This window comes from Spirosoma daeguense, assembly GCF_054776875.1.
Window position 1 is genome coordinate 807,403 of sequence record NZ_BAAHBF010000001.1, and the last position, 57,671, is coordinate 865,073.

The 57,671-nt window shown below is 44.4% G+C and carries 50 protein-coding genes (2 of these 50 only partly in view); 23 read left to right on the forward strand and 27 right to left on the reverse strand.

All coding sequences use genetic code 11. The features are described 5' to 3' along the window. The 7 genes from ACYVD4_RS03075 to ACYVD4_RS03105 form a co-directional block, all read left to right on the forward strand. Window positions 1–37 carry the end of a hypothetical protein gene (locus tag ACYVD4_RS03075; protein WP_460942274.1) on the forward strand. It extends 245 nt beyond the left edge of the window, so the window shows 37 of its 282 coding nt (coding positions 246–282); its start codon lies beyond the left edge, outside the window; the stop codon is at window positions 35–37. Between the two features lie 52 nt (window positions 38–89). After that, on the forward strand, window positions 90–359 hold the full coding sequence (locus tag ACYVD4_RS03080) for a DUF983 domain-containing protein (RefSeq protein ID WP_460942276.1): 270 nt from the start codon (window positions 90–92) through the stop codon (window positions 357–359). Window positions 360–464: 105 nt separating this feature from the next. After that, a complete protein-coding gene (locus ACYVD4_RS03085; protein WP_460942278.1) occupies window positions 465–1,070 on the forward strand; it encodes an RNA polymerase sigma factor in 606 nt (201 codons plus the stop codon). Continuing rightward, window positions 1,039–1,938 (forward strand): hypothetical protein, encoded by a 900-nt coding sequence (locus tag ACYVD4_RS03090; protein WP_460942280.1) that lies wholly within the window; start codon window positions 1,039–1,041, stop codon window positions 1,936–1,938. The genes ACYVD4_RS03085 and ACYVD4_RS03090 overlap by 32 nt, the downstream gene beginning before the upstream one ends. Next, on the forward strand, window positions 1,935–2,978 hold the full coding sequence (locus tag ACYVD4_RS03095; protein WP_460942282.1) for an outer membrane beta-barrel protein: 1,044 nt from the start codon (window positions 1,935–1,937) through the stop codon (window positions 2,976–2,978). Before ACYVD4_RS03090 ends, ACYVD4_RS03095 begins: the two co-directional genes overlap by 4 nt. Before the next feature lie 2 nt (window positions 2,979–2,980). Then, a complete protein-coding gene (locus ACYVD4_RS03100) occupies window positions 2,981–3,820 on the forward strand; it encodes an NAD(P)H-binding protein (RefSeq protein ID WP_460942284.1) in 840 nt (279 codons plus the stop codon). Window positions 3,821–3,870: 50 nt separating this feature from the next. Then, complete coding sequence (locus ACYVD4_RS03105; protein WP_460942286.1) at window positions 3,871–4,503, forward strand: acetyltransferase; 633 nt, start codon at window positions 3,871–3,873, stop codon at window positions 4,501–4,503. A gap of 37 nt (window positions 4,504–4,540) precedes the next feature. Here the strand turns inward: ACYVD4_RS03105 and ACYVD4_RS03110 are convergent, their stop codons facing one another. Then, window positions 4,541–5,545, reverse strand: a complete 1,005-nt coding sequence (locus tag ACYVD4_RS03110; protein WP_460942288.1) for a toxin-antitoxin system YwqK family antitoxin — start codon at window positions 5,543–5,545, stop codon at window positions 4,541–4,543. Between the two features lie 114 nt (window positions 5,546–5,659). On the opposite strand from ACYVD4_RS03110, the gene fcl reads away from it, so the two are divergent. After that, entirely contained in the window at window positions 5,660–6,601 is a 942-nt protein-coding gene (fcl, locus tag ACYVD4_RS03115) for a GDP-L-fucose synthase (RefSeq protein ID WP_460942291.1), read from the forward strand. Between the two features lie 49 nt (window positions 6,602–6,650). Here the strand turns inward: fcl and ACYVD4_RS03120 are convergent, their stop codons facing one another. From ACYVD4_RS03120 to ACYVD4_RS03130, 3 genes are all read right to left on the reverse strand, one after another. After that, window positions 6,651–7,442, reverse strand: coding sequence for a tetratricopeptide repeat protein (locus tag ACYVD4_RS03120; RefSeq protein WP_460942293.1), 792 nt, complete (start codon window positions 7,440–7,442; stop codon window positions 6,651–6,653). Window positions 7,443–7,513: 71 nt separating this feature from the next. Next, window positions 7,514–8,914, reverse strand: coding sequence for a DEAD/DEAH box helicase (locus ACYVD4_RS03125; RefSeq protein ID WP_460942295.1), 1,401 nt, complete (start codon window positions 8,912–8,914; stop codon window positions 7,514–7,516). 71 nt (window positions 8,915–8,985) lie between these two features. Next, window positions 8,986–9,885 carry a fructosamine kinase family protein gene (locus tag ACYVD4_RS03130; protein ID WP_460942297.1) on the reverse strand — a complete coding sequence of 300 codons (900 nt, stop codon included), beginning with the start codon at window positions 9,883–9,885 and terminating at the stop codon, window positions 8,986–8,988. 101 nt (window positions 9,886–9,986) lie between these two features. Between ACYVD4_RS03130 and ACYVD4_RS03135 the strand changes: the two genes are divergently transcribed. Then, the gene (locus tag ACYVD4_RS03135; RefSeq protein WP_460942299.1) at window positions 9,987–11,213 is read left to right on the forward strand and encodes an anhydro-N-acetylmuramic acid kinase; all 1,227 of its coding nucleotides are present in this window, start codon (window positions 9,987–9,989) and stop codon (window positions 11,211–11,213) included. Between the two features lie 50 nt (window positions 11,214–11,263). On the opposite strand, the gene mog is transcribed toward ACYVD4_RS03135, so the two are convergent. The 6 genes from mog to ACYVD4_RS03165 all read right to left on the reverse strand — a co-directional run bounded on the left by mog (window position 11,264) and on the right by ACYVD4_RS03165 (window position 18,779). Then, on the reverse strand, window positions 11,264–11,788 hold the full coding sequence (mog, locus tag ACYVD4_RS03140) for a molybdopterin adenylyltransferase (protein ID WP_460942301.1): 525 nt from the start codon (window positions 11,786–11,788) through the stop codon (window positions 11,264–11,266). Between the two features lie 228 nt (window positions 11,789–12,016). Then, window positions 12,017–12,700, reverse strand: coding sequence for a class I SAM-dependent methyltransferase (locus tag ACYVD4_RS03145; RefSeq protein WP_460942303.1), 684 nt, complete (start codon window positions 12,698–12,700; stop codon window positions 12,017–12,019). Between the two features lie 193 nt (window positions 12,701–12,893). Next, window positions 12,894–14,246 carry a flippase gene (locus ACYVD4_RS03150; protein ID WP_460942305.1) on the reverse strand — a complete coding sequence of 451 codons (1,353 nt, stop codon included), beginning with the start codon at window positions 14,244–14,246 and terminating at the stop codon, window positions 12,894–12,896. 55 nt (window positions 14,247–14,301) lie between these two features. Next, window positions 14,302–15,264 (reverse strand): GDP-mannose 4,6-dehydratase, encoded by a 963-nt coding sequence (locus tag ACYVD4_RS03155; protein WP_460942307.1) that lies wholly within the window; start codon window positions 15,262–15,264, stop codon window positions 14,302–14,304. Beyond that, a complete protein-coding gene (locus ACYVD4_RS03160; protein ID WP_460942309.1) occupies window positions 15,261–16,340 on the reverse strand; it encodes a GNVR domain-containing protein in 1,080 nt (359 codons plus the stop codon). The genes ACYVD4_RS03155 and ACYVD4_RS03160 overlap by 4 nt, the downstream gene beginning before the upstream one ends. A gap of 18 nt (window positions 16,341–16,358) precedes the next feature. Then, window positions 16,359–18,779 carry an SLBB domain-containing protein gene (locus ACYVD4_RS03165; RefSeq protein ID WP_460942311.1) on the reverse strand — a complete coding sequence of 807 codons (2,421 nt, stop codon included), beginning with the start codon at window positions 18,777–18,779 and terminating at the stop codon, window positions 16,359–16,361. Between the two features lie 207 nt (window positions 18,780–18,986). Here ACYVD4_RS03165 and secA point away from each other — a divergent pair, with 207 nt between their 5' ends. The 4 genes from secA (at window position 18,987) to ACYVD4_RS03185 (ending at window position 25,799) form a co-directional block, all read left to right on the forward strand. Beyond that, window positions 18,987–22,379: a preprotein translocase subunit SecA gene (gene secA / locus ACYVD4_RS03170; protein WP_460942313.1), complete on the forward strand. Its 3,393-nt coding sequence runs from the start codon at window positions 18,987–18,989 to the stop codon at window positions 22,377–22,379. A 141-nt stretch (window positions 22,380–22,520) separates the two neighbouring features. After that, complete coding sequence (locus ACYVD4_RS03175) at window positions 22,521–23,603, forward strand: hypothetical protein (protein ID WP_460942315.1); 1,083 nt, start codon at window positions 22,521–22,523, stop codon at window positions 23,601–23,603. Then, window positions 23,600–24,730, forward strand: coding sequence for a glycosyltransferase (locus tag ACYVD4_RS03180; protein ID WP_460942317.1), 1,131 nt, complete (start codon window positions 23,600–23,602; stop codon window positions 24,728–24,730). The genes ACYVD4_RS03175 and ACYVD4_RS03180 overlap by 4 nt, the downstream gene beginning before the upstream one ends. 130 nt (window positions 24,731–24,860) lie before the next feature. Beyond that, window positions 24,861–25,799: a 3-oxoacyl-ACP synthase III family protein gene (locus tag ACYVD4_RS03185; RefSeq protein WP_460942319.1), complete on the forward strand. Its 939-nt coding sequence runs from the start codon at window positions 24,861–24,863 to the stop codon at window positions 25,797–25,799. 95 nt (window positions 25,800–25,894) lie between these two features. On the opposite strand, the gene ACYVD4_RS03190 is transcribed toward ACYVD4_RS03185, so the two are convergent. The 9 genes from ACYVD4_RS03190 to ACYVD4_RS03230 all read right to left on the reverse strand — a co-directional run bounded on the left by ACYVD4_RS03190 (window position 25,895) and on the right by ACYVD4_RS03230 (window position 38,946). Next, window positions 25,895–27,862, reverse strand: a complete 1,968-nt coding sequence (locus ACYVD4_RS03190) for a M1 family metallopeptidase (RefSeq protein WP_460942321.1) — start codon at window positions 27,860–27,862, stop codon at window positions 25,895–25,897. 135 nt (window positions 27,863–27,997) lie between these two features. Beyond that, entirely contained in the window at window positions 27,998–28,606 is a 609-nt protein-coding gene (locus tag ACYVD4_RS03195; RefSeq protein ID WP_460942323.1) for a cytochrome c oxidase subunit 3, read from the reverse strand. A gap of 51 nt (window positions 28,607–28,657) precedes the next feature. Then, window positions 28,658–29,464, reverse strand: a complete 807-nt coding sequence (gene ispE, locus ACYVD4_RS03200; protein WP_460942325.1) for a 4-(cytidine 5'-diphospho)-2-C-methyl-D-erythritol kinase — start codon at window positions 29,462–29,464, stop codon at window positions 28,658–28,660. A gap of 99 nt (window positions 29,465–29,563) precedes the next feature. Continuing rightward, the gene (locus ACYVD4_RS03205; RefSeq protein ID WP_460942327.1) at window positions 29,564–32,014 is read right to left on the reverse strand and encodes an OmpA family protein; all 2,451 of its coding nucleotides are present in this window, start codon (window positions 32,012–32,014) and stop codon (window positions 29,564–29,566) included. 83 nt (window positions 32,015–32,097) lie between these two features. Continuing rightward, window positions 32,098–34,245, reverse strand: coding sequence for a T9SS type B sorting domain-containing protein (locus ACYVD4_RS03210; protein ID WP_460942329.1), 2,148 nt, complete (start codon window positions 34,243–34,245; stop codon window positions 32,098–32,100). A gap of 256 nt (window positions 34,246–34,501) precedes the next feature. Next, window positions 34,502–35,917 carry an ATP-binding cassette domain-containing protein gene (locus tag ACYVD4_RS03215; RefSeq protein ID WP_460942331.1) on the reverse strand — a complete coding sequence of 472 codons (1,416 nt, stop codon included), beginning with the start codon at window positions 35,915–35,917 and terminating at the stop codon, window positions 34,502–34,504. Between the two features lie 51 nt (window positions 35,918–35,968). Next, window positions 35,969–36,484, reverse strand: a complete 516-nt coding sequence (locus ACYVD4_RS03220; protein ID WP_460942333.1) for a hypothetical protein — start codon at window positions 36,482–36,484, stop codon at window positions 35,969–35,971. Between the two features lie 211 nt (window positions 36,485–36,695). After that, on the reverse strand, window positions 36,696–37,553 hold the full coding sequence (gene tatC, locus ACYVD4_RS03225) for a twin-arginine translocase subunit TatC (protein WP_460942335.1): 858 nt from the start codon (window positions 37,551–37,553) through the stop codon (window positions 36,696–36,698). Window positions 37,554–37,653: 100 nt separating this feature from the next. After that, complete coding sequence (locus ACYVD4_RS03230; protein ID WP_460942337.1) at window positions 37,654–38,946, reverse strand: serine hydroxymethyltransferase; 1,293 nt, start codon at window positions 38,944–38,946, stop codon at window positions 37,654–37,656. Between the two features lie 284 nt (window positions 38,947–39,230). Here ACYVD4_RS03230 and ACYVD4_RS03235 point away from each other — a divergent pair, with 284 nt between their 5' ends. Further along, window positions 39,231–39,551 carry a hypothetical protein gene (locus ACYVD4_RS03235; protein ID WP_460942339.1) on the forward strand — a complete coding sequence of 107 codons (321 nt, stop codon included), beginning with the start codon at window positions 39,231–39,233 and terminating at the stop codon, window positions 39,549–39,551. 41 nt (window positions 39,552–39,592) lie between these two features. Here ACYVD4_RS03235 and ACYVD4_RS03240 read toward each other — a convergent pair whose 3' ends face one another. Next, window positions 39,593–40,894 carry a hypothetical protein gene (locus ACYVD4_RS03240; RefSeq protein WP_460942341.1) on the reverse strand — a complete coding sequence of 434 codons (1,302 nt, stop codon included), beginning with the start codon at window positions 40,892–40,894 and terminating at the stop codon, window positions 39,593–39,595. Window positions 40,895–41,078: 184 nt separating this feature from the next. On the opposite strand from ACYVD4_RS03240, the gene ACYVD4_RS03245 reads away from it, so the two are divergent. The 3 genes from ACYVD4_RS03245 to ACYVD4_RS03255 all read left to right on the forward strand — a co-directional run bounded on the left by ACYVD4_RS03245 (window position 41,079) and on the right by ACYVD4_RS03255 (window position 44,511). Continuing rightward, window positions 41,079–41,912 (forward strand): phytanoyl-CoA dioxygenase family protein, encoded by an 834-nt coding sequence (locus ACYVD4_RS03245; RefSeq protein WP_460942343.1) that lies wholly within the window; start codon window positions 41,079–41,081, stop codon window positions 41,910–41,912. A gap of 154 nt (window positions 41,913–42,066) precedes the next feature. Next, on the forward strand, window positions 42,067–44,172 hold the full coding sequence (locus ACYVD4_RS03250; protein WP_460942345.1) for a protein-disulfide reductase DsbD family protein: 2,106 nt from the start codon (window positions 42,067–42,069) through the stop codon (window positions 44,170–44,172). A gap of 174 nt (window positions 44,173–44,346) precedes the next feature. Continuing rightward, window positions 44,347–44,511: a hypothetical protein gene (locus ACYVD4_RS03255; protein WP_460942347.1), complete on the forward strand. Its 165-nt coding sequence runs from the start codon at window positions 44,347–44,349 to the stop codon at window positions 44,509–44,511. Between the two features lie 95 nt (window positions 44,512–44,606). On the opposite strand, the gene ACYVD4_RS03260 is transcribed toward ACYVD4_RS03255, so the two are convergent. Together ACYVD4_RS03260 and ACYVD4_RS03265 are read right to left on the reverse strand one after the other, a co-directional pair. Next, window positions 44,607–45,644, reverse strand: coding sequence for a fatty acid desaturase (locus ACYVD4_RS03260; RefSeq protein WP_460942349.1), 1,038 nt, complete (start codon window positions 45,642–45,644; stop codon window positions 44,607–44,609). Window positions 45,645–45,880: 236 nt separating this feature from the next. After that, on the reverse strand, window positions 45,881–46,573 hold the full coding sequence (locus tag ACYVD4_RS03265) for a porin family protein (RefSeq protein ID WP_460942351.1): 693 nt from the start codon (window positions 46,571–46,573) through the stop codon (window positions 45,881–45,883). Between the two features lie 286 nt (window positions 46,574–46,859). Between ACYVD4_RS03265 and ACYVD4_RS03270 the strand changes: the two genes are divergently transcribed. The 4 genes from ACYVD4_RS03270 (at window position 46,860) to ACYVD4_RS03285 (ending at window position 51,646) form a co-directional block, all read left to right on the forward strand. After that, window positions 46,860–47,678, forward strand: a complete 819-nt coding sequence (locus ACYVD4_RS03270; RefSeq protein ID WP_460942353.1) for a lysophospholipid acyltransferase family protein — start codon at window positions 46,860–46,862, stop codon at window positions 47,676–47,678. A 70-nt stretch (window positions 47,679–47,748) separates the two neighbouring features. Then, on the forward strand, window positions 47,749–50,064 hold the full coding sequence (locus ACYVD4_RS03275; protein WP_460942355.1) for a DUF7133 domain-containing protein: 2,316 nt from the start codon (window positions 47,749–47,751) through the stop codon (window positions 50,062–50,064). Between the two features lie 23 nt (window positions 50,065–50,087). After that, window positions 50,088–50,927 carry a formylglycine-generating enzyme family protein gene (locus ACYVD4_RS03280; RefSeq protein WP_460942357.1) on the forward strand — a complete coding sequence of 280 codons (840 nt, stop codon included), beginning with the start codon at window positions 50,088–50,090 and terminating at the stop codon, window positions 50,925–50,927. 23 nt (window positions 50,928–50,950) lie between these two features. Next, window positions 50,951–51,646 (forward strand): 3-keto-disaccharide hydrolase, encoded by a 696-nt coding sequence (locus ACYVD4_RS03285; RefSeq protein ID WP_460942359.1) that lies wholly within the window; start codon window positions 50,951–50,953, stop codon window positions 51,644–51,646. Between the two features lie 85 nt (window positions 51,647–51,731). Here the strand turns inward: ACYVD4_RS03285 and ACYVD4_RS03290 are convergent, their stop codons facing one another. The 4 genes from ACYVD4_RS03290 to ACYVD4_RS03305 form a co-directional block, all read right to left on the reverse strand. Then, complete coding sequence (locus ACYVD4_RS03290) at window positions 51,732–53,153, reverse strand: inorganic phosphate transporter (protein ID WP_460942361.1); 1,422 nt, start codon at window positions 53,151–53,153, stop codon at window positions 51,732–51,734. Between the two features lie 176 nt (window positions 53,154–53,329). Further along, on the reverse strand, window positions 53,330–54,376 hold the full coding sequence (gene rlmN, locus ACYVD4_RS03295) for a dual-specificity RNA methyltransferase RlmN (protein ID WP_460942363.1): 1,047 nt from the start codon (window positions 54,374–54,376) through the stop codon (window positions 53,330–53,332). A gap of 77 nt (window positions 54,377–54,453) precedes the next feature. After that, window positions 54,454–54,981, reverse strand: a complete 528-nt coding sequence (locus ACYVD4_RS03300) for a CvpA family protein (RefSeq protein ID WP_460942365.1) — start codon at window positions 54,979–54,981, stop codon at window positions 54,454–54,456. A 96-nt stretch (window positions 54,982–55,077) separates the two neighbouring features. Continuing rightward, window positions 55,078–55,527 (reverse strand): GatB/YqeY domain-containing protein, encoded by a 450-nt coding sequence (locus ACYVD4_RS03305; RefSeq protein ID WP_460942367.1) that lies wholly within the window; start codon window positions 55,525–55,527, stop codon window positions 55,078–55,080. A 146-nt stretch (window positions 55,528–55,673) separates the two neighbouring features. Here ACYVD4_RS03305 and ACYVD4_RS03310 point away from each other — a divergent pair, with 146 nt between their 5' ends. Beyond that, the gene (locus ACYVD4_RS03310; RefSeq protein ID WP_460942369.1) at window positions 55,674–56,393 is read left to right on the forward strand and encodes a pyridoxine 5'-phosphate synthase; all 720 of its coding nucleotides are present in this window, start codon (window positions 55,674–55,676) and stop codon (window positions 56,391–56,393) included. Window positions 56,394–56,446: 53 nt separating this feature from the next. On the opposite strand, the gene ACYVD4_RS03315 is transcribed toward ACYVD4_RS03310, so the two are convergent. Further along, entirely contained in the window at window positions 56,447–57,025 is a 579-nt protein-coding gene (locus ACYVD4_RS03315; RefSeq protein ID WP_460942371.1) for a hypothetical protein, read from the reverse strand. A 166-nt stretch (window positions 57,026–57,191) separates the two neighbouring features. Here ACYVD4_RS03315 and prfA point away from each other — a divergent pair, with 166 nt between their 5' ends. Continuing rightward, window positions 57,192–57,671 carry the 5' portion of a peptide chain release factor 1 gene (gene prfA, locus ACYVD4_RS03320; RefSeq protein WP_460942373.1) on the forward strand. 594 nt of this gene lie beyond the right edge of the window, so 480 of the gene's 1,074 nt are visible here — the first part of the coding sequence; it begins with the start codon at window positions 57,192–57,194; its stop codon lies beyond the right edge, outside the window.

Genomic DNA, 57,671 nt, shown 5'->3' on the forward strand with positions numbered 1-57,671 from the left:
TGCAGGCCGCGTTAAACGGGCTATGTCCCAGATGTAGACAAGGGAAAATTTTTAAAAGACCATTCTACGTTCCTAGAGGATTTGACGAAATGTACGAGCATTGTCCACATTGTGGACTACGTTATGAAGTCGAGCCGGGTTATTTTATTGGGGCAATGTATGTTAGTTATGCCATTTCTGGCGGTGTGGCTCTAGTAGTTGGATTTCTGTTATTCTATTGGGGAGGAGATCCTGAAGGATGGATATATGCTGCCGTTATTGCACCACTGATGGTTGTGATAGCTCCTGTTAATTTTAGAATATCACGTGTTATCTGGCTACACTACGTAGCAGGAATCAAATATATAAAAGGGCTATAAAGGGCCCTTTTTTTATGGCTTGGAAAAATTCCGAATAAAAAAAATATAGATTGGTGCAACCTCGGGTAATCTATCTTGCATCTTCTCGGTGAACCTGAACAAAATATGCTTCGAATTATACCGTTTTTTACGACCGAAGCGCAGTTGATTACTGCCTTGAAGCGTGGCGAAAGCCGTGCTCACAAAGTCGTATATGAACGATTTTCGGGCAAAATGCTGGCTGTATGCACACGATATTGTGCCAATCGGGCAGATGCCGAAGAAGTGATGCTTGACGGATTCATGCGGGTATTTGAGAAAATTGAGCAATTCAGAGAGCAAGGTAGTTTCGAAGGCTGGATTCGACGAATCATGGTAACGGAGTCATTAATGTTCCTACGCCGAAATAAACAATGGCGACAGGAAATCTCAATTGAAGAAACTACCGCCGAACCCGACTATGAATGGGCCGATGCTAGTCTGAATGAACATGATTTACTACGTATTGTAAATCAATTACCTGATGGATATCGTACAATCTTCAATTTATATGCCATTGAAGGATACGCCCACGCCGAAATAGCTGAGATGCTAGGCATATCAGAAGGTACGTCAAAATCGCAGCTTAGTAGAGCAAGAACGCTCTTACAGGCGAATCTTAAGAAATTGGAACAGGAACCAGAATATCGGACAGATAATTATGAAAGAACATACCGAAAAACAGCCAATTGACGACTTATTTGCCAGAAAGCTAGGCAATTTGTCGATGAAGCCGAGTTCCGACGGTTTCGAGCGGCTACAAGCTCGTATGGGGCAGTCTGCGCCGGAAGCGCGCATTGTATTCTGGCGAAATCCGGTCATACAACGATCCCTAGCGGCTGCGGCTTGTTTGGCATTGGTGTGTCTGGCAGGGTGGCAATATTGGCCTTCTTCTCCTAAGATTGGTGAAGCACAGGTTGCTATCATTGAGACCTCAAAAGCCGTTGATAAAAACCCGAATGCAACAAAGTCAGAAACACTGGATTTAGCGACGAAAAAACCGACTCAGGACGTAGTGATTGCCGAACAAAATCTGGCGGTGAATAATGACCAGCTCGCAGTCACTACTAAAACCAAACGTAGCATTGAGACTACGCAGAAGAATTCACAAGAGCAAAACGTAGAGACGACAAACAAACGTAGTGAAACGACTCTTGCTCAGGTAGAACCGACTTCAAATCAAGCCAAAACAACTGATAACGTAGTACCAGACGTAGCAACGGTTCAACCAGTTAATTCAAAACAGATTGCAACCAGCGAAACAATGGTAAAATCAATACCGGCTTCAGAGCGCGTGCTGGTAGTAACCATTGCAGAGCCCGAAGGCTTAGTTGCCTCTCGCCAGGAAAAAGCATCACCCGAAGCACATTCGTTTGATAATGACGAAAACGCTGACAAAGGTTCAAAATCAGGTAGCCTATGGAAACAAGTTAAGCGTTTCAAAGAGGGCGAAATATTTGCACGAGGTGATAATCGCGCAAATGAAGACCGTGGTTTGTTAAGTCGGGCATATTCTGGCCTAAAGCACAGTATTGAGAAAGATAAATCCACAAAACAATGAATACGTTACTACGTGTGGTCATTACTACGTTTGTCGTAATTACGGCATGGAGCGCCCACGCGAACTCGTTAAGTCCTACTGATTCGCTCGTAATTCGATTTGCAAATCGGACCAGGCTGGTTATTTATGCACCAGATAAAGCTGGAATTCAGGCTCTGTCAAACTATGATCTGAACAAAATCGTGCGCGAAATGGGTATGAAGCTCGACTCCGTGCCCGGTGGAAAAACAGCCATTTCAAAAGAAGGAGATCGCTATTTGAAAGATACAGTAATTGTAGTCAGAACAGATAACGGAACCACTATCGTTACGCAGGAAAAAAATACTTCAGTGTCAGAGGATAAAAATACTTCGGATGCAGATAAAGCTAAGTCTGAAAGAGCGCATGAACGGGAACGGGAAGATGAACGTAGAAGACGTAGAAGGCATGAAAATAAAGGAGTCGATTTCGGCTTTGGGGTCGGATTAAATAGTTTTATTCAGCAAAGCCCAAATCCAGCCTTCTCCGAAACTGATTATGATTTACTGCCCCTGGGTTCACGGTATGCATCTATATCTATTGGCGCAACACCTACGATTATTCCGGGACGATATGCTACGTTGAAATTGTACTACGGCGTAGAAGTTGCCTGGAACAATTTTATGTTTGATGGCAATAATATGGTTGTTAAAGGCCCTACAACCGTCGAATTTCCAGATGCTGGACGAGAGCTTCAGAAAAGTAAGTTAACCGTTTGTACGATTGGTTTGCCAGTTGTGCCCCGCCTAACATTTTATAACAGTAATGGACGGAAGGTTGGTCACTTTGGCATTGGGGGTTATGTGAATTACAGGCTTGACAGTTACCGGAAAATAAAGGAAGCGGATGGAACGACAGACCGGCGGCACTATGATTTTTATTTAAATAATTACCGCTACGGTCTAATGGCGCATCTGGGTATTCGTAGTTTCGATTTTTTCGTAAAGTACGATTTAAGTCCATTGTTTCAGCCCGGAAAAGGGCCCGATGTACGTGCAATCAGTTTCGGTATTGGTCTATAAATATGTCTGGTAAAAAGGTTTCAATTATTGGTTTGGGTTGGTTAGGACTTCCACTGGCCGAACGTTTAGTGCGTGAAGGTTTTTCGGTAAAAGGCAGTGTTACGTCGGCCGAAAAAGCAGCTTCTATTGCTAACAAAGGTATCGATACGTATCAGCTCCTATTAAACCCCGAACCAATTGGTAATCTGGAATCTCTGTTACAAGCCGATCTAGTCGTTATTAATATACCGCCGAGAGCCGGAAAGCAGGGCGATGATTTTCATCCACAACAGATTCGCTTTTTGGTTGATGCCATCGAAAAGTCAGCAGTTCGTGAAGTCATTTTTATCAGTTCAACATCAGTTTATGCCGAACGTAACGCCAATGAAGCAGATCATTATGCGCGCGAAACGGATGAACTAACTCCTGAAAATTCGCCGGCACCAGGCATAGTTAAAGCTGAAGAGTTGATAAAACAACTAGAGCCTAGAAAATTGGTTACTATAGTCCGTTCTGGAGGATTGTTAGGGTACGACCGGATTCCGGGTAAATATGTTTCTGGACGAACGGTTGACAATGGAGCGATTCCGGTGAATTATCTTCACCGCGACGATGCTGTTGGCCTATTGACTGTATTGATTCAAAAACCACTTGCTGGTACGTTTAACGCCGTATCTCCCGAACACCCCACCCGCGAAGCCATCTACAGAAAAACCTGTACAGATTTTGGCTACGATACGCCCACCTTCATAAAGCCGGAGATAGCATTGCCGTATAAAATTATATCTACCGAAAAATTAACGGCAGCCGTGAACTACGTATTTAAATATTCTGACCCATTGCAATTTTTCTACCAGAAATAATTGTTACTAGGTGACGAATTAACAAGACGTAGTGAATACGTATCAAATTGATGGAAAATCCAGTGCTTATTTTTGGAGCAGGCAGTCTCGGCGTAACGGCATTAGACCTGTTTCAGCGAAACAACGTAGTAGTTTACGGTTTACTAGACGATAATAAGGCGCTTCACGGGAAAGAATTTGGCGATGTTTCGGTTTTGGGTGAAACAGACGATGACGGTTTCCTCAAACTCATTGGCCATAAGTGTGAAGCTTTTGTAGCTATAGGCGATGCCAGAGTTCGTAAGCGGCTGGTGAAAATGCTCAACGAACGACGCAAAGTGCAGCCCGTTAACGCCATTCATGATACCGCACTTGTTTCAACGTTAGCGAATATTGGACATGGAAATCTGCTGGCAGCACGAGCCGTTGTGAATCCGTATGCCGAAATCGGTCAGCATTGCATCATTCAGTCGGGCGCTATAATCGAAAGTCAGGCTAAACTTGGCGATTATGTTCAGGTCGGCACCGGAAGCATAATAAGCAGCGGAGCCGTTGTCGAAGAAGGTACCTTTATCGGTGCAGGTGCTACGTTGGTTGCTGGTATTACCATTGGCAAGAATGCACGTATAGGTGCAGGCTCAGTTGTGGTCGAGAACGTAGCAGCCGGGTCAACCGTATTTGGTAACCCTGCGAAAGCTCTTTAAATCAAACAGGGAACGTAATGCTACGTTCCCTGTTTGATTAATTTTCGGTTTCTTCCTCCTGAACTACCTTATCTTTAGATCGTTCGAAGGTTACTTTCCCTTTTTGATCCCACTCAGTAATCACGAACGATTCGAATGGGGTTTCCCATTGACTGCTGGCGTGTTGGATTAATTTACTACGCATCCGTCGCCCACTAGGGTTAATTGGATAGTATTCCGTCCAGCGACCGATCTTCACACCATTATCAAATTTACCTTCTTCGGCCAATAGCCCGTTTTCGTGGAAAGCCAGATACGTTCCTTTTACTTTACCATATTCTACCGGAATGATTTCCTTGATTTTGTGGTGCGATGAATCATAATAAACCAGCCGCGATTCTGCCGAGACACCCCGATGCCAACGAATTTTGTCAAGAAGCATGAACTTGGTATCGTATTTTTCCCAGCGGCCATCTTTCATACCTGCATAGTAAAAACCTTCTTCCATCAAATCGCCATTCTGAAAACGTTTGTAAGGCCCATGCAGCAGCAGACCATTTCCTTCATCGCGGACAATAGAGCTGGTTACGCGCCCCGATTTCTGATAGTATCGAAAAATTTCGCGAACGTGAGCTAGTGGCTTTGCGGCATCGTTATCGCGCAGAATATGAAACTCTTCAACAATAGTCCGATCGCCACTACCTATTTTGGTGTAAACCTTCACCATCGATAAGCCTTCGTATTCGGTTTTCGATTGCTTGTTTTTGGTCTTCTTATCGGCTTTCAGCTTTTTCAGCTCTTTAACTTTCAAACCAAGGTCCTTTACCTCCGATACATACGAGTCTTTCTGCTCTTTCAGAGAAGACATCGTTGGCAAACCAAGCGTTGTTAACGAAGACGGTACCGATGAAAAAGGTGAAGCTGGTGCGCCCGATGCCTCAAGCTTGGGTTTTGAGGCTGTAGTTAACGACGAAGGCCCAGTCTGCGCACAAACAGGGCTAAGCACGAAGGGCCCACTAAGTAATAAAAACGTAATCGACAGTTTTAAATGAAAAGCAAACATGGTGCGCGGAAACGGTTGATGCCCGAAGTTTGTTACTTTTGCAACGTTAAATGACGTGTTATTATTTTATCATTCAACCGCCTGCTTATCTGCGGTTTGTTTATTAATAATCTTGTGGAAAAACAAGCCCGTATTTATGTTGCCGGACATCGTGGTATGGTAGGTTCAGCTATCACCCGTAAACTTCAGGCAGAAGGATATACGAATATTATTACCCGAACTTCATCAGAGCTGGATTTACGAAATCAGGCGGCTGTTGCCGATTTTTTTACCGAAGAACGTCCTGACTACGTATTTCTGGCGGCTGCTAAAGTAGGTGGTATTCTAGCCAACAACACCTTTCGTGCCGAATTTTTGTATGATAACCTGATGATTGAAGCGAACATCATTCACCAGGCTTATGTAACAGGTGTAAAGAAATTGTTGTTCCTTGGTTCATCGTGTATTTATCCGAAACTGGCACCTCAGCCGCTGAAGGAAGATTATTTGTTGAGTGGCTTTCTGGAGCCAACAAATGAGCCGTATGCCATTGCGAAAATTAGCGGTATAAAACTGTGTGAAGCTTACCGGAGCCAATACGGCAGTAATTTCATTTCGGCAATGCCCACGAATCTCTACGGCCCTAATGATAACTATGATTTACAGGGCTCGCACGTATTACCGGCACTGATTCGGAAGTTTCACGAAGCCAAAATCAATAATCTGCCGTCTGTAGAAGTCTGGGGAACGGGTTCACCCCGTCGCGAATTTCTGCATGCCAACGACTTAGCCGATGCCTGCTTCTACCTGATGGAGCACTATAATGACGAGCTGTTTGTCAATATTGGTACAGGAGAAGACGTAACGATACGTGAACTGGCCGAACTGGTAAAAGAAACAGTTGGTTTTGACGGCGAACTTGTCTGGAACACCGAAAAACCTGATGGAACCCCCCGTAAGCTGATGGACGTATCACGACTACACGCTATGGGCTGGAAACACACAACCGAACTCAAAGAAGGTGTTGAACAAACTTATCAGGACTTTCTGGCAAACGAAGTTTTATACGTAGAATAAATGATACGTAGCGAATTAAATAAAAAAGCCGTCGTAACCGACGGCTTTTTTATTTAAACACCCCTTTTGGGTCAGGATGTTTGGCTAGTAAATCGTTTAAATAGCTTAAATCGAGCGATGACAAGTCCAGACTTCGAGCCTGATGGAAATAGTCCCAGGCTTTGGTATAATCGGCCTTCAAAAAGTGAACAACTGAAAGCTTCTGCAACGACAACGCATTCGGATTAATGGTAACAGCTTTCTGCAAATGCGTTTCGGCATCTGCCAGTATATCTGCATCCGATTTTTCCTGATAATATTTTATTTCAACAGTTGCCAGATCGGTCATCAATACTGTATTGCTATCGGCTACAGTCAATCCTTTTCTCATCATGCGAATAGCATCGGGCAGGTGGTTTTTCTGGTAGCATACAACACCTAAACCCCAATAGGCATCCGAATTATCGTGATTCAGTAGCCAGGATAAATTAAACCGATGCGCAGCCGTGTCTAACTGGCCATCATCAACATAATCCCAGCCACGCGCGGCAAAGAAATCACTGGCCTCCGAACGGCTCGTAAAGTTCCGGTCGCAATCGTTCAGAAAGTGAATTTCCTGATCTATCTGTTCGGCTGTTTTTCCTCGTTCGCCAAAGAGAGGCAATGTATTTACCGAGCCGCCAGACGTATCGTTGGCATCGGCAGAAGTCGATTCGGTCGTTTGGTTCGATTCCTGGCTGGTTGCCGGTGTCTGAACAGCCATACCCGAACGCGCTGATATAATGAGCTGCTTAGGCTGTGCCACCGACAAAATCGGCGAAACAACTAACGAACACGCTATCAGTTTTATCCAAATACGCATATATGCACTAAACCATAGGTTTGGTTTCGATAAAACGAAAAGGGAACCTAAGTTAGTACATTCCCAATAAATTACCTCTTACCACGTCGTAAAGTTGTACGCTTTGCACTGGCCAATTTACTTCCCGAAGGCGAGCCAGAGCGTTTCTGCGAAGGAGAAGTATTTGTTGCACGTTTGGGAGAAGATAACGATTTGCCCGATTTTGGTATATGATGTTGATTTTTAGCTTTCTTTTCGTGAAAAGCTCCCTGAAACGTAGGATCTTCCTTGCGACGTTGCAGGTCAATTTCACGTAGCATTTCCTGTTGTTCGTCAAACGGTGTTTCCGCAATTTCTACCAGCGGTGGAACCGGCTCACGAGGAATTGTCATGCGGATAATTTTCTCAATTTTCTGCACATGATATTCTTCGGCCATTGTCAGAAACGTAATGGCTTCACCAGCGCGTTTCGCTCGGCCAGTGCGTCCGATACGGTGCACATAATCTTCGTAGATAAGCGGCAAATCGAAGTTGATTACATGGCTTACCTCTGCTACGTCGATACCACGAGCTGCTACATCGGTTGCTACTAAAACCTGTAGAATACCATCTTTGAAGGCTTCCATTGCATTGATACGTGTGTTCTGGCCTTTATTGGCATGAATAACCCGTATCTTATCCGACTCTACCACTTTACGAGCCAGAAATTTGTAAATATTTTCGGCCGTAGTCTTGGTACGAGCAAAGATGATAACTCGTTGAAATTTGTCGTTACTGATCAGGTAATCGAGCAGGTTAATCTTCGTGCGAAAATTGGGAACTTCGTACAGAATCTGATTGACCATTTCCGCCGTTGACGCTTGCGGAGTTACTTCTATTTTTACAGGCGCTTCCAGAAATTCGCCAGAGAGTCTTTCTACCCGACCGCCAAATGTGGCCGAGAAAAGTAAGTTTTGCCGTTTGGTTGGAATAACTTCCAAAATCGATCTGATTTGAGGCATAAAGCCCATATCCATCATTTTGTCGGCTTCGTCGAGCACCATCGTGCGAATCTCTTTCGTTACAATTTCACCCATCCGATAAAGATCCATGAATCGACCGGGCGTGGCTACTAGTAAATCAACGCCGTTTCGCAACGCTTCAATCTGCGTTTTAGGACCTAATCCGCCATATAGTGCTACGTGTCGCAGATCGGTATACTTGCTCAATTGGCCAACTGCTTCATTAATCTGAAGTACTAATTCACGGGTGGGAGCCAGAATCAGCGCACGAGGATTATTTCCCTGCGCATACTTTATTTTCATGAGCAGCGGTAACAGATAAGCTGCTGTTTTTCCCGTTCCTGTTTGGGCAATTCCCAGTACATCATGATTTCCTAAACTGAGCGGAATCGTTTTCTGCTGAATAGGAGTTGGTTCTGTATAGCCAAGATCAGCAATTGCATTCAGAAGCTGCCGATTCAGGTCAAATTGTTCGAAAGAAGTAATATCCATAGAAATTATCAGTCGTCAGTCGATAAGCATTAGCCAAAGAGAGACTAGCTAGATACCGACTAGCATCAACTTTAAAACTGTTTTAAAACACGTTCTACTCCGCTAACGTAGCCTGAGCCAAACAGATTCACATGAACCAAAAGCGGATATAGATTATAAATGGCGATACGTTCCCGAAAACCACGTTCGAGCGGGAATGCTTCGTCGTATGCTTCGTAAAATTGCTCATCAAAACCGCCAAACAATCGGGTAAAAGCAAGTTCCGCTTCGCGAAAACCGTAATAAACGGCTGGGTCTATTAAAGCAGGCTGTCCTTTTCCATTGATCAATACGTTGCCCGACCATAAATCGCCGTGAAGTAATGCTGGTCGCTCGGCTGGTAAAATATCGCTCAGGCGATCACGGAGCCTGAATAATGCATCGTAAGAATCTTTGGTTAATAATCCATTGTAAAGTGCAAGACCCGCTTGCGGTAATAACCGCTGTTCGAAAAAGAAAGCATGGCCATCGGGCGTTAACGTATTGTTTTGGGTTAACGAACCAATAAAGTTAGTAAAGTGCAGTCCAAATTGTGGCTGCGTTTTTGAGTGAAGCTGCGCTAAAGACTGACCAAGGATTTCCCAATACTTAGTGTCAGGATTTCCAGATTCTATGTATTCCAGAACCAGATACGTTTTATTACCCTGTCGACCGTGGCCGATTACACGCGGAATCTGTACTGTTTTTGTGGCCCGTAATAACTCAAGTCCCTGTGATTCGGCATCAAACATATCGGGGTGGTAAACATCCTGCCTATCTTCGGCCTGATTCCACTTAATGAAAAACGTACCTTCGTCCGAAATTACCTGAGCCGCTGTGTTAATGTCTCCACCTGATAGAAAACGAGCTTCCATCACATCGGTATGCCGACCTAAAACAGAAAACAGGATACTTTCGAAAAAGGTAAATTGCTCATCGCCCCAGAAACTCATGCGTGCAGTAATTTATAGTTGGATAGGTTTAGCTAGCTTAGGGGCAAATCAAGTCAATCGTCAACACAAAATAACCTATAAACGAACACAATGAACTGAATATGAACCTACAAATTCAGAATTTATATAACATCGCCCAGAAGACAGAACGACGTATCATTGGTCTTATGTCAGGAACGTCGCTCGATGGTCTCGACGTAGCATTGTGTCGGATAGCAGGAAGCGGCCCAAACACTACCGTAACCCTTGAGCACTTCGCGACTGTAGATTATACTGATGACCTGAAATCAGACATCCGGCATATTTTTGCCCGGAAACAGATTGATTTCGAATATTTGTGCCTTTTAAATCCATATATCGGCCGATTACATGGGCAAATGATTCTCGATTGTCTGAACAAATGGGGTATCAAGCCAACTGAAATAGACATTATAGCCAGTCATGGCCAAACGGTTTATCATGCGCCACGTACACAACATGGGCATGATAAGTTTCCGAATGCTACGCTTCAGATTGGCGATGGCGATCATATTGCTGCGGTAACAGGAATTATTACGTTTAGTGATTTCAGGCAAAAACACGTAGCACATGGGGGCGAAGGGGCTCCGCTAGCAGTCTATGGTGATTACTTTGTTTTCTCAAAGCCAAACGATTCACATAACGGAACGGATACGCAGGGCGAAAATCGAATTCTGCTCAATATGGGTGGTATCGCTAATTTCACCTATTTGCCTGCTGATGCCGATGCCCGAAACGTATTTACAACCGATACGGGACCAGGAAATACCTTGTTAGACGCTTACGCGCGCAAACTTCTGGATAGGCCCTATGATGAAGACGGGAAGCTAGCTGCACAGGGAACTCCTCATATAACGTTACTTCAAGCCCTAAAACGTAATCCATTCTTTGAAGCTCCTTTTCCAAAGACAACAGGGCCGGAAGTATTTAATGTTGGTTATGTAGAGCAAGCTCAACAGCAAACTCAGACTACTAATTTGCCAGGGGCTGATTTAATGGCTACGCTTGTCCAATTTAGCGCTGATACTATTGTAGATGGTATCATGCGTGTTATGCAGGCAGAGGCAACGTATCGAATTTATATGAGTGGTGGCGGTATGCACAATCCTGCTCTGACCACTGCCATACAACAGCAACTTACGAGCTGTTCGTTTGGAAGTACTGATGAACTAGGTATTAATGGAGATGCCAAGGAAGCCGTTCTTTTTGCTGTATTGGCTAATGAAAGTTTGGCAGGCGGTACTACGTCGTTTGGCGACAGACAGGGCGTACCAAGTATTACAATGGGAAAAGTAAGTTTTCCGATGTAGTAAACATCTTTTTGGCCAAGCTTCCCCCAACGTATAGCAGGAAAATCTGACTAATTTTTAGGCCGGAACACCTTCATTTTTTCTTCGTGTGTCGTAAGAAAAGGGCCTCCAATAAGATCAATACAGTAAGGAATAGCAGGAAATACTACGGACAAGCATTGGCCAATTGCCTTCGGACGACCTGGCAGGTTAAGAATAAGTGTTTTGTTACGTATACCCGCTGTCTGGCGCGACAAAATAGCTGTTGGTACGTAATTAAGGCTTTCCTTACGCATCAGTTCTCCAAAACCGGGAAGCATTTTCTGACAAACAGCTTCTGTAGCTTCAGGCGTTACGTCGCGCAGAGCCGGACCAGTACCGCCTGTTGTAACAACCAGACAACACCCTTCAGAATCGGCCAGCTCAATGAGTGTTGCTTCAAGTTGGTTCTGTTCATCGGGGATAATTCGGTAAACAGGTTCCCAAGGGCTCGTTAGCCATTCAGTCAGTAAACTAACTACGGCTTTCCCCGGAATATCTTCATAGACCCCCGCACTGGCCCGGTCCGAAACGTTAATAATACCAATACGTATCATCGGATATAAACTAATGATAGCTCAAACAATGACGGCTGATCCGACTATGCTGCCCTAGAACCATAAACTGGTTCTCAACCCACTTGTTTACTGTTCTCTATCAATCAGCATGTCAATGTTAAAGGCAGTTGGTGAACTGATTGTCGGCCAACAAATCAAGCACTCTCTGCTTCTTGGTCCAGTCTATAAAAAAGATTAGTGCTCAGAATAATGGAGCACTAATCATACTTACTTATGATCGAGGTACTGTTCAATACCACCAATAGCTGTTTTAGGTTGTTTATCACCAGCCGGCGATAGTTTAACCTGTCGACTAAAAAAGATGGAGGTCGTTGTTGCATAACCATTAATCGGATTAAATCCGGCCATATCAACTTCAATCAGATCGCTATTACGTAAAAAGGCAGTTGCTTCAACAAACCAGTCCGAATTATCTAGAATCATAAATCCGGCATCAGACAGTTTAGGGCGAGAATTAACGACACAGTCATAACGATGACTACCATCGACGATAATTACATCAAATGGTTCTGGAAATTGTTGTATACCCTTTAGGTATGCGTCTTTCGAATCAACTAGTAGATACGTAACGTTAGCAGGTAATTTTGGTTTGATTAGCGCATACCAAGCTGGGTCATCTTCAATGGCTACTACGTGTTTACTTCGGCTAGCCCAAAACAACGTAGAATTACCAGAACCAAATTCAAAAACTGTTTTATCAGAAAAATCAAGTTGTTGCAGGTATTCAACCATTGGATATGTATACCAGGGTATAGGTTTACCATTCTGATCAATACTTTGCTTGTTCTTAGCACTTTTGTAGTGCCCATACTTACCACTCAAAATTTTGTAATTGTCAAATGAAGCCAATACTTCATATGGCAATAGTTTATTGATCAGGTTTCTAAACATAATGAAATGATTTCAAAATACAGTAATATAAAAGTTTAATGTGACACTATTAGATTTTATAGAAAATCCCAATAGCTAAATCATTTTAACACGTATTGTCGTTATTTCAACCGTATTTATTACGGGAAAGTTAACTTAGTATATACGTCTGACTCACAATCATCGATTTTTAATACGGTAGTAGTGAGTCAATCTATCTAACAAACATCGAAAATAATAAGCGAGGAAAGAAAAACAACGCCTTGGTTTGTAACTGAAAAACTTCTTTTGTTCGACTATAAATACCATTGGTTAAATAGGCAGCAAAAACCTGAGCAAGAAGTGTTGCAACAGACGCTCCTAATGCTCCATAAGCTGGTATCAAATAGAAGTTTAATAGGATATTTATTAGTGCTCCCACAGCTGTACGACCAAGAAGAAACCGTTGCATATTTTCCACTACAAACCAATTATTAGTTCCCACTGCCATAAATACAAAAACGCCTGTCCAAATATGTATACTTAATATCAGGCCAACACTTTTATATTTATTTCCATAAAGTAAATCAACAATTTCATGGGAAAAAACACTAAAGATAATTGCAATGCTTATACCTGCTACTGCTAGTATATTTAGGAGTTTTTGATAACGACCAAGGTAAGCGTTGTAATCCTGCTTACGTAATATTATTATACTTGGATAAAACGCTGTTGTAAGAGCACCAGCAATAAAATACCATGCTTCTGATAAACGTAAAGCTGCACCATAGATACCTAATTCCTGATTACCAGCTAAATGCTTGAGCATGATTTGGTCTATACGTGTATAGATAAAAATAAAAAACTCAGCCAGCATCAATGGCCAAGTTAAATTGAGCAGTCGAGAAATAATGGGCCTATCGAATAAAAGATCAAATAGAGAATGGCCTTTTTGTGAAATGTAAATCCAGTAAATTGCTAAGTATCCAGTTGCAGTTTCAATGACCGATACTATAATAAAAAATTCCAATTCAAAATGGCTCCACAATCCATATACTCTTACTAATGTGGCTACGGCAAACGTGGCAATCTTTGCAATAATGCTGAAATGTATTTTATGAATACTTTGAAAATAAATATCAATTACATCAAAACCCTGAACAATAAGAGTAGTCGATGATATGGCTGTTAATACTATTAAGTTAGAATCAGAAATATGTATTATTGAACTGACTATTACCACTAAAATAAAAGCTGTAAAACCTGCTAATAATTTTAAACTAATAGTTGTCCTTATTAATCTATCTACTGTGCCACTATCTTGAACAGGGATATCACTAACTAAAATATTATTAACGCCCAAAGAGGCTAATGGCGCCAAAATAAGCGGGAATACATTTACATAATTATATAGGCCATATTCAACGGGGCCAAGATAACGTGCAAGCCATATGCCTACAATCATTCCTGTACCTGTTCGAAATATTTTATCAAAAAATAGCCATCCTACGCTAAAAATAGATTTTCGGAAAGAAAATTTAGCCCAGTAATCCTTTGTTTTAAGAACGAAATTCGAGAGGTTTTTCATGCTATTAGCTCTAAATAAACCTTTGAATTTTATTTATCATCTTATTGACTGACAACTAATTCGCAAAACTTAAGTATTCTTCTACCATTGCCTCTGCTATTTTTATAACATCGTATGTCGCAACCCATCCTAACTGTTCATGTGCTTTAGACGGATCAGCAAAACTTTCAGCAATATCGGTAGGGCGAAAAAGCGCCTTATTAATCTGAATATGATCTATCCAATTTAATCCAACAGCCTCAAATACAACCCGTATAAAATCACTTAGCTTGTGAGTTTCGCCTGTAGCAATAACGTAGTCGTCTGCTTTTTCCTGTTGAAGCATAAGCCACATAGCTTCCACATAATCCGGAGCCCAGCCCCAATCGCGAGCTATGTCGATGTTTCCCAAGGTCAATACTTCGGCACTACCCTTAGCAATTCGACAAGCTGCAGCTACAATTTTCTGGGTTACAAATCGCTCTGGCCGTAAAGGCGATTCATGATTGAATAAAATTCCTGTACTGGCATGCAGTTGATAGGCTTCCCTATAATTAGCAACCTGCCAGAACGCTGCTGCTTTAGCAACACCGTATGGGCTTCTTGGCCGAAATGGAGTTTCTTCATTGGCTGCTGCTTTGCCCGTGTCGCCAAAGCATTCACTGGAACCCGCACTATAGAACCTTACTGGAAGGTTACTAAAACGAATAGCTTCTAAAAGGTTAAGTGTACCGTGACTAATACTTTCGAGGGTTTCAACAGGTTGCTCGAAAGATAAGCCTACTGAACTTTGCCCAGCCAGATTATAAATTTCATCCGGCTTTATTTTTAAGAGTGTTTGCAACACACTCCGAAAATCATTGATACTTACTGATATTAGTTCAATCTGCTCCCGAATTCCTAGTCGATTAAGGTTCTTAAAAGAAGATACCTGTGCGTCACGCGAGCCCCCATAAACATGGTATCCTTTATCGACCAATAATTTAGCCAGATAAGCTCCATCTTGCCCTGAGATTCCACAGATTAAAGCCTTCTTCATACAAATCGAATTAGGTTATGTTTTGTCCGTATTAAAGCGATAACTACAGACACGATGGCTCCCAAAAAACCGCCAATCAATACAATCAAGGTTCGGCTTGGCGAGCTTTTACGTAATGGAATCGTTGGGGGTTCGAGAATTTTAAAAACAGGAGTTTCTTCCTGTACTTTTATTTTGGCTTGCTCCAGTTGTTTTGATAATTCGTTATATACGGTCTGCTCTAGTAAATAATCGGCCTGTAACCGTTGTTCGGTAATTTTAGCTGTCTCTAAAAATAAGCTTCTATTTCGATCACGATAATTAGAGATCGCATATTCTGCTGCCTGATAGCGGTTTTTTGCTTCATCGACCCTTTGTTGCAAAAAGCTAACCTGACGACGTGATTTTTCCGTTCGATATGCCGTTACATAATTAGTAAGATAGTCCATTGCCAGACGCGAAACATTAGCAGCAACGATAGGGTCTGTTTCGATAGCCGTTAATGTTAACATGCTTGTTTTCTTATCATAAGCAGGGTCTATACTAGCAAGTACCGATTTAACGAGTACATCCTGCTCTTTAGTTAATTCAAGCGTTCCTACTGTTTTATTTGGCGCTACTTCGGAATCGTCTCCTTTGCCAGCAAAAATATTGCCCAATAAGGAAGCAAAACTCCAGCCTGCAGTTTTAGTCAGGAACTCCTGCAATGTCATCTGCGCCTTAAAATTCTTAGAATAGACCTTCTGCTTTAACAGATCCAGGGCAAATGGAATACTTTTAATAACATTTGGATACAGGTCAGGACGAACAGCATCCTGAGTTCCCAAATTATCTATGTTTAACCCCGCCATACCTGCCAGAGAGCCTATTCCACTTAAACCACCAGCCCCCCGATTCTGTATTTCAGGCATGAGCGTCACTGTAGCTTTATACAGATTGGGTTTTGTGAATGCATATATTCCCCCTAGAAACATCCCGACTATAACCCCGATCAGTATTCGTCGTAGATTTTTTTTGAGGAAATTCAGCAAATCTTCCAGTCGAATTTCTAATTCTCGCGCGTCAGCAATTTCCTTTTTGTTTTCAGAAACAGACATAAACTATGCAGAAAGTCATTAGCGAAGCAGGACATTAACAAGGGCAATTGATACCGTTGCTAATAAAGACATAATACCAATCCGCTCAGATGCGCTCAAGCGGTTACCATCCAGAGGTTTAAACGGAATAACCATCGTTGAACCTGGCTCTACTTTTGGTCTGGACGTAATAAAAAGAAAGCGATGAGTCCGGTCCTTCCGTCCGTTAGGATAAATGATATACCCTTTATTTTTCCGAGCATTGTCGGTAAAGCCACCTGCCTCAGATATATAGTCATCGAAGGTGTAATCGGCTTTATAGCTAACAGATGATGGGTTTAGAACTGCCCCCTGCACCGAAATTACTTCTGACCGACGAGGAATAAAGAGTGTGTCGTTATCATTAACCAATAAATTCTCTTCAGAATCTGGTTTATCAAGAATGTTTTTCAGATCACTTCCAACGATCTGCCCTAATCGCCTGTATTGAGCACCGGGCATATAAGCGCCAGGTTTTAGTCCACCAGCACGCTGAATAACATCACTAATACGTTCCTGTCGATTCGAAATTGCATAGTTCCCGGGCTGCATTACCTCTCCAGCAACATATATATGTTTTTGTGCTTCATAATTAGGAGAAGTCCGAACATAAACAATATCGAAAGGCTGTAGTCTGAATGCAGTAGCCCTACCCAAGCTATCCTTTGAATCAGGAGATGATTCTAAAGGGCTTATTTCCAGATTACGATCAACAGCAAATCGATACATCTCCAACGTAGTAGACCTAATACCTGCAGAATCCTGACGTATACGCCGGGCCACTTCAATTAGATTTGGTTTAGCACCTTCTTTAAAACCTCCTGCACGGGCAACCAGATCAGCCACGCTCATATTCGAGAGAAAATCAACCGTATCTGGCTTGTTAACAGCACCCTCTATAATAACATGGTAGGCTTCCCGCAAATTTTGAATCGATAAAATTGACAGGCTATCCTGACGCATCAAAGGGATATCCTGAATCTCACCCCGCATGAGTTTACCCAGATCGAAGGATATATTTTCCCGGTCCATATCGGGACGTTCGCGCGTAATATTGGCTCTACTCATAAACGCATCCTTGCGCACACCCTCAGCCCGGTCAATGAGTTGACGAACGGTTTCAAGACCCGGCTCTAACGCATAATCGCCTGGTCGCATAACAGCTCCGCTAATCTGCACCCGGTTTTCGTAACGTTCAAGTATTTTTCCAACAAAATATTTATCTCCACGCTGGGGCAAAAATGCCGAAATCTGATCTTCAGTAATGGTAACGATACGACGCTCTCTGCTTGTGTTACGCCGTAAGGTAATAGAAGCACGATAAGCATCGTCGGCAAAGCCGCCTGCAAATGCTAATAACGTTTTTAGCGTTTCACCAGGTAATACTTCAAAAATAGCTGGTCGACGTACTTGCCCGTTTAATTCAACCCGAGTATCGTAGTCGGCAACACGTATCACATCCTGATCCTGTAAACGAATATTATCACGCTGGTCTGCTCTCAGTATGTAATCATACAGATCTATGGTGCGAATGACACGATTGGCACGAATAACATTTATTTTCCGAAACGAGCCTGTTTCAGGATTCGGTCCTCCAGCCAGATATAACGCATTAAAAGCAGAACCTAACGATGAGATCGTATACGTTCCTGGCCGAACAACCTCGCCAACAAGCGTAACACGAATACTCCGAATATTTGTAAGTGTTACGTTGGCACTGGTTTCACTTCCAGGCTTTCCAAGTGTTTGGTAGCCGCCTTGCCGTAAACGTTCAATAATTCGACGCTCAGCCTGCTCTATTGTAAGTCCAGAAATAAAAATGGGCGACAGATTCGGAACTTTTACAGTTCCATCGGGGCTAACTTTTAATTGAAATTCTCCAGTGGCTGCTCCCGCTATATCAACTCTTATTTCGTCGTCTGGCCCTACTATGTAGTTACGGGGCGTAGCAATCCGTAAGTTAGGCTCGAATGACATATTGGCATTCTCAAATAAAGAAGCACCGAATACTTTTAAACCTCGGCTTGTATCGCGTTTTGCCGTTATTGGCAGCGAATCAACCCGTTGCGAAAGATCAGATGGCAGCGTACGTCCCGTGCTCGTATTCGGCTGTGTTTGACTCTGAGAGCCAGACACTTGCATACGAATAGCACTAATCCTCTTCCGCATCTTTGCTATATCATCGAGCGTATATCCCTGCGACATAGCAGCCTGCTCGATTTGCATTTCACTCAAACCACTCGCCTGTGCTCTCTTATAAAAATTAACTATATCTTCATCGCTCAACTGATCTACCCGCGAACGAGGTTGCTGAGCCATTACCTGATGCGTTCCTGTCAGGAACAACAGCAGAAAAACAAGAGAAGAGAGTTTGATTTTGTTATTGAAAGATGACAATTTGTCTTTAATCAACGTGAACATTGGCTATTGGGCCAAAATTTGAACTGCAAAAGTAATAGATTCCTTTTAAAGATTGTTCCCTTATAATAAGGAACTTCGACAAAGAGGTTCTTACGTTGTAGTCCCACACGAAAGCACTAAATTTGCAGGGAACTATTCTCAATCGTCTGTCAAAAGAACAACTAAAAACCTGTCAGTTATGACTGACGACCATTGACTAAAGACATTATGATTAATCTCATAGCTAAACTTTTTGGAACCAAATCGCAGCGGGATATCAAAGAACTTCTGCCTTATGTGGAGCTGGTTAATGCCGAATTCGTTCGTTTGAAAGATATTTCGAACGATGAGTTGCGGCAATTTTCAGCTCAGCTAAAAGCACAAATCGCTGACGAATTGGCCGATATTGATAACCAGCTCACCGAACTTCGCGAGCACGCCAGCCATCCTGACGTGGATGTGAACGAGAAAGAGCAGATTTTTAATCAGGTCGATAAACTCGAAACTCAACGTAACACAGAATTAGAGCGAGTTCTGCTCGAAATTCTACCTAAGGCTTTTGCCGTAGTAAAGGAAACAGCCCGCCGATTCACCGAAAACGAACAACTTACGGTTACAGCAAACGACTTCGACCGTGAATTGGCAGCCCGTAAGAAAAGCGTAGTAATTGAGGGTGATCAGGCACATTGGGCCAACCAGTGGGATGCCGCAGGTAGCCCAATCAAATGGGCAATGGTTCATTATGATGTTCAGATTATCGGTGGCGTTGTTTTACACCAGGGTAAAATTGCCGAAATGGCTACTGGTGAAGGGAAAACCTTGGTTGCTACGTTCCCTGCATTCTTGAATGGCCTGGCCGGTCAAGGCGTACACATTGTAACGGTTAACGATTATCTGGCTAAACGTGACTCCGAATGGATGGGCCCACTGTTCGAATTTCACGGTATGCGTGTCGATTGTATTGATAAGCACCAGCCTAATTCGGAACAACGCAAACTCGCCTACCTAGCCGATATTACATACGGTACAAATAATGAATTTGGGTTTGACTATCTGCGTGACAATATGGCCCGCGAAACAGGTGAGCTGGTGCAACGTAAGCACCATTACGCCATGGTCGATGAGGTCGATTCGGTTTTGATTGATGATGCCCGGACACCGCTCATTATTAGCGGTCCCGTACCACGTGGTGATGAGCAGGATTATATCGAATTAAAACCGCGTGTTTCCCGAGTAGTTGAAGCCCAACGGAAACTGGTTTACGATTATCTGAATGACGCCAAACGTAAAATTGCGGCTGGTGATGAAAAAGAAGGGGGATTGTCATTATTCCGGGCGCATCGTGGTTTACCAAAACACAAACCGCTGATTAAGTTTCTGAGCGAAACAGGAAATAAGGCGCTTCTTCAGAAAACCGAAGCAATCTATCTGGCCGAAAACCAGAAATTGATGCCGGAAGCCGATGCTCCACTATACTTCACGATTGATGAGCGGCATAACGGTATTGATCTAACTGAGAAAGGTATCGATTACATCACAGGCTCTGGCGAAGATCCAAACTTCTTCATCTTACCTGATCTTTCGATCGACCTGAACGCTATCGATAAGGATGGAGATTTTTCAGAACAGGAAAAAATTCTTCATAAAGAAGCAGTAATCCGGGATTACGCGGTTAAAACACAACGTATCAATACCGTTAACCAGTTGTTGAAAGCGTACTGTCTCTTCGAGCGCGACACCGAGTATGTTATCATGGACGGAAAAGTAAAAATCGTCGATGAGCAAACTGGCCGGATCATGGATGGTCGCCGGTGGTCGGATGGCTTGCACCAGGCTGTTGAAGCGAAAGAGAACGTAAAGGTTGAAGATGCTACACAAACCTACGCCACCGTTACGCTTCAGAACTATTTCCGGATGTACCACAAACGGGCTGGTATGACAGGTACTGCCGAAACTGAAGCGTCGGAGTTCTGGCAAATTTACAAAATGGACGTAGTGGTGATTCCTACGAACCGTAGCATTAGCCGGAAAGACGAAGAAGACAAAGTATATCGGTCGGTACGTGAAAAATACAATGCTGTAGTTGAAGAGATTACAAGCCTTGTCGAAAAAGGGCGGCCAGTCCTTGTTGGTACTACGTCGGTCGAAAACTCTGAATTGCTGAGCCGTTTGCTCACGCTACGTAAAATTCAGCACCAGGTTCTGAACGCAAAATACCACCAGCGCGAAGCTGAGATTGTAGCATCGGCAGGGTTCCCGGGCACGGTTACCATTGCCACAAACATGGCGGGTCGTGGTACCGATATCAAACTGACTCCAGAATCAAAAACGGCTGGTGGTCTGGCCATCATCGGTACAGAACGACATGAATCGCGCCGGGTCGACCGGCAGTTACGAGGTCGTGCAGGACGTCAGGGTGACCCCGGTACGTCGCAATTCTTCGTGTCGCTCGAGGATAGCCTGATGCGATTGTTTGGTTCTGAACGTATCGCGAAGGTGATGGACCGTATGGGCCTTGAAGAAGGTGAAGTAATTCAGCACTCAATGATTACCAAATCAATTGAGCGTGCGCAGAAGAAAGTCGAAGAAAATAACTTCGGCATTCGAAAACGCCTGCTGGAATATGATGACGTAATGAACTATCAGCGTGAAGCGATCTACAAACGTCGACGTAACGCTTTGTTTGGCGACCGTCTGCCGTTAGACATTGCCAATACGATGTATGACGTAGTGGAAGAAACGGTCAACAACGCCGAAGGTAATTATGAAGGCATAAAACTTCAGTTGCTGACCACACTAGGCTTCTCCCCTCAACTATCCGATAGTGACTTCAATCGCCTGAAAAAGCCAGATCTTATTCGTAGTTTATACGAAGAAGCAGAAGCACATTATCAGGAAAAGAATAACGCCATTGCTGAAAAAGCGTTGCCGGTCCTGACACAGGTTTTGCATGAACAAGGGCATCAGATCAAAAATATCGTTGTGCCATTCTCGGACGGCATACATGAATTAACGGTTGTTTCGGATTTGCAGAAATCGGTTGATACAGGTGCTCGCGAAATCGTTACAGAAATGGAGAAAGCCGTTACGTTGTCAGTTATCGATCAGGAGTGGAAAGAGCACCTCCGCGAAATGGACGATCTGAAACAGTCGGTTCAGAATGCTGTATTCGAGCAGAAAGATCCGTTGCTGGTCTATAAGTTTGAGTCGGTAGAACTGTTCAAGCGGTTCCTGAATAAAGTAAATTTCGATACCATAAGCTTCCTGACCAAAGCAGATATTCCGGCTCAGGAACAGCAGGAAATTGAACAGGAAATTCGTCAGGCACCAGCCCAACAACGGCAGCAACCACAGCCGAAGCTTCAGACAAATGCAGACGATTTCTCGGACGAACATTTAGCTACGGGACCGGAAGAATATGCTCGCCGAATGGCCGAAAATAACGCCATGGGTGCGGGCGCTCCACCAATGCCTCCTCGTCAGGCCCCGGTACGTGCCGCTAAAGTTGACCGTAATGCCCGTGTCAATGTTCAATACGCCGATGGGTCTGTAAAACGTGATGTTAAATACAAAACCGTTGAAAACGACTTATTGAGCGGTAAAGCAATGCTGGTCGAATAGGTTGTACATTATTCTGATCAAACGCCCTCTGAATTAGCATATTTGGAGGGCGTTTTGCATATAAATCTCTGCCCAGCAAGCTTACGTTGCAGCAACCTGATTCAAGACACTTTTTGCATAGGTAAAACGTTATCAGATAGCATGAAAAAAGCTTATCTGTCGGTACTTTTCCTTGGATTATTGTCGGCTGTTTCTAGTACCGACCCTATCCGGCTTCGTTCAGAAACGCTTCCGTTTATTCCTAAAGAATTTTACATTGCCACCGTTACAGACCAACGTTCTGAACGTGGGCCCATTGCCCGAATGGCGCTAACTCTGAATCAGTCCGTTCAACCGGTAGATCTGGAACGGGGCGTAGCGATCAGCTTTCAGCAATTTATAACCCATAGCTTACATCAAACCAAATCGCTACGTCCGGTCGCGATGCGGATTAAAGAGTGTCGTGTTAGCGAAAATGCGGTAGGGAACCGCGTAACAGGTAAATTCTCCTTACATGTTACGTTTGACCTTTTGGGCAAAGACGATGGAGGAGCAGAAACCACTACGTTTCTGATGGAATATCGGGGCGGAACAAATTATACGCGCCCGTTGAATCAGCCATCCGTTATTGAATCCAGTATTCGGCAAACATTAGGTGCTTCGCTACGTAGTTTTAATGATTATATGAACCGCGAAAGCGGTCGCAATGAGAAGCTGGCCAAGCGATTGCAAGTCATTTTTACGGACGATTCCCGCATAACCGACGATGATACCGTCAATTACAATCCCAATCGTAAACTTACCTGGGCCGATTTTAAAGCCGCTCCCCGTCGAGGTAGTCACTATGCAGCGGAAGTTTTTACCAGTTTTGCGTATGAAGGAAAAAGCTCGGTTAAAAATGGGATTATCGTTTTAAATCTAACAGCCAAAGCATACATGCTCAAAAATTCGTCGTGGGGGCGAGCTGATGCAAAAAACGCTTATGCGCTTAACCACGAACAGCGGCACTTCGACATCACCAAAATCATCACCGAACGGTTCAAGAAAAAGCTTAGCCCCGATAGTCTGACACTGGAAGATTATAACAGCATTGCTCAATACCAGTTCATTGAATCGTACCGGGAATTGAATCGGATGCAAACGCAGTATGACGATGAAACGAACCATAGCATCAATCAGGCTGCACAGGAACGCTGGAATCAAAAAATTGACGCCGAACTACGTAGCTTAGGCGTGATAAAATGAAGAAGATTCGCGTTCTGCACATTAGCACGGCTCATCAGCCGCAAGACCCACGTATCGTTTTCAAGCAGTGTCAGTCGCTGGCTGATTATTATGAGGTATTCTGCGCTTTACCAAACGCCAGTTCGTCAGTTGCGCCAAACATCCGGTTTATTCCCCTACCCTACTTTCGTCACGTTATCTGGCGAATTCTGATTACCTGTCCACTTGTTTTGCTACGTTGTCTTTTACTACGTCCCCGAATCGTACACATATATACACCTGAACTTATTCCTTTTGCTTATCTATTCAGGATTTTAGGCGCGCAGGTAGTTTACGAGGTGCAGGAAAATTTACATAAAAAAATGCATCTGAAAGTGCATAACCGAGGATTTCTTCTGGAAAAAGCTTTTCGATGGTTCGATTATCTGGCTCAGAAACATTTTTATCTCATCTTCACCGAACATGGGTATCTAAGCACATATACACATCTGGCAAAACCCTATGCTGTAATCTACAATTACCCGTTATTATCATTTCTGGAACCTTTTCGTGAACCCTATTCTCCCAATCCGACACAGCCTATTTTCTTTTATATCGGCTGGCTTAGTTTCGAACGGGCGTTCGATACATTAACCCGAGCGATGGCTTTGGTGAAAATCAAATTCCCGAACGTAGCAGTCCATTTGTTTGGTCAGCGTATCTTTACCAGCGAAGATTTGGAAGCGATTCCAGAATATACAACAGTGCGCGATAATTTTCATTTCTACGGTTATAGCGACCAACGAAGGGCTCTTCCTCTTGCGAAGGGCGCAACAGCGGGATTAGCCTTGTTAAAACCTATTGGTGATTATCCCGAATCGTATCCAACTAAACTGTTTGAGTATATGGCATTGGGGTTGCCCGTCGTTACGTCTGATTTTCCCCTTTATCAAGACGTAGTGGAACGACATCAATGTGGTTTCTGTATATCTCCATACGATTCTAAACGGCTTGCCGATACGCTCACCTATTTGATTGAGCATCCAGAAGTCGCCAAACGAATGGGCGAACGAGGGAGAAAGGCTGTAGAAGCAGAATACAACTGGAATACTGAAGTAGAGAAACTGCTTCAGTATTACGAAAAAATACTCTATCGGAAGAATAAATAGCCCCTTAAACAAGATTTATCTAATACATTCTGGTATTGTTCTAATGTTTAATGCTACGTTTTCCCGGAAGGATTTAACTTTAGGTACTAATTCGGGTTATACTCGTGTTAGCCCCAATTTATTTGGTCTGATGTATATACATGCAGTGAGCCATTATCTGCCCGAGCAGGTAGTTGGCAATGAACATTTCACCCAGCTCAACGGTCTATCCAGCGATTGGATTATCGAACGTACTGGTATTGTAGAGCGACGAAAGGCTGCTCCCGGCGAGAATACAAATACAATGACGCTTGAAGTTGTTCGGAAACTTCAGGAAAAAGCGGACCTTTCCACCATCGACTTAATCGTTGGTGCTACGTATACACCCTACGATACCATCGTTTCGCTGGCTCATGAGGCTCAGCATTATCTGGGCATTCCTGATATTCCGGTGGTTTCGGTATCAACGGCCTGCTCGTCGTTGCTCAATGCCATTGAATTGGTAGAGGGTTATTTTGCGCTGAATAAAGCTAGTAGGGCTCTAGTTATTGTTTCGGAGCACAATACGTTGTATTACAACGAACAGGATACGGTTTCGGGACACCTTTGGGGCGATGGCGCTGCGGCACTATTGATCACGAAAGAGCGGCAAAGCGATGCTGATTTTACCATTAAAGCTTTACTGACAGGAGGAGCTGCGCATACACCTAAAGCAACTACAGGCGTTATGATGAAACCGGCTGATGGGGGCGTTACGATGCCTCATGGCCGCGACGTGTTCATCAATGCTTGTCAGTATATGCCTAAAGCCAGTTTACAGGCGCTGGAACGGTGTGGTCTTACGCTGGCCGATGTCGATTACATATTACCGCATCAGGCCAATCTGCGCATTTCCCGCAACGTAATGAATACGCTTGGTTTGCCCGAAGAAAAACTGATTTCGAACATCCAGCGATACGGAAATACGGGCTGTGCAGGTTGCGCGATTGCGCTTTCTGAACAGTGGGATAACTTCCAGAAAGGACAACGTATCGTCATCACCGTGTTTGGTGGTGGCTACTCCTACGGAGCCATGCTGGTAGAAGTATAAAAGAGTGAAAAAGTTAAAGGGTTATATAGTTGTAAAGTTCGTGAGTGCGTCAGCCAGCTTTACAACTATATAACCCTTTAACTTTTTCACCAAACTTACTGTGCGTCTCCCCGCCAAACGTTGTTTTTGCTGTTAATATCCGGCAGCTTCTGATCCGGGTCAATAACAACCGATTTCAGTGAAGACGTTGAATTATATTTGAATGTCCAGCCTGCGCCACGTTGCCATACTTCAATCGGCAGATTAATACGTCCCTTTTTCCCGTTCGACTCCGTTACCTCAATCGTAACAGGCATTGCCATTTTTTCAAGATTTTCGATGGAAATAAGCGAGCCATTAGATGGAGTGCCATCAACATATTTTACGTCTTTAACGCTCTGGTCCAGTTTCCAGGTTTCGTAGAAATAGCCTTTCCAGAACCAGCCTAAATCTTCACCGGCACCATCTTCCATGCTCCGGAAGAAATCGTAAGGCGTTGGATGTTTGAAAGCCCACCGATGTACGTAGTTTTTAAAGGCAAAATCAAAACGGTCGGGACCAAGTACTACGTCACGTAGCAGTTTTAACCCAATACCCGGCTTGAAATAAGCGAGAATACCCAAAACCCGCGCCTGCTGAACGTCTGGAATGGTCATAATTGGCTCAGCTGGCGAGAACAAAGCAGGTGCCAGATCATGCATGGTGCCCCGCTCCCGATTATACTCACCTTTGTTAAAGCTAGCCGTTGATAAGCCGTTGATGAACGTATTAAAACCTTCGTCCATCCAGGGGAATTTCCGTTCGTTATTACCCACAATCATCGGGAACCAGTTGTGTCCGAATTCATGGTCTGTTACGCCCCAAAGTGCATCTTTTTTATCGCGGTGATCGCAGAAAATAATACCTGGATATTCCATACCAGCTACCACACCCGCTACGTTGGTTGCCACCGGATAGCTGTATTCATACAAATATTTCGAATAAAACTCGACGCAACCTTTCACGTACTCCGTCGAACGGCCCCATGAATCATTCGTTGCGCTTTCAACAGGATATACGGATTGAGCAAGCGATGGCTGACCACTTGGCAGGTTAATCTTGGCCGCGTCCCAAACAAACGTCCGTGACGATGCCCACGCAACATCGCGGCTATTCTGACAGCGGAATTTCCAGGTCAGCGTACCTGATTTTTTCGGGCGAGAATTAGCGTCTGTCACTTCATCTTTACCCCGAATAATAACCGTTTGGTCGCTCTGACGAGCTTGTGCCAGTCGTTTTATCTGCTCAGAAGTTAATACATCGTTCGGGTTCAGCAGTTCGCCGGAACCAACCACAATATGATCCCAAGGTGTCGTAATGCTGTATTCGTAATCACCATAATCGAGGTAAAACTCGCCAGCACCAAGATAAGGCAGTACGTTCCAGCCCTCGATGTCGTCGTAAACGCACATTCTTGGATACCATTGCGCAATTTCATAGATGATTCCGTCCTTCCGTTTAAGCTGTCCCATCCGGTCAGAACCGTATTCGGGAATCTTAAAGGAGTAGGCAATTTTTACCTTCACTACGTCACCACCAGCTTTCACAGGTGCAGCTAACCGGATTTGCATACGGGTGTCGGTAATCTCATAATTTGCTTTGGCAAACCCACCTTTCCCCTGATCGATCTGCACGTTCGAAATGGTATAACCACCTGCGAAACCTAAGTTACCAAACCGTCCACCCGTGGTTGGTGTTGTTTTGGCCGCCCGCGACGTATCGCTAAAGGCATTCTGGTCGAGTTGGAGCCAGAGATAAGGCAACGTTTCGGGAGAGTTGTTCTTATAGGTAATCGTTACCTCGCCCGATACTGTTTTTTGTTGGTCGTCAAGCGTAACCGCGATTTGATAATCAGACCGGTTTTGCCAATACCGAGGGCCAGGCGCACCGCTTCCGGTCCGATAGTCGTTGCCTGGTTGCATGTTAAACAACGGATGAAACAATGACAGTGGATCGTATTTTGAATTGGAAGGAATAGAATTAGTTTGGGCAAAAGCCTTGGCACAGAGCATAAAGAAGCTCAACCAGAGAATGTTTTTTTTCATGAAGAGAACTACTGAATGATACGTTACGAAGTGTAATTACGTCGTAATCAACAGATTATTGATTGATTTCTGTTACGTCTCTCTTCGACGTAATCTAGTACAAATAACGCTATAAAGTGCCGAAATCTGATAATCTCACCACCGTAGTTGCCAATCGACACCATGATGAATCAGAAGAAAGATAAATAACCCTATCCAAAGAATATCGACAAAGTGCCAATAAAGCACAATCATTCTAATTTTAAGCCGATTCGGTGGATTGACACTGTAGACAAACGAATCAATATAAGGCCGACGACGTAGTGCTTCGGCTAGTGCAATAACCAGAAAAACCAGACCGATCAGAATATGTAACAGATGAATCCCTGAAATGATATAGACGAACCCACCTGCCGGATTCCCTTCTAGCTTAATACCAGCCTCAATCATCTGATACCAGCCCCAGCCTTGCAATAAAATAAATAACGTGCCAAGCACTAACGTAGTAGCCAGGTTAGTGCGATATAAGCTAAATCGCTCATGTCGAAATGACAAAAGGGCAGCATTTAACGTAAAGCTACTCAACACAATAACCAGCGTACTAAGCAAAAAAACAAACGGAAGTTTAATCTCAGCCCAGCCCGAACCAGCTCGACGGATAATATAGGCAGTTAGCAACATTGTAAACAGCATCACACTACTGGCAATACCCAGCCAAACCATAAAACGAAATGGCTCCCGTCGCTTTGTGATGAAGTTACTCATAATGATCGTTAGTCGTGGAGTGCTACGTCCATCGATAGGTATGCTTGTTAATTATAACTTTCCCTGCCAAACGCTATACGTCTGAAATTGGTTTATCGGTGCAATGGGTGCGTCGAAAATTCCAAAAACTGTTGATCCAGAGCCGCTCATGCTAGCATATATGGCTCCATTTTCATAAAGTTGCGCCTTTATCTGTTCCAGAACAGGGTATTTTGGAAATAAGCTATCTTCAAAATCATTGTGAATTGTATTACGCCACGTAGCAATAGGCATCTGCAACTGCTCGAAAAGTGATTCTGTTGGCTGTTGTGGTCGTATACCGGCATAAGCTTCTGCCGTTGAAATAGCCATATTAGGATAAACTAGCAGGATATGATAGCCGCTCAGGTCAACCGAAATTTCAGAAAATACATCGCCCTTTTCCGTACAGTACATCGGACGATTCTGAATGAAAAAAGCACAATCGCTACCTAGCCTGCGCGCATACTCTTCCAATTGAGGGATGGTTAATGCAAGACCAAAACGCTCATTCAGCAATTTAAGCGTAAAAGCAGCATCAGTCGAACCGCCACCAAGCCCTGCTCCTATTGGTATAATTTTATGCAGATGTAGGAAAACAGGAGGTAAATCGAAATCACGTCGAAGCAGATTATACGCCCGAACACAAAGATTGTCACTGCCATTTCCGGGGATGGTTAATCCGCTACTGCTAAACCCGAACGTATCGGCAGTAATCACTTCCAGAACATCGCTCCAGCCAACTGGATAAAAACACGATTGCAGATTATGAAAACCATCGGTACGTTTCTCTGTGATACGTAATCCAAGGTTGATTTTGCAGGCAGGAAATGTAAGCAAAGAATGATGAATGGATAATGAATGATGAATAATGGAGTACTACGTTAAACGAGTAACGTAACAAAGCTTAATATCATTCATCAATCATTATCCATAAAATTACTTAATCTCAACCACTCTAAACTCGGTTCGCCGATTACGTTGGTGTTCTGCTTCTGTACAAATAACGCCATCCGTGCAGTTATTTACGAGCTGAGTTTCGCCCATACCAACGGCAGTCATCCGTTTGCGGCTGATACCTTTCGATACCAGATAATTGGCTACGGCTTTCGCCCGTTGGGTCGAGAGCGCCTTGTTATGATCGGCGTCGCCCCGGCTGTCGGTATGCGAGCGAATTTCGATAACCAGCGAAGGATATTTACGCATTGTTGCGACTACTTTATCCAGTTCGCGGGCAGCATCGGCCCGGAGGCTAAAGCGGTCGAGGTCGTAGTAAATATTGTCAATTGTTACTACGTCACCAACACTAAGCATTCGCAAATCGGCCGCTACTTCTTTCGGTTTCGCCTTCTTCGAGATACGTTTAATTTTGTTGGTATTCGTTCCAAAAGTTGGTTTTGAGGCAACAAGTGTATAATCGCACCCTTCAATAATATCGAAACTATAGCGTCCGTCTGCTCCTGTTACGTATTCTCGCTGCGTGCGGTCGCATTCATTACGTAGCCGTACCGTTACGCCCTCAATCGGTCGTTTGTCGCGTTCGCTAACAACTACACCCCGTATTCGTGAGCGGTTAAGCAACGCCGTTGGCTCATTTGGGGCCGTATCCGCCGGAATGGTATCCATCACAATGGTTGGCTTGATAAGCCCAATTTCGAGTCGGCTTGGTTGGTCATCGGTCATCGCCCGTGTAGTGAAACCTACCATGCTGTTAATATAGCCATCCCGACTTGCCTGAAACGTAAAGGCGTTATCGCCCTGTAAACAGATACGAACAAAACCATTTGCATCACTGGTCAGCGTCCGGTCTTGCCGTCCTTCCTCCCGTGCTTTCACGACAACGCTGACGCTATCGAGCGGTAAATCAGTATTTGTATCATAAACGCGAATCGTCAGGTCACGACAGCCGTATAACGAGCTTTCGCGTACAAACCGATAGATATCATCATTGCCATCTTTGCGATTGCTGCTAAAATAACCGCTGCCTCGACCACCATCGGTTATGAAACCGAAATCATCCTGCGCCGAGTTAATGGGAGCGTCAAGATGCTCTACAGAACCTACCGTTACGCCATTTTGCAATGTAGCATAAAATATATCCAGAGCTCCTAAGCCCTTTTTACCATCCGATGAGAAATAGAGATTGCCAGCTTCATCAACAAACGGAAAAAGCTCATTTCCTTTTGTATTGATCGTTTCGCCCAAATTTACCGGCCGACTCCAACGTCCATTCTGAAAACGGCTTACGTATAAATCCGTACCACCAAAGCCACCGGGCATATCCGATGCAAAATAAAGTAGTTGTTCATCCCGGCTCAATGTTGGATGGCCTACCGAATATTCATCGCTATTGAAGGGTAATTCTACAATATCGACCCAAGAGCCATTTTGCTGACGAGCCGTATATAACTTGAGTTTGTTAACGCCTTCACTGCTGGCACCTGCCTTTCCGCCATTGTAATTATTACGGGTGAAAATGATTTGCGAACCATCTTCCGTGAACGTAGCAGGCCCTTCATGGTATTTCGTATTGAGTGTTTTGCTGAAGCGAGCGACAGGGTTTATTGGTCGTTCTTCATACCCTAATCCTTCTGATACGTTGATACCGACTGCAAAATTTGGTACTGTACGCGAATCGTTAGCTGTTGGCCGACTATAAGCATCACTGCCCACCCGGCGTTCTGATCGAGCATTATTATCCGGCCCCGGAGTTATGCTACCATCAGCATTAATAATCGTCTTTACTTTTAATTCTTTTCGATTCGGTACGTAAAACAGATCCAGATAGCCAGAGCCTCCGCCACCACCCGTCGTTTCGATGGCTGAACCGCCTTTTTTACCAGCTACGTAGACTAATCCATCCCGATAATAGGCCGGACTAAATTCTTCGTTGGATGTGTTCAGACCCAGATATTCCAGTAGATACCGCACGGGTTCTTTTCGCCCCGATGGCCCAACCGTAACTGGCGTTAACGGTAAGCGCGGCCCTGGCTGTTTTTCTTTTAACTGATTATACCGATCGTATTGCTTCTGAGCTTCCTGAAACTTCCCATTACTAGCCAGAATCTGCGCAAACTGAAGAATCTGCTGTGGGTCTTCGCTAAGGTCGTTAGCCAATGCTTCCCGATAATAACGTTCGGCCTTTGTGCCATCGCCAACCTGCTGAAAAGCGTATGCCAGTTTACCCTGCGCAGTTGCTTTCTGAATTTTTGTCAGTTGATCAGTCTGCTCGGTCAAAATTTGCGAATAAGCTTCTATAGCCCGACCATACGCTTTATAATTAAGCATACGTTCGGCCTGCTGTAATAGCGAATCGACCTGTGCCCAAGCTGGTAAACAGCTTAGCCAAAGAAATCCTACCCAAAACCACCTTGTCAAATTCTTACTCATTGGTATGTCGCTAACCGTGCCTGAGGCAACTCATCAACACTCATTCGGCAAACGAATTTGCCCTAGATTCATTGCTAAAAAACTTATCGTACCAATGTTAGGAAACGGACATATTCACGCCCGTCGCTAAGACGTATCTGGTAATAATAAGTACCGTCGGGAAGGTGTTGTTTAGCATCATCGGCTTTTATGCCCTGATTCATTCTTCCATCCCAATCATTCTTATAATTGTCACTACGGAAAACAGGTTGCCCCCATCGGTTGTACACTTCCATCTGAACGGTAACACCTTCGGGTACGCGCTGAATCACAAATAAATCGTTTATGCCATCGTCATTTGGCGAAAATCCTTCGGGAATAAATACGGTTTCGGTTTCCTCCGAACGTACTGAATGGAGAGTTACCTGAGTAGCTTCGGCATTATCGGTTGGATTGCCATTCTGATCGGGGTCGGCTTCTGTCCCGTTCGTAGATTGGTCAATGCAAGTATTACCGTTACTATCCAGTGCCTTGACCACTCCCTTGTTCGAGAACGTCAACGTACTGGCCTGACGCACATCGAGCCGAACCGTTAGCCAAGCATAAGCCTGATTACCAGCCTGTAAACTACCGTTGTTTATAAGCAACGTATCGACACCACGACCTGTATACGTAGCATTAACCAACAAGTCGCTATCGGCCCGCACGTTTATCGACCGAATCTGAGCACCTACTCCTGCAAAAGCGGCATCTAAGTCATCGGAAATTCGAATGTTGGTTAACGTATGTTTCCCGTAGTTTTTGGCGGTGAACTGATACGTCAATTCAACAAATCGATTATTTCCTTCAACAAGCCAAACAGGCTCGCTTATTTTTTTGCTCAACCCAATTAACTCACGCGATGGCGCACTTACGGTATAGGTTGCCGACGCGCCTACACACGGGCCACTTCCATCAGGGTCGGGGGTTGACACGGTAAACAACGTAGCACCTCGCTGCTGGTCTGTTTCAGAAACCAGATACCTCGCTGTTACGTCAGAATTCGTAAATAAGCCTCCACCATTGCTCTGCCAGCTAACTTCCGACGCCGAACCACCTAGCTGCGCCTGTAACTGTATAATGCCTTTTTGCCAATTAATTGAATCAGGTCGAATCGCCACCGTTGGCGGATTACTCAAACAAGGCGGAATGGCCTGTTGGCAGCTCTGAATCGTTACCAATACGGCAACTGGTTCAGTAAAACAGCCTCTTCCATCCCGTCCAACCAGATAATACGTCCCAGCCGTTACAGCACTCGGCGACTGTAATGGTTGTGCAGTGAGTGATGCCGATGGTAAAAATCGATACTGTGTTATATCAGAATTAGTGGACAGAATGGCTTTCGACAAATCGGCTGTCTGATAAGGGCAAACATTTGAAAGTGCAGTTAATACGTTCAGTTTCTGAGTTATTGAACGTATCGATACTATGGCTATGTCTGAGCTATCGCTATGGCAGGTACCGATTTGACAAACAGCACGATACGTTGTTGCCTGTACAGGCGCTACGTTCCGAACAAGGCCTGTTACGCCGTCCGACCAACGAACAGTACCAAGACATCCCGAAGCCGTAATCTGTATGTTTTGACCAGCACAAATTTCGCGTTGGCTTGCTGTAATACTGGGTTTGGTCGGTGTACTAACTTGGACTGATATAGCCGTTGATGGATTACTAACGCAATTATTCTGTTCGCAGGTTGCACGAAAAACTGTCGTTTCGGTTAGAGGACCTGTCCATGAAGCCCCTGTTGCATTTATACGCCCGCTTTGGTCTTGCCAACGTATTGTTCCCGCACAATTCGACGCAGTTAATGTAACAGCATCGTTTGAGCAAATCAACGTAGCAGATGCTTTGATAACAGGTGCATCGGGTGTATTGACGGTCACTTGCCATACATCGGCAAAACAACTAATACACCCTGGCTTCGCCCTACAGATTGCAGTATATTTGGTTGTTTGCTGAGGTCGAACCGTAATGTTGTCCCCCACTTCTCCATTCGACCAGATAACAGTGCCTGCACAACCACTCGCCACCAGTTTTACCGATTCGTTCCGGCAAATAGCCTTCATCGAACCTGTAATTACAGGCGGCTCGGGGTGTTGGCACGTATCGGCCAGTGAATGGACCTCGGCTCTAGCTACCGGACCTACCAGTAACCACAGTAATAACCATCCAGTACCACCAATTAATTTATTTAGTAGCTGTTTCGTCATACGAGAAGTTTGCTACCACCCATAAGACGAATTTCATGCCAAGCGTTTTTTTTACTATTTTCTCGCTGAAAGTAACCTTAAAAAAAGGGAAGATAGCAACTAAACGGGCCCTTCTGATGCCAGAGAGAAAAGTCTGCCAGATTCCTCATAAATTATGCCAACATTTTAACTCATCTCAAATATTTAAGTTTGAAGGCGGCCACAGTAATCGTTATGTTGCTAAAATCATTAGCCAAAATACATGCTACGCTATAGACTATAGTGAATACAGATGAGCGATACTAGAAGGAAGCTCACGACGGTCGTGAGTGACAAACAGAATCGTTTTGTTTGTAAAGCTATCGATCAACTGACGTGCAAGCTCGATATGTTGCGCATCGATCACCTGAAAAGGTTCATCCAGTAAAAGCACAGGCGCATTTTTCAGAAATGCACGAATCAAGAGAATCAGCCGCTGCTCACCTGCCGATAAAGTACCAAACATACGGTTGGTTAGACCGCTTATGCCAAAGTAAGCAAACAGACTGGCTAAATCGTTTTCTGAATCTGGTGATACACGCCTGGGTGGTGTTAACGTATCGGTCAGGCCAGTTAAGGCGACTTCGCGAGCCAATAATCCCTGCGGAAAGTAAAGATGAAGTTCAGGCGAAACAAAACCGATTCGGCGTTTCACATCCCAGATGCTTTCCCCCGATTTTCCTCGTCGGAAGCCAAATACGCTTACATTATTAGAGTAAGCCTGCGGATGGTCGCCATAAAGCAGACTGAGTAATACTGATTTTCCAGCACCATTTGGCCCAATCAATGCCCAACGCTCACCAGCACGAACGGTCCAGTTAATTTGATTTAGAATAACGACATCGCTGTACTGGACGGTTACGTTACGTAGTGAAAAAGCCTCTTCAAAATCAGCAACTGCCGGTTTTGTCGCCAAGGTAGGAACAGTCTCAAAGATTTGCTGATTTTCCGCTGGTAAATATGTTTTGCGAGGACCAGTCCACTGAATACGCCCTTTGCTGAACGTAGCAACATGAGTTGCAAACTTAGGAATTTCTTCCGACTCAGTTACCAGCATAAGTGTCAGCCCATGCTCCACCAATTCAGCTAACCAACTCGTTAGTTCGGCCCGAAATCCTGCATCTAGTCCCACAAATGGATTGTCGAGCAACAAAACGGAAGGATGCTTTAACAACGCTTTGCCAATGCGTGCCTTGCGGGTTTGCCCATTCGATAGTTTTAGAAACGACCGATCCAGTAACGGGGTTAACCCTAATCGGTCGATAAGTGCTTTTGATTCCAGAGTATCAGCAAATCCCAGAAAATCCCGCAGTTTTGGAATAGATCGATAACCGGCATCTCCGGCGTTATCGCTCATTGTGGCCTGATAGCGTTGCTGATAGAAGTAACCTCCATACGAAAATTGCGAAGACTCTTCTTTAAAGGAAACAAATTCGGCTGTTCCTCTTCTCGTCAGCAAAGTTGCAGGAGCCGAAAATTGACCAGCCAGCGTTTGTAGAAACGTTGTTTTACCACTCCCCGTTGGCCCCGTAACAGCCCAGCATTCGCCCGGCTTAAGTTGAAAATAAAGGTCTTTTAAAACAATTTGTCCACTTCGGCGGACAGTTAATCCATGCAATGAAATCCAGGGGTCGGTCATAAAAAATGGGGCCATACCTTCGCAAAGGTATAACCCCATCTGTATTTATGCACCATTAACTAAGACCTACTTTCTTGGCGGAGTCGTAGGGGTTGTTGGTGGTGTCGACGGATTACTACTTCTGTTTGTCGTCGTACCCATATTTGTCCGATCGCTTGGTGGTGTGGTTGGGTTTGGATCAGGCATCGTACGAGTTCCCGAAGTTGATGTCATTGAGCTTGTACCCGTTCTGTAAGTCGAGCCTGAAGTGGAAGGTGGCTGACTAATGCCGGTATTCGCCGGCGTTGTAGTTGGCTGATTCACCCCAGTAGGCGTAGTAGTTGGTGTGGTCGTATTCACGCCAGTTGGTGTGGTTGGTGGCTGATTAACACCTGTATTAACGGGTGCAGAAGGCGTTTGATTAATGCCTGTATTTGCCGGTGTTGTAGTTGGCGTAGTTTGGTACGAACTCGAATTCGTGTTTGTTGGTTGTGTCTGAGTCGTACCTGTGTTACCTCGATTTGACGAATTTGTCGTTTGGGCAGTTGCGTTGAAGGCTATGCTAGCTACTAGCATAGATCCTAATAAGATTACTTTTTTCATTAGTTGAGCAAGTTTTAATATCTAAATATCTATTTGCTTGATATTCTATAGTATAACTCAACTAATAGGAAGTTGTTTAATTTAGATTAAAAAAATTGGATATTTTAAATCGATTTGACCTGATTTTCAACAGAAAAGGAGTTATCCCGAATACTGAGCCTATAAATAGGTGTAGCATTCGGGATAACTCCTTTTATACTTTATGATAATTTTATGATTTCATCAAGTCTTGCTGTTCGCGCAGTTTTGCCCGCTCAATCGAACGCGATACCAGAATACTTATTTCGTAAAGACCTGCTAATGGCAATGCGACCAGCACCTGACTATAGATGTCTGGCGATGGCGTAATAATACCCGCAACAACCAGAATAACGATCCAGGCGTGTTTGCGATATTCTTTCATGAAAGCAGGTGTTAACACCCCAACTTTCGAAAGTACAAACGCAACAATAGGCATCTGAAACATAAGGGCACAACCAAGGGAAAGCGTAACCAGAATACCGATGTAGGACGTAATGTCGAATTGGTTCTTAATTTCAGGCGTAATCTGATAGTTAGCTAAAAAATTGATAGCCAGTGGCGAAACAATATAATAGCCAAAAAACAAGCCCATCAAAAACAGCATCGATACATAGAAAACAGCACCACGGGCTGCATTCCGTTCGGTCTGACGAAGACCCGGTTTAATGAAACTCCACAATTCCCAGAACGCGTACGGAAATGCGAAACATAGACCAATTATAAGCGATGACGTTAGCGCCATTGTAAACTGATCGGATACCCCAAGCGCCTGTAATTCAAAATTCAGCTTTTTTACACACAAATCAGCGTATCCTGTCACTTCCGACAGTTTACACATCATTCGATACGTCCAGAAATCAGGGTTTTTAGGCCCCATGATAACTGTTTGCCAAATTTCCTGGATAAAAATAAAGGCGATAATCGCAAACACAAAAATGGACCCAACGGCCCGGATAATGTGCCAGCGCAGTTCTTCCAGATGATCAAGAAAGGACATTTCTTTCCCTTCTTCTACAATCTCTTCGTCAGTTAATTGGTCGAGTGGCATTTTCTTAAAGAGTGAAAGAGTACAAGAGCGAAAGAGTGAGGAAATTAGTCGTGGCTTAGTAGACGCTCTTTCACTCTTTCACTCTTTCGCTCTTTAATGATTAACTTTTATAGAGCGGAAATGCTTTCATCCACTCGTTGATTTCTTCTTTAACGGTCGAGAGTACCGATTCGTTGTCATGATTCATCAGCACCTTGTCGATATATACGACAACTTGCTCCATGTCCGATTCTTTGAGGCCGCGAGTCGTCATAGCGGCAGAGCCGATACGCATTCCCGACGTAACCATCGGCGACTTATCGTCGAACGGAACCATGTTTTTATTGATGGTAATATCTGCCTTAATAAGCGTATTTTCGGCTAATTTACCCGTCAAACCTTTCGAGCGTAGATCAATCAGCATCAGGTGGTTGTCGGTACCGCCCGAAATAATTTTATAGCCCAGTCCAAGGAAAGTTTTTGCCATTGCCTGTGCATTGGCTTTCACCTGAACAGCATATTCATAAAAATCGTCGCTCAAAGCCTCGCCAAAGCCAACAGCTTTAGCCGCAATAATGTGTTCCAGCGGTCCACCCTGCGTGCCGGGGAATACACCAGAATCGAGCAACGACGACATTAAACGAGTTTCGCCTTTCTGTGTTTTGATACCGAATGGATTTTCGAAATCATTGCGCATCATGATAATGCCACCGCGCGAGCCACGTAGCGTTTTGTGCGTAGTGGTGGTTACAATGTGTGCGTGGGCGAGTGGATCGTTCAGCAGACCTTTTGCAATCAGTCCTGCCGGGTGCGATACGTCGGCCAACAGCAATGCACCAACTTCATCGGCAATGGCACGCAAGCGGGCATAATCCCAATCACGGCTGTAGGCAGATGCTCCGCAGATGAGCATTTTAGGACGCTCTTTTTTAGCAGTTTCTTCTACTACATCGTAATTGATAACACCCGTTTCCTGTTCAACGCCGTAGAACGTTGGGCGAAAATATTTTCCCGAGATATTAACAGGAGAGCCGTGTGTAAGGTGACCACCGTGCGACAGGTTGAAACCCAGAATGGTATCACCCGGCTGCAGGCAGGCCAGAAACACCGCCGTATTAGCCTGAGCACCTGAGTGTGGTTGCACATTTACCCAACTGGCACCAAATAATTCTTTAGCCCGGTCAATAGCAATTTGCTCAATCTGGTCAACAACTTCGCAACCGCCATAATACCGTTTGCCGGGCAGACCTTCAGCATATTTATTGGTCAGCACACTGCCAGCCGCTTCCATTACGGCGGGCGACACAAAGTTTTCGGAAGCTATTAACTCAATTCCCGACTCTTGGCGATGTTTTTCTTTGGCAATGAGGTCAAACACCTGCGTATCGCGGGTGGTAGAAGTGACGGTTGTCATCAGAACAAGCAGTTTTTTATGTTGGTAATCTGGTGATTCGGTTGGTAAACACAACGTATCAAACCAACAAACAACCAGTTATTTACAAGTACAAAGGTACATCGGAAAATGGTAGATTCAGGTAGGTTCTCTGACAAAACTATCCAACAAAATATCATTCATATGAGTTAAATTAAAGAGGGTCTTTAAACCTTTCCGTTTACAAACCCTCTCAGAAGCAACATAATATCGGTAGAAATTAGCGTTCGTAAACCGATTTTCTACCAAACTCAATCAATAAAGCTATGAAAAAGGAACTGAAAGTATTGGCATTAGCGAGCTTACTGCTACCAGCGTTCTTTGTAGCCAGTTCGGAAACTGCCACAGCGCAACAACCTCGACGAGTTATTGTTATTCCCAGAGCACCTGCTACTAATCAGGTATGGGTTCCGGGTCATCACGTTCGTCGAGGACGGGATTATATTTGGGTAGACGGTTATTATCGTTCAGCGCCCGCTCCTGTACGATATAGTTCAGCACCTGCACGTTATAAAACCTGGAATCCCGGTTATTGGCGAAGAACGCCAAATGGGCGAGTTTGGGTGCAGGGATATTGGAGTTACTAAAAAAAGGTCCTGAGTTTGAAAGCTCAGGACCTTTTTTTATGTTATCGAACGATAATCTGTCGTTCTAATGGTTCACTTTCTATCACCTTTCCGCTAGAATACGTAGCGACAATACGGAGACTATATTTTCCGGGAGTAACCGACTCCGGAATTTTTAAGCCGCCCGGATAGTCACCGTTAAAACTACCAGTGCGGTAGGTAAAAACAACAGATCGAGTCAGATTGTCAACATCTGTTAATTTCACCTCTAGCTTATCAGTATATGACCCATATTCGGGCTGAATGCTGGCCGAATAATTTTTCATGCGCTGAAGTACCAATGGGCTTGCTGTGGCAGAGGCCAATAACGTATCGATAGAAAATACACTCGGCTGTTCAGGTTGACGTAGTACCGTAAACCGATACGTAGCACCAATAGCCTGACCGCCTGACATAAGCTGAACGTAGTAATAGCCAGGTGTTAGATCGGCCGGCAAATCAATACGTAGGCTTCGACCAAAAGTTGATACGTTCGTTGGTTTTACGCGAAAGCGCTCGCCTGTTACACGTCGGAATAGTAACTCTGGACTATCGTCGGCAAACAGATTTTCACCATTTATAAGCAGACTTTGGCTTTTCGCCAGAATAGGCTGTTTAAATTGGAAACTTTCCAATAACGGTGTCCCTTTCCTAAATCGTAATTTCTGCTTTGCTACAGCCTGACGACCGTTTGCTTTTTTAATTTCAACCGTATACTCGCCTGGCCGAACGTGTTCTGGAATTCCGGCCGCGTATTGGTTATACGTAGGTTGCCGATCTGGGCAATTATAGACTCCATAGCAACATTGTACCTGCAACGTATCGCGTTCGGGCGAGTCCGTTCGAGTCAGAATGATCTGCCCAATGCCTACACCATCTGTAAAATTATCAATCTGAAAACCAATCGGTTGCCCAATCGTAGCCGTTGCCTGATTATCAATAAAACTGATATTCAAATTATCCGCAGGCTTCACAACAAACTTATAAATGTTCAACTGATTATCTTTGCCAAGTACGTAAATGCCCAACTGTTTTTCGGGCTGGAGCATACCGCAAATATTAACGGGGTACGGTCCTTCATTCCAAATAGAACTGTTAGGCGAAGTCTGATAAGCGGTCGCTACAAAACTTAGTACGGTTGTGTTTACAGGAGCTGTTAGTACAATCTGTTTTTTGTCATGGTCAATTGCAATATTCTGCGCCGGAAAACTAGGAATTGTAATACCTAAAAGCTTTGCTTCACCGTTAGGGTTAACTTCCTGTTTTTTAGACCGACAGGCCTGTACAAAAACTAATAGAATCAGCACTAGTAAACTATATTTCATTACGTTGGCCAAGAAAAAAGTGGAGTAGAACTAGCTGTTGCACACTACGTATTTGTCTGTAATACCAGCACTAAAATTTGTTCTTCAAAGAAACATAATGTTGTCATATTAATTACCGATGTGGCAGATAGTTAAAGATTAAATTTTTAAGGCTTTAGTACGTATCAATATCAGAGATAATACAATGAATAATACGCTTGATAAACAATCCCTACTGGCAGAGCTTGACACGCCTTATAACGTTAGCCCTGAAGCCATTACGTTCTACCAACAAAACGGTTACGTAAAACTAAAGCACGTACTAAGCCCTGCCGTTCTGGAATACTATGGCGATATTATTACGGATTTAGTTTTTCGGCTTAATACGTTAATAAAGCCGATGGAAGAACGTACTACGTATGAGCGGGCTTTTCTTCAGATTATGAACCTCTGGCGCGAGGACGAACAGGCACGCGAATTCGTTTTCTCGAAACGTTTAGCCAAAATTGCCGCCGATTTAATGGGCGTCGATGGGGTTCGGCTTTACCACGATCAGGCACTTTATAAAGAACCGTCGGGTGGTATCACGCCCTGGCATGCCGATCAGTTTTACTGGCCCTTGTCGTCACCAAAAACGGTTACAGTCTGGATTCCGTTGCAGGACACACCTATGGAAATGGGGCCGCTCGCCTTTGCCGAAGGTAGCCAGCACGTAGAAATTGGCCGTGATATTGAAATCAGCGATGAAAGTGAAAAACTGCTTGAGGAATCGCTTCGGAAAGAGAATTTCAACGTACACGATACCCCTTTCGAATTAGGCGAAGTAAGTTATCACGCTGGCTGGACGTTTCACCGGGCAGGCCCGAATGTATCGGATCGCCCACGTAAGGTCATGACCATGATTTACATGGATGAAAATCAGAGAATTATTCAGCCACGTAATGAATTTCAGATTGCTGATCATGAAACCTGGCTCAGTAGCCTTCCTATAGGTAGTAAGCCCGAGGAAAAAATGAATCCGCTCTTATTCAGCCGATAAGCGTGTAGGAATAGCTATCGATAGTCGTAAATCGATCGTCATTTTCGGAATAATTAATGCCGAAACGACGATCGTTTTACGACTATTGTCTTTTATGGAAATATTTTTGCTGTATTTCTGTTGTCTAAACAAACCATCACTTCCTCCAAACGGCATGAAGTCATTTCTTACGTTTGTGGTGTGGCTTCTGCTGCCCCTCGTTACGTTCTCTCAGATTATAAAACCTGTTAGCTGGTCCTATAAATCGACCAAATCATCTGCCAAAGTTGGTGATATTATTGATATCCAATTTACGGCCAGTGTGCAGTCTGGCTATCATATTTACTCCTCGGAGGTCAATCCAAAAATTGATGGGCCGCTGCCAACGGTTATTAAGTTTACGCCTAATAAATCCTTTGAACTGATCGGAAAAGTGAAACCGACCAGCAAAGTAGACGTAAAATATGAAGAGGTTTTTGAGGGCGATACGTATCTGATGCGTGGTCAGGCGCAGTTTTCGCAACGCATCAAAATCCTCAGCGATGCACCGGCTCTTGAAGGTGTTATTGAGTATCAGGCTTGTACTGATAAAGATGGTCAATGCATTCCGGGCGATGAAAGTTTCGCCATTACGGGTCTAACCATTGCCGGACAAGCTTCAGCTACCTCAACAACTGCTGTAGCTGCTACGTCCCAAACGGCAGCGACTGTTACCCAACCAACTTCTGAAACAACTGTAGCAGCCGCTACGTCTGCACCTGCTCTACCAACGATAGAACCTGTTGACTCCACCGAATCGGCGATATCTGAAAAAGCAGAAACTACTATGATGGCCTCTACTACCGACGACGTAGCAAATGCTTCAGGCGATTCGCTTGGTGGTTTTCTGTTGGCAGCTTTCCTGTCGGGTCTGGTAGCCCTGCTTACGCCCTGTGTGTTTCCCATTATTCCGGCAACTGTGAGTTTTTTCACTAACCAGCAGGGTGGACAATGGAAGGCTTTATTATATGGCGCATTCATCATTGGTATATATGTATTGATCGGAACTGTCGTGTCGCGCTTCAACGGTCCAGCATTTGCCAATTTCGTCAGTACGCACTGGGTACCGAACGTACTGTTCTTCCTCGTTTTCTTTGTTTTTGGACTCTCTTTCCTCGGTCTGTTCGAGATTGTTTTGCCGAACTCACTGGTTAACAAAGCTGACGCTAAGTCTGAGCAGGGCGGTATAGCAGGTATTTTCTTTATGGCCTTTACACTCGTGCTGGTTTCGTTCTCCTGCACTGGGCCAATTGTTGGTAGCTTGCTGGTAGCATCGGCTGGTGGTGAAGTTGTGAAGCCTATTCTGGGAATGGCGGCATTCTCGTCAGCGTTTGCGGTGCCATTTACGTTGTTTGCGGCTTTCCCACAATGGTTACGAAATTTACCCCGTTCAGGCGGATGGCTCAATTCGGTGAAAGTTGTTCTGGGTTTTCTGGAGCTTGCACTCGCGCTGAAATTCTTAAGCGTAGCCGATCAGGTTTATCACTGGGGATTGCTCGACCGTGAAGTGTTTCTTTCACTCTGGGTTGTCATTTTTGCGCTACTTGGTTTCTATTTTCTCGGGAAAATTCGCCTTCCTCATGATAGCGAAGTAAAAACTGTGAGCGTTCAGAAATTATTGCTGGCAATCGTTACCTTCTCGTTCGTGGTGTATATGGTTCCCGGCTTATGGGGTGCTCCTTTGAAAGCATTGTCAGGCTATCTTCCTCCCGAAACATCGCAGGATTTTAATTTACATGGGGCAGGAAACGTGATGCAGAATCCAGAAAACAAGATTTCAGAAAATGTGAAGTACGGTAATCTGTTTCACCTACCCCACGGATTACAGGGCTTTTTCGATTACAAACAGGCGCTGGCGTATTCCAAAAAAGTTAACAAGCCGATTTTCATTGATTTCACAGGCCACGGCTGTGTGAACTGCCGTGAAATGGAAGCTCGTGTCTGGTCAGATCCAGCGGTGTTGTCGCGACTTCAGAATGATTTTGTAGTTGTCGCCCTTTACGTTGACGATAAAACTGAATTGCCGAAATCTGAGTGGTACACGTCGACGTATGACCAGAAGGTAAAGAAAACAATTGGTGCTCAAAATGCGGATTTACAAATCACGAAGTATAACAACAATGCGCAGCCCCACTACTGTCTCGTCAACAACGAAGGTAAATTGCTGGTGCCACCCAAAAATTATGACCGTGACGTAGCGAATTTTGTTACGTTCCTTGATTCAGGAAAAGCTAAGTTTTGAGAAGAATTGGTGAATATCCTCTTCGTTTGTAGCAGAAACCGATGGCGTAGCCTAACGGCTGAAACTATCTATAAAAATCATCCTACCTACTTTGTAAAGTCTGCTGGCACTGAACCATCAGCTCGAGTGAAGGTTTCCTCTAAACTTATACAATGGGCTGATTTGGTTTTTGTTATGGAAAAGCGTCACAAAGAACGATTACTCAATCAGTTTCGAGACGAGCTGAATGACAGAGAGCTTATAGTGCTAGATATTCCTGACGATTATGGATATATGGACGAAGAATTAATTGACATCTTAACGGTGTCGGTTTCAACGTATTTCAATGACGAACAATAAAATCATTTCGTATTAACTGCAATTGCATTTACCATAAATAAAAATGTCCGCTAGAATCTAGCGGACATTTTTATTAGATTAATACGTAGCAAAATTTAAGATACTGGTTCAGCCGAAACTGGTTGTGTTTGTGCTTGTACGAGTTCCATATCAGGCTTCGACTGATCGGCTATCGTTACGCGGCCACGCTCTTTACGTACAATACGTGAGTATAGCGAAATCTCCTGATCGAATAGAAACCGGAAGAATAACCGAACGTAGGAAGTATGGTATTTTAACGTATCATAATATTCAGGTGCCGATTTCTTGATTTGCGGAAGCTTATTCCAGGGAATCGATGGGAAATCGTGGTGTTCGTTGTGGAAACCAACATTTAGGTTCACGCCGTTTAATTGGCCATAATAGCTGTACGTTTCCTGTTCAGGATCGAGCGTCAGGTAGTGTTCCTGAATCCAGCGAGCACCTAATGGATGCAATCCTACCGAGAAAAATAGGCAGAGTAGCAAGAAAATCAGCGCTTTCCAGCCAAACAACACAACGATTAAGACATCGAATGCCACCTGAACAACAATATTAGCCGCAACCCATTTATCAATTACAGCCAGTTCGTGCATACGAATGGTACGTATCGCCTGAAATACTGGGAAAAACAGCAACCATAGTGCCTTACCAATCGAGTAATTATTGATGAGTTTCGCTTCGTACCAATCCGGCAAATCAGCATCTAATTCATGAACTCCCTGAAAAGCATGGTGCTTGATATGAAAGTTTTTGAACGAAAGGGCTGTAGGAAATACGGTTGGCAGGTTGGCGAAGATAGCCGTCCAGGCATTGGCCGTTGGTTTACGGAAAATTAGATTGTGAGCGGCTTCGTGAATACAAACGAATAACGTGTGTGCCGGAAATGCACCAATGAGCCAGGCTGCACCAACCACAATCCACCAGGACTGATCACGAACAAGGCACGCCATACCAACCATCATTGATACGCAGCCCAGAATAACCCAGAATGTATTCGGGTTTTTCTGACCAATCAATTGTTTGATTTCGGGGTGAGCTTTGAGAATTAAACGGGTACGGATTCGATGCGGCTCTGTAGCATTTGAGCGAACAAAATCAGTGAATTTTGCCATGGATGAGGTGTCGCAAGAAACAACAGTGAATCGCACAAGCGATTCGATAAAAAAACAGTGAGTAAAATTAACACAATTTTATCTGGCAATACCACTCAATCAATTGTTTTTTATCTGATTTTAATCATATTTCTCTTTAAACAAGAAAGGTGGAGCCAAGTCGGGCCCCACCTTTGCTGATTCAGGTTGATTCAATAAAAACGTAATAATTACAGGAATGAAACGACTGGGTAAAATCAATTTCCTATCGTGAATGAGTACCCTAGCGATACGCCCACTCCCCGGTTGCGTACATTAATATTTACAACAGGCACTTGAATCTGACGTGTAAAACCGTGTGTATATCGCCCTTCGATGAAGAATTTGCCAGGACCCGCATCAACTGCTAGACCTAACCCACCAACCGCGCTAACGTCCCAACGACTCAAGGTTCCACCATAATTAACATCAATGTCGTAAGGTTTTGTAGTGAACAGGGCTGAGCCGCGCGTCCGAATACGACCGTCCATAGCGTAGCTAACAGCTGGTCCAATTAAGAAATAAGGCTGAATAGGGCCGTCGCTCATATTAATTTTAGCCAGCAAAGGCAGCTCTAGATTTTGCGACTGGTAAGCGATGGTAGCACCAATTGGGAGGTTAAATCCGCCAAGATTTATATCAAAGCCTTCTTTTACAGCCACACCTTTCTGAATGTAGACTATCTCAGGACGAAAGGATACGCGATCACTTATTGGAATTTCCAGAAAAATAGCCCCAACTGGGCCAATCGTTGGATATAAATCAGGATTGAAACTACCTAAAAAATCGGGTTTAGAAGCAAAACCCCAGTTAGCTCCGCCCCGGACCCCAACCTGCACTTGTGCAAAAGAGGTTTCAATAGAAAATACGCTCAACAGAGCAACTATACCGGCAAGCACAACTCGTTTCATGATTTCTGAAGGGAAAAATTGATGGTAAAAACTAAACATGAACTTAATTGTGTAGAATGTCGGCAATAGGCGAATGTGTATTAGTGAACTGATTTCGTTTGTTAGAGAGTGCCATCTTCAAAAGGATTAATCTGTATGAAAAAAATTTTGCTATTCTATTTTTCCAGACGTAGCAACGTAGTAAATCGTCACCGAATGGTACTTGTGAATCAGACGTTTGTATTTTTTCTTGAAAACATTGCAGCGTCCTTTTAACTTTACCGATTACCTATACGCTAACCCGACAATGAAATATATTAAGCCAACCAAATTCAGCTACCTCCCAAAGTTTCTGATGCCGTTGGACGTATTAGGCTTATTTGAATGTGATCCGTTTGGCAGTTCGCTGTTAATCAGGCGCATACTCATTTTTATCGTAGGCTGGCTAACCTACGCCCGCTATACCGTGGTGAATCGAATTCAGATTGAAGGAACCGAAAATCTGGAAAACCTGCCCATTAACAACGTACTGTTTCTATCGAATCACCAGACATACTTTGCCGACGTAATTGCTTTCTTTCAGATTTTCTGCGCTGTGAAATGGGGATTTCAGAACACGATTGTTCCGCCCATGTATTTGTTTGGCCCACGCGCTCGCCAGTACTACGTAGCAGCTTCAGAAACCATGCAGAAAGGGTTCGTTCCCCGCGTTTTTTCGGCCATTGGTGCGTTAACCATTGAGCGTTCCTGGCGGGCCGAAGGTCGTGAAGTGCAACGTTCTGTAGATACCTCAGCCAATGATAAGATTGCCAAGGCGTTAGCGCATGGTTGGGTGGTCAGTTTTCCACAGGGTACTACCACACCGTATGCCCCTGTTCGAAAAGGCACAGGGCATCTTATAAAAAACAATGAGCCAATTGTCATTCCCGTTGTTATCAACGGCTTCCGTAGAGCATTCGACAAGAAAGGGTTGCGCTTCAAAAAACGGAATACACTGCTAACCGTACAGTTTAAGGCTCCACTTAACTATAGTCAGGATGATAGTGTTGACGATCTGGTTGCGCGGGTTCGTCACGCCATAGAGCAAGATGCACCAGAATGGTCACAGGAACAGAATCAGCCTTAACAAGACACTTCCTCAAATTTATCCAATACGTCTCTATCGATTCTCATGTTCACCTAATAAGAGAGGTATTATGAAATTATCTTCCAACGTAACAGCAGGTTTGAAAAGTATCCTGTTTCCAATCTATTTCCTGCTAATAGCTTCGCTTGCTATTAGTTGCAACAAATCATCGAAACAAACCTCCGATGGCGATTTCATGCGTGCAGTACAGGACACAAACCCACCCGTTGAGCCACTTTCGCCAGAAGTAAGTATAAAAAAAATACAATTGCCACCTGGCTATCATGTTGAACTGGTTGCCAGTGAGCCGATGGTTCAGGAACCCGTAGCCATAGCCTGGGACGGAAACGGTCGAATGTACGTAGCAGAGATGAATACGTACATGAAAGACGCGAATGCAACCGGCGAATATGAGCCAACCAGCCGAATTAAACTTCTGGAAGATACCGATGGCGATGGCAAAATGGATAAATCGACCATTTTTGTTGATAGCCTTGTTTTGCCACGTACTATTCTGCCCGTTGGAGATCAGTTGTTGGTGGGAATCACCAACGTTCAGCATATCTGGAGTTACCGGGATACAAACGGCGACGGCAAGGCCGATGAGAAGAAAATTGTTTTTCGCAACGAGGTCATGGACTCCCGTAATCTGGAACATCAGAACGGCGGGTTTCTCTGGAATGTTGACAACTGGATTTACCCGAGCCGCGATAACCTGCGGTATAAATACAAAAACGGGAAACTGATTGCCGATACGTTGGTCGATAACATGATTGGGCAATGGGGTATGACTACCGACAATTACGGTCGATTGTTTTATTCAGAAGCCGGGCCGGGCCTTCCAGCCGTACAAATACAACAGAATCCGGCCTATGGTGCCCTCAACTTTGCTGATCAATATTCGGCCGACTTTACAAAACCTTGGCCTATCATTGGTACGGTTGATGCACAGGGTGGTCGCGAAGATTTACGTCCGGAAGACAATACGCTCAAAAAATACACAGCCGGTTGCGGACAGTCGATTTTCCGGGGCGACCGCTTACCCGCCGATATGCTAGGCGATTATTTCATTCCCGAACCTGTTGGACGAATTATAAAGCGTGGCAAGGTGATTAACCGCGATGGAAAGATTTACATTGAAGATGCCTATAAAGAAAAAGACTGGCTGGCATCGGCCGATATGAATTTCAGGCCCATTAATACGTATACTGGCCCCGATGGCTGTTTTTACGTCGTCGATATGTATCACGGCATCATTCAGGAAAGCGAATGGACCAAACCCGGCTCGTATCTGGGAAAAGTGATTCAGGAGAAAGGACTCTATAAAAACCGGGGCATGGGTCGTATTTATCGCATCGTTCACGACGATTTCAAGCGTGATGATCGAAAACCAAACATGCTCAATGAGTCTAGCAGTCAGCTCGTTATGTATCTCGACCATCCAAACGGCTGGTGGCGCGATAATGCACAATTGCTTCTTATAATACGTAACGATCAATCGGTAGTGCCAACCCTGAAGCAAATCGCCTTGGGCGAAAAAGCGACATTGGCGAAATCTCCTAGCCCGCTGGCACGTATTCACGCGCTGTGGACGCTGGAAGGTGTGGACGCTATCGACAAACCAACTTTATTCAAAGCCTTTACCGATTCCGATCCGCAGGTTCGCAAAGCAGCCGTCTGGATTAGTGAAGCTTTTTTAAAGAAAAAAGACGCGGAAGTTATTGAGAAGCTGGCACCGCTCATGAACGACCCAAGCCCCGACGTTCGTATTCAATTAGCTTTGTCGCTACGTAGCAACAAAACTCCACGGACAACCGAACTGGTAAAAGCGCTGTTGGCCAACAATCCTAAAAATGAGCTGATGCAGTTTTCGTTTACTACGTTCACTGAATCGCAGAAAATGCTGGAGGCCGAGCGTGAGCGAACCCGAAACCTGAGTCCGGCAGATCGTGCGCTCGTCACTAATGGAGCAACCATATTTAAACAACTCTGTGCTACGTGTCACGGGCCCGACGGAAAAGGTGTAAAAGTGGCAGGTAGTACGCAAATGCCAGCTCCTCCGCTTGTTGGTTCACCGCGTGTTCGGGGCGATAAAACACTGGTTATTCAGCTTTTACTCAATGGCATGAAAGGACCCATCGATGGCAAAACGTATACCGATTTGATGCCAGCTATGGGCAGTAATGATGATAAATGGATTGCGTCGGTGCTGAGTTACATCCGAAATAGCAGTGAATTAGGCAATCACGCGTCAGTTGTTACGGCAAAGGAAGTTGCGGAAGTACGTGCTACAACGCCCGTTATGCCCGGCGGAATGACGCAACAGGAGCTGGAAATTTTCAAGCTTGGTCGTGCTGAGCGGACGAACTGGAACAAACCTCGTTGATACGTAGCAAAATCAAATCACTTATGACTACTACGTTCAGGAAATCATTTCTGGCTTTCGTACTCACATTCTACGTAGTAAGCGCATACGCACAAACCGCTACGTTCACCAATAAGTTTTCTATGGAGTTCGTCCTGATTCAGCCCGGCAGTATGGTTGTGGGTCGATTCAAGCCACCTTACCCTCAACCTCCAGATGTGAGTGCTACGTCTAAAAAATCGGAAGGTTTGCAATGGACAAGCAACGACTTTGCACTTGCCGAAAAGATGGCGAAACAGGATATCCAAGAGGGTTTTACCGTCAGAATAAACAAGCCTTATTACATTGGCAAATTTGAGGTAACGCAGGCGCAATGGAAGCAGGTCATGGGTAGAAATCCATCGGCATTTCAGACTGAGAAAGTGCAAGATGAGGCAGACCAGCATCCTGTAGAGCAGGTTACATGGCAGGATGTACAGAAATTCCTGACCAAACTCAATGCCCTGGACAAAAGCCATCACTACCGCTTACCTACCGAATTCGAATGGGAATATGCTGCCCGTGCTGGTGCTAACGACGATATTTCGTGGAAAGCGATCTGGGCATCGGCGCAAATGGGCTCCACAACAACTGCCAAGGTTGGGCAGAAAAAACCAAATGCGTGGGGCCTCTACGATACGTTGGGAAATGTATGGGAATGGGTGCAGGACTTTTACAACGAGAAACTCTTCGCCGACGCCGTTCCCCCTCGATCTGGAAACCAGCACGTATTGAAGGGAGCTTCGTTTGTGGGCGATGTCAAAAACGCTACGTATATGACGCATGCAGCCGGGCCGGGTAATGGCTGGGATGTTGGCTTTCGGATAGTTATGGACGTAAAGTGATTAGCCTGTTATCTTTTTTCGATATGTTTTTACAAAAACTTAGTATCCTGCTTTATTCCGTACTTGTATTCAATGTAGCGAATGCTCAGAATGGGAAAATTCCAGCAGGTTTCACACCTATTTTCAACGGCAAAAACCTGAATGGATGGCACACCAGCCGCACTTCACATCAGGGAACAACGGGCAATTTTTACGTAGAGAATGGCGTCGTTACGTTAAAACAACGCCCCTATGGGCAGGGTGGTGTTTTATTGACTAATAAGAAGTACCGGAATTTCGAACTGTATCTGGAAGCTAAAATTGACTCGTTCTGCAACGGCGGTATCTTCTTACGTTCCAGCGAAAGCGGCATGGCGTATCAGGTTGAACTGGCAACTCCGGGCGGGCTTGGTGACCTGCTCGGTGAGCGCATGAACGTGAGTAAAGGTGCCCAAGCTACAAACATCGCAACGGTGTGGAAAGCCCATAGCTGGAACGCCTTTCGCATTCGGATGGAAGGCGATATTCCACGCATTCGCCTGTGGGTAAACGATCAACTCATGTGGGACGTAATGCAACCTGTGAATGATTTTATCGCCGGTACTACGTCGGGAATGATTGGATTACAAGCGCATTGGTCGGCGGTTTATTCAAAATCGGCCGAAGCTTTCGAGATGTCTGGCTCTTGGAAACCAGATGCCGCCCACCGATTCCGGAATATTGCCATTAGAGAGCTATAAAGATGTAACGCGGACATTCTGTTTGCATAGTCATACTAGGAACTATGCAAACAGAATGTCCGCGTTACAGGTAAGTCTTACTGGATTATAACAACCAGCGAAAGAAAATATAAAGCGTAAATGAGAGCAACACCGAAACCGGAAGAGTAAGCACCCATGCCAGCGCAATGTTTCGGATTGTATCAGCCTGTAAGTTTTTAACACCTTTGCTAGCCACCATGCTTCCGGCAATACCCGACGACAATACGTGTGTGGTACTAACCGGCAGTTTTAGCCAGGAAGCAAACCCGATCATACTTGCAGCAACTAACTCCGCTGATGCTCCTTGTGCATACGTCAGGTGTTGTTTTCCGATTTTTTCACCTACCGTTACCACAATCCGGCGCCAGCCAATCATAGTACCCAGACCCAATGAAAGAGCAACCATTAGAATAACCCAGAACGGTGCATAGTCTGTGAATCGACGGAGACCACTTTCTTCACCCAGACTTTTATTCAGCAATGCCATCTGACTCGGGCTCACATTTGCCCCCTCATCGGAGGTGATTTTTTTCATATTGCTCGAAATCAGCAATAAATCTTTACGTACATTCAGCCGCTTATCGTTCGGAATTTTATTATCGACCAGCGGGGCGTTGATAAGGCTTTTTAACTCATTCAATTCGTTACGTGTCTGCACCAGCCGTTCGCGGTTTGCTGGCGAAAGCTGATTAGAATCTAACGTAGCAAGGGTTTGTTCAATAGTCGTGATATTAGCCTGCATCAGCCTTGGATCAATATCAGCTTTTACAGCGAAATGGTATGGTACAATCCCAATCAGGATCAGCATAATGAGCCCGACACCTTTTTGTCCATCATTACTACCGTGAAAAAAACTTACCAGCGAACACGTAGCGATAAGAATAGCACGAACCCACGATGGAGGTTCAGTATTCTTTTTGGGCTCTTTGAAAAGTTGGTCTTTTACATCATTTGGTACCGAACGACGTAGTATGAACATCAGCACGATTGCCAGACTGAAACCTAATAAAGGCGATAATAATAACGCTTCACCAGTTTCGATGGCCTTGTCCCAGTTGACAGCAGCGCCGGTTGTATTTTCGGGTAAGGTTGAAAAAGCAAGGCCAACGCCCAAAATTGAACCAATAAGCGTGTGTGAACTTGAACTCGGAATTCCGAAGTACCACGTACCGAGGTTCCAGATAATAGCACTGAGCAGTAGTGCCAGCACCATTGCTACGCTGTGATACACATTCTGATCTACGAGCAGTTCAACTGGAAGCAGGTTTACAATGCCCATGGCAACACCAATGCCACCCAGCAAAACGCCCGTAAAATTGCAGATACCCGACCATACTACGGCAACGGTCGGTTTTAAGGAGTTGGTGTAAATAACGGTAGCAACCGCGTTGGCTGTATCATGAAAACCGTTAACAAATTCGAAGGCACAAGCAGCAAAAAGGCTGATGAAGAGGAGGATAAAAACATCCGTTTCTAATCCAAACATACAAGGGAATATCGTCTAAAAACGGCCAGACGGTGGGTCCGTAAGCCAATGATTGCCACAAAAGTACGTCAAACTAACCAGAGCAGTATTACTAAATTGTTAACAGACAAAATCCAACCATTTGCCTATAGTTGTTTCGGGCGTTTTTGAAACGTCATAAAACGAAACGTAATGTTTCATTTTTTACCTGCTAGCTGACCGCAGGCAGCATCAATATCTTTACCTCGGCTCCGGCGCACATTGACCGTTACACCTTTATTGTCCAGAAAACCAGCAAATTTATCGAGTGTTTGTGGGTCGGTATTTTTAAAATTGGCTTCCGCAATCGGGTTATACTCAATGATATTTATCTTGGCAGGTACACGCTTGGTAAACCTCCATAGTTCCTGCGCATCCTGCAACGTATCGTTGAAATTGTAAAACAGTATATATTCGAACGTAATACGTGTGCCTGTTTTCTTGTAAAAATACCCCAGCGCATCACCCAATGCCTGCAACGTATTACTTTCGTTGATAGGCATGATCTGGTCACGTTTCTGATCGTTGGCAGCGTGCAACGATAAAGCCAGATTAAATTTAACGGCATCATCGCCCAACTGACGTATCATTTTCGCGATTCCCGCCGTAGAAACTGTAATTCGTTTTGGCGACATGCCTAACCCATCGGGCGAGGTAATTCGATCAACTGATTCCAGTACGTTCTTATAATTTAGCAAAGGCTCGCCCATTCCCATATACACGATATTGGAGAGCGGTACGTCGTAATTTTCTTTAGCCTGGCGGTCAATAGCCACTACCTGATCATAAATTTCGGCCGCATCCAGATTTCGCTTTCGATCCATATAACCTGTGGCGCAAAACTTACAAGTCAGCGAACAACCTACCTGACTCGATACGCAGGCCGTCATCCTATCCGTGTCATCGTTACGTAGCGCCGGAATCAAAACTCCTTCAACCAGATTTCCGTCAAACAAACGAAACGACGATTTAATCGTACCATCGCTGCTACGTTGTTCCTGATTGACTGTCAATGGGCGAATTTCGAAATGACTTTTCAGCAGCTCCCGCGTTGGTAACGACAGGTTGCTCATCTGCTCAAACGACGATGCTGATTTTTTCCAAAGCCACTCCTGAATTTGTTTCGCCCGAAACCCCTGCTCGCCATGTTGGCTGAGCCAGTCTTTGAGTTGCGGAGATGTTAGTTTGCGGATGTCTTGTTTCATTGTTTAAAGAGCGAAAGAGTGAAAGAACAAAAGAGTGAAGAAGGACGTATCAGCCGGAATGCCGGATCATCATTCTTTCACTCATTCACTCTTTCGCTCTTTATATTTTCTGCCCGCCATTTTTTACCAGCATCGAGACCTTTCGGAACCCAAACGGCGGCCTTGTCCATCACTTTGGGCGCAATTGGTCGTATATAAGGATAGAGAAATGCGTTTTCAGCGTAGCGGGCTGGTATTTTCACATTCATATAGCTGAACAACCAAAGGATAATACTAATTCCAAACACCCAGGTAAATAGTCCTACAACGGCTCCAGCTATACTATCAAACGTACCTAACATCGTGTATTTCAACGACCGACGTAGAGCTATGCCCATTTGGTTGACCATGATAATCGTGGGAACGAAAATCACGGAAAAACCCAATATTGGCAATACTTTCCGAGCCAGTTCACGGCTGATATATGGACTTAATAGATCGATACCAAATCCGAGAAATTTGAGCCCAACAATCATGGCTACAATAAATGCAATTATTGCCACAATCTCTACCAGAAGACCTTTACGGTATCCGTTAAATGCCCCCCATGCAAGGGGAATCAACATAAGCAGGTCGAGGGTGTTCAAATCAAAATGATTGAATTGCTGATTGATTGAATGATTGAATCATACACTCGACAATTCAATCATTCAATCAATCAATTATTGTAATAGCTGCTTTACCATAGCCGAAATCGCCTTTCCTTCTGCTTTCCCAGCCAGTTCTTTTGTAGCCACGCCCATCACCTTACCCATATCAGATGGAACAGAAGCACCAACACGGGCAATAATTGCCTGCAGTGCCACTTTAAGCTCATCTTCAGAAAGCTGTTTAGGCAGGTACTGTTCAATGATAGCAATTTCAGCTTCTTCAACGGCCAGTAAATCAGCACGATTTTGTTGACGATAAATATCGGCCGAGTCTTTCCGTTGTTTTACGGCTTTACTCAGGATGCGCGTTTCATCTTCGGTTTTAAGATCACCAGATTGGCCTTCTTTGGTTTCTTCGAGCAGAATCATCGATTTTACGGCACGTAACGCACGTAATTTATTCTGATCTTTTGCCAGCATGGCTTGCTTAATATCGGCGTCAATTTGTTGTTTTAGCGACATAATTAAAGTGCGAAAGAGTGAATGAGTGAAAGTGTGACTTACTATATGAACCTTCACTATTTCGGCAAAGTTACAAAGTCAAACAACGTAATTCGCTCTGCTTCGATAGTCCGATTTTGTTCTTTCGCTCTTTCACTCTTTAAGAAATGACTCGTTTAAGCGTTAACATCAATAAAATTGCTACGTTACGAAATGCGCGTGGCGGCAATAACCCAAATCTGGTTCAGGTCGCGCTCGACTGTGAACGCTTTGGTGCACAGGGCATTACTGTTCACCCTCGCCCCGACGAGCGGCATATTCGGTATCAGGACGTACTGGATTTGAAAGAAGTTGTCACTACCGAATTTAACATCGAAGGAAATCCCGACGAACGTTTCATTGAACTGGTTAAACGGGTTAAACCTGAACAGGTTACGTTGGTTCCTGATGCAGTAGACGCCATTACCTCCAATGCTGGATGGGACACGATACGTAACGCAGATCACCTACGTAAGCTTGTCGATACGTTTAAAGCTGATGGAATTCGCGTATCGATTTTCGTTGATGCTGATGTGAAAATGGTAGAGGGTGCCAAAGCTGTGGGTACCGACCGGATCGAATTATATACCGAACCTTATGCTGCTCACTACGTAGCAGATCGAAACGCGGCTGTAGCTCCGTTTGTGCAAGCGGCTCAGCGCGCCAGTGAACTTGGCATAGAAGTAAACGCCGGACACGATTTGAGTCTGGAAAATCTACGCTTTTTTAATGAGCAGGTACCCGGTCTGAAAGAAGTTTCGATAGGCCACGCGCTTATCTGCGATGCGCTTTATTACGGTCTCGACAACACTATCCAGATGTATCTGCGCTGCCTTCAACCAGCTTAAGCTACTTTTCGGATATGCTTACACTGGTCGAGTTGCGTGCCCAATTCGGCCAGTTATTTTTTTGAAGCACTCATCCGGCGAACTACTTCGCGTTTTTGGAAGCCAAAGTGCCAGACAGCAAACGGTACGTCCTGTTTACCAAAACAAGCTTCGCAGATGGCATTTTGGGCCGGAACCGGCACGTTGTAAACGAATAACGTATCGTTAATTTTCTGAATATTCGACATGGCCGCCTGCTTCTGTTTAGCACTGTAATAATAAGCGTCCAGAATTTCACGCTCCTTCGCATTCAGTGTTACGTTTTTCAGATCATCGACTCCGAGCAGGCGAATCTCAACGGCGTAGCGTTCGGCAATAGCCTTCGTCCGTGGCAGGTTTTGCAGTTGGCATAATTGCGCGCGTTTGGCGGGATCGGTTGTTTGCTGAAGCTGGGTAATTAGCTCTTTTTGGACAACTGAACTAATTTTTCCGCCCAGATTATCAACTGTTTCAACCAAATCGACGTCGGTGACACGTTTGATTTTCGAATCTGCGATTTCCTGCTTCAATTCGCTGGTATATTTCACACGGTCGGGGCCGCAAGCAGTTACACAAAAAGAAAGAACGAAGCAGATAATCAGAAGGCGGCTCATAAACAGAAACTTACTATAATTACGTTTCAATATTTTTAGTGGAAACAGGAACCGACTCGGCTTGGTTGCAAATAGAGCCGAACTGGCAGGATTTTCGTAATTTTGTTTTTCGATTGTTTTCCCTCGCCACATTCCAAAATTGGAATAGCGTTAAAAATCATATAACATGCTTGATCAGTTAGAAGCCATTCGCGAACGCTTCGACGAAGTATCTCAGCAAATTGTCCAGCCCGAGGTTGTCTCTGACCAGAAGCGGTTTATGAAGCTGAGTAAGGAATATAAAGATTTAGAAAAGATAGTTGTTCAGTATCAGGCGTATAAGCAACTACTCGAAGAAATCGACAACGCAAAGCAAATCATTGCGACCGAAAAAGACGAAGATTTTCGGGACATGGCCAAAGCGGAACTGGATGAACTTATCCCGCGTCGGGAACCATTGGAAGAAGTTCTCAAAGAGATGCTGATTCCGAAAGACCCGAACGATAGCAAAAATGTAATTCTCGAAATCAGGGGCGGCACTGGTGGCGACGAAGCTGCTATTTTCGCAGGCGATATTTTCCGTATGTACCAGCGTTTCTGCGAAAAAATGGGCTGGCGCATGTCACTCGTCGATTATACCGAAGGTACGTCGGGCGGCTACAAAGAG

Excerpts from the sequence above, each read along its gene's own strand:
- ACYVD4_RS03240 (WP_460942341.1), bottom strand. The coding sequence starts at position 40,894 with ATGAAATATAGTTTACTAGTGCTGATTCTATTAGTTTTTGTACAGGCC.
- ACYVD4_RS03190 (WP_460942321.1), bottom strand. The coding sequence starts at position 27,862 with ATGAAAAAAAACATTCTCTGGTTGAGCTTCTTTATGCTCTGTGCCAAG.
- ACYVD4_RS03160 (WP_460942309.1), bottom strand. The coding sequence starts at position 16,340 with ATGTCTGTTTCTGAAAACAAAAAGGAAATTGCTGACGCGCGAGAATTA.
- ACYVD4_RS03230 (WP_460942337.1), bottom strand. The coding sequence starts at position 38,946 with ATGACAACCGTCACTTCTACCACCCGCGATACGCAGGTGTTTGACCTC.
- ACYVD4_RS03105 (WP_460942286.1), top strand. The coding sequence starts at position 3,871 with ATGGAAAATCCAGTGCTTATTTTTGGAGCAGGCAGTCTCGGCGTAACG.
- ACYVD4_RS03260 (WP_460942349.1), bottom strand. The coding sequence starts at position 45,644 with ATGGCAAAATTCACTGATTTTGTTCGCTCAAATGCTACAGAGCCGCAT.
- ACYVD4_RS03100 (WP_460942284.1), top strand. The coding sequence starts at position 2,981 with ATGTCTGGTAAAAAGGTTTCAATTATTGGTTTGGGTTGGTTAGGACTT.
- tatC (WP_460942335.1), bottom strand. The coding sequence starts at position 37,553 with ATGCCACTCGACCAATTAACTGACGAAGAGATTGTAGAAGAAGGGAAA.
- ACYVD4_RS03220 (WP_460942333.1), bottom strand. The coding sequence starts at position 36,484 with ATGAAAAAAGTAATCTTATTAGGATCTATGCTAGTAGCTAGCATAGCC.
- ACYVD4_RS03250 (WP_460942345.1), top strand. The coding sequence starts at position 42,067 with ATGAAGTCATTTCTTACGTTTGTGGTGTGGCTTCTGCTGCCCCTCGTT.
- ACYVD4_RS03265 (WP_460942351.1), bottom strand. The coding sequence starts at position 46,573 with ATGAAACGAGTTGTGCTTGCCGGTATAGTTGCTCTGTTGAGCGTATTT.
- ACYVD4_RS03315 (WP_460942371.1), bottom strand. The coding sequence starts at position 57,025 with ATGAGCCGCCTTCTGATTATCTGCTTCGTTCTTTCTTTTTGTGTAACT.
- ACYVD4_RS03255 (WP_460942347.1), top strand. The coding sequence starts at position 44,347 with ATGGAAAAGCGTCACAAAGAACGATTACTCAATCAGTTTCGAGACGAG.
- ACYVD4_RS03165 (WP_460942311.1), bottom strand. The coding sequence starts at position 18,779 with ATGTTCACGTTGATTAAAGACAAATTGTCATCTTTCAATAACAAAATC.
- ACYVD4_RS03245 (WP_460942343.1), top strand. The coding sequence starts at position 41,079 with ATGAATAATACGCTTGATAAACAATCCCTACTGGCAGAGCTTGACACG.
- ACYVD4_RS03270 (WP_460942353.1), top strand. The coding sequence starts at position 46,860 with ATGAAATATATTAAGCCAACCAAATTCAGCTACCTCCCAAAGTTTCTG.
- ACYVD4_RS03280 (WP_460942357.1), top strand. The coding sequence starts at position 50,088 with ATGACTACTACGTTCAGGAAATCATTTCTGGCTTTCGTACTCACATTC.
- ACYVD4_RS03155 (WP_460942307.1), bottom strand. The coding sequence starts at position 15,264 with ATGAAGAAGGCTTTAATCTGTGGAATCTCAGGGCAAGATGGAGCTTAT.
- ACYVD4_RS03110 (WP_460942288.1), bottom strand. The coding sequence starts at position 5,545 with ATGTTTGCTTTTCATTTAAAACTGTCGATTACGTTTTTATTACTTAGT.
- ACYVD4_RS03195 (WP_460942323.1), bottom strand. The coding sequence starts at position 28,606 with ATGAGTAACTTCATCACAAAGCGACGGGAGCCATTTCGTTTTATGGTT.
- ACYVD4_RS03300 (WP_460942365.1), bottom strand. The coding sequence starts at position 54,981 with ATGTTGATTCCCCTTGCATGGGGGGCATTTAACGGATACCGTAAAGGT.
- secA (WP_460942313.1), top strand. The coding sequence starts at position 18,987 with ATGATTAATCTCATAGCTAAACTTTTTGGAACCAAATCGCAGCGGGAT.
- mog (WP_460942301.1), bottom strand. The coding sequence starts at position 11,788 with ATGATACGTATTGGTATTATTAACGTTTCGGACCGGGCCAGTGCGGGG.
- ACYVD4_RS03180 (WP_460942317.1), top strand. The coding sequence starts at position 23,600 with ATGAAGAAGATTCGCGTTCTGCACATTAGCACGGCTCATCAGCCGCAA.
- ACYVD4_RS03235 (WP_460942339.1), top strand. The coding sequence starts at position 39,231 with ATGAAAAAGGAACTGAAAGTATTGGCATTAGCGAGCTTACTGCTACCA.
- ACYVD4_RS03210 (WP_460942329.1), bottom strand. The coding sequence starts at position 34,245 with ATGACGAAACAGCTACTAAATAAATTAATTGGTGGTACTGGATGGTTA.
- rlmN (WP_460942363.1), bottom strand. The coding sequence starts at position 54,376 with ATGAAACAAGACATCCGCAAACTAACATCTCCGCAACTCAAAGACTGG.
- ACYVD4_RS03150 (WP_460942305.1), bottom strand. The coding sequence starts at position 14,246 with ATGAAAAACCTCTCGAATTTCGTTCTTAAAACAAAGGATTACTGGGCT.
- ACYVD4_RS03290 (WP_460942361.1), bottom strand. The coding sequence starts at position 53,153 with ATGTTTGGATTAGAAACGGATGTTTTTATCCTCCTCTTCATCAGCCTT.
- ACYVD4_RS03310 (WP_460942369.1), top strand. The coding sequence starts at position 55,674 with ATGACTCGTTTAAGCGTTAACATCAATAAAATTGCTACGTTACGAAAT.
- ACYVD4_RS03175 (WP_460942315.1), top strand. The coding sequence starts at position 22,521 with ATGAAAAAAGCTTATCTGTCGGTACTTTTCCTTGGATTATTGTCGGCT.
- ACYVD4_RS03135 (WP_460942299.1), top strand. The coding sequence starts at position 9,987 with ATGAACCTACAAATTCAGAATTTATATAACATCGCCCAGAAGACAGAA.
- ACYVD4_RS03185 (WP_460942319.1), top strand. The coding sequence starts at position 24,861 with ATGTATATACATGCAGTGAGCCATTATCTGCCCGAGCAGGTAGTTGGC.
- ACYVD4_RS03215 (WP_460942331.1), bottom strand. The coding sequence starts at position 35,917 with ATGGCCCCATTTTTTATGACCGACCCCTGGATTTCATTGCATGGATTA.
- ACYVD4_RS03305 (WP_460942367.1), bottom strand. The coding sequence starts at position 55,527 with ATGTCGCTAAAACAACAAATTGACGCCGATATTAAGCAAGCCATGCTG.
- ACYVD4_RS03125 (WP_460942295.1), bottom strand. The coding sequence starts at position 8,914 with ATGGATATTACTTCTTTCGAACAATTTGACCTGAATCGGCAGCTTCTG.
- ACYVD4_RS03205 (WP_460942327.1), bottom strand. The coding sequence starts at position 32,014 with ATGAGTAAGAATTTGACAAGGTGGTTTTGGGTAGGATTTCTTTGGCTA.
- ACYVD4_RS03130 (WP_460942297.1), bottom strand. The coding sequence starts at position 9,885 with ATGAGTTTCTGGGGCGATGAGCAATTTACCTTTTTCGAAAGTATCCTG.
- ACYVD4_RS03095 (WP_460942282.1), top strand. The coding sequence starts at position 1,935 with ATGAATACGTTACTACGTGTGGTCATTACTACGTTTGTCGTAATTACG.
- ACYVD4_RS03145 (WP_460942303.1), bottom strand. The coding sequence starts at position 12,700 with ATGTTTAGAAACCTGATCAATAAACTATTGCCATATGAAGTATTGGCT.
- ACYVD4_RS03275 (WP_460942355.1), top strand. The coding sequence starts at position 47,749 with ATGAAATTATCTTCCAACGTAACAGCAGGTTTGAAAAGTATCCTGTTT.
- ACYVD4_RS03080 (WP_460942276.1), top strand. The coding sequence starts at position 90 with ATGTACGAGCATTGTCCACATTGTGGACTACGTTATGAAGTCGAGCCG.
- ACYVD4_RS03120 (WP_460942293.1), bottom strand. The coding sequence starts at position 7,442 with ATGCGTATTTGGATAAAACTGATAGCGTGTTCGTTAGTTGTTTCGCCG.
- ACYVD4_RS03090 (WP_460942280.1), top strand. The coding sequence starts at position 1,039 with ATGAAAGAACATACCGAAAAACAGCCAATTGACGACTTATTTGCCAGA.
- ACYVD4_RS03285 (WP_460942359.1), top strand. The coding sequence starts at position 50,951 with ATGTTTTTACAAAAACTTAGTATCCTGCTTTATTCCGTACTTGTATTC.
- ACYVD4_RS03085 (WP_460942278.1), top strand. The coding sequence starts at position 465 with ATGCTTCGAATTATACCGTTTTTTACGACCGAAGCGCAGTTGATTACT.